Origin of the sequence: Belliella baltica DSM 15883, from assembly GCF_000265405.1 — a bacterium.
Classification (GTDB): domain Bacteria; phylum Bacteroidota; class Bacteroidia; order Cytophagales; family Cyclobacteriaceae; genus Belliella; species Belliella baltica.
The window spans coordinates 2,067,501-2,125,011 of record NC_018010.1 but is presented as its reverse complement, the minus strand read 5'-3'; the positions used below and the strand labels follow the sequence as shown (position 1 = coordinate 2,125,011).

The 57,511-nt window shown below is 39.2% G+C and carries 59 protein-coding genes, 1 tRNA gene, 2 rRNA genes and 1 riboswitch (1 of these 63 running past the window's edge); of the genes, 41 read left to right on the top strand and 21 right to left on the bottom strand.

Annotation, left to right across the window (positions count from 1 at the left end):
• Positions 1 to 136: 136 nt before the first annotated feature.
• Together BELBA_RS09845 and BELBA_RS09840 are read left to right on the top strand one after the other, a co-directional pair.
• Positions 137 to 772, top strand: a complete 636-nt coding sequence (locus tag BELBA_RS09845; RefSeq protein ID WP_041779601.1) for an HPP family protein — start codon at positions 137 to 139, stop codon at positions 770 to 772.
• Positions 773 to 776: 4 nt separating this feature from the next.
• Positions 777 to 1,091, top strand: coding sequence for a hypothetical protein (locus BELBA_RS09840; protein ID WP_041779309.1), 315 nt, complete (start codon positions 777 to 779; stop codon positions 1,089 to 1,091).
• Positions 1,092 to 1,267: 176 nt separating this feature from the next.
• Here the strand turns inward: BELBA_RS09840 and BELBA_RS09835 are convergent, their stop codons facing one another.
• The 3 genes from BELBA_RS09835 to queD all read right to left on the bottom strand — a co-directional run bounded on the left by BELBA_RS09835 (position 1,268) and on the right by queD (position 2,930).
• Positions 1,268 to 1,690, bottom strand: a complete 423-nt coding sequence (locus BELBA_RS09835; RefSeq protein ID WP_169315102.1) for a hypothetical protein — start codon at positions 1,688 to 1,690, stop codon at positions 1,268 to 1,270.
• Positions 1,691 to 1,777: 87 nt separating this feature from the next.
• Positions 1,778 to 2,008, bottom strand: a complete 231-nt coding sequence (locus BELBA_RS19665) for an SH3 domain-containing protein (RefSeq protein ID WP_157466080.1) — start codon at positions 2,006 to 2,008, stop codon at positions 1,778 to 1,780.
• Positions 2,009 to 2,522: 514 nt separating this feature from the next.
• Positions 2,523 to 2,930 (bottom strand): 6-carboxytetrahydropterin synthase QueD, encoded by a 408-nt coding sequence (queD, locus tag BELBA_RS09825; protein WP_014772546.1) that lies wholly within the window; start codon positions 2,928 to 2,930, stop codon positions 2,523 to 2,525.
• Positions 2,931 to 3,072: 142 nt separating this feature from the next.
• Between queD and BELBA_RS09820 the strand changes: the two genes are divergently transcribed.
• The 17 genes from BELBA_RS09820 to BELBA_RS09745 all read left to right on the top strand — a co-directional run bounded on the left by BELBA_RS09820 (position 3,073) and on the right by BELBA_RS09745 (position 18,916).
• On the top strand, positions 3,073 to 4,413 hold the full coding sequence (locus tag BELBA_RS09820; RefSeq protein WP_014772545.1) for an MFS transporter: 1,341 nt from the start codon (positions 3,073 to 3,075) through the stop codon (positions 4,411 to 4,413).
• 172 nt (positions 4,414 to 4,585) lie between these two features.
• Positions 4,586 to 5,641: a hypothetical protein gene (locus BELBA_RS09815; RefSeq protein WP_009034390.1), complete on the top strand. Its 1,056-nt coding sequence runs from the start codon at positions 4,586 to 4,588 to the stop codon at positions 5,639 to 5,641.
• A gap of 24 nt (positions 5,642 to 5,665) precedes the next feature.
• Positions 5,666 to 7,897, top strand: coding sequence for a molybdopterin oxidoreductase family protein (locus tag BELBA_RS09810; RefSeq protein ID WP_014772544.1), 2,232 nt, complete (start codon positions 5,666 to 5,668; stop codon positions 7,895 to 7,897).
• Positions 7,898 to 8,029: 132 nt separating this feature from the next.
• Positions 8,030 to 8,482 (top strand): 4Fe-4S dicluster domain-containing protein, encoded by a 453-nt coding sequence (locus tag BELBA_RS09805; protein ID WP_245531049.1) that lies wholly within the window; start codon positions 8,030 to 8,032, stop codon positions 8,480 to 8,482.
• A gap of 12 nt (positions 8,483 to 8,494) precedes the next feature.
• On the top strand, positions 8,495 to 9,007 hold the full coding sequence (locus BELBA_RS09800) for a QcrA and Rieske domain-containing protein (RefSeq protein ID WP_009034393.1): 513 nt from the start codon (positions 8,495 to 8,497) through the stop codon (positions 9,005 to 9,007).
• 5 nt (positions 9,008 to 9,012) lie between these two features.
• Positions 9,013 to 9,267 carry a DUF6755 family protein gene (locus BELBA_RS09795; RefSeq protein ID WP_009034394.1) on the top strand — a complete coding sequence of 85 codons (255 nt, stop codon included), beginning with the start codon at positions 9,013 to 9,015 and terminating at the stop codon, positions 9,265 to 9,267.
• A 7-nt stretch (positions 9,268 to 9,274) separates the two neighbouring features.
• Positions 9,275 to 10,255, top strand: coding sequence for a GTP 3',8-cyclase MoaA (gene moaA / locus BELBA_RS09790; RefSeq protein WP_014772543.1), 981 nt, complete (start codon positions 9,275 to 9,277; stop codon positions 10,253 to 10,255).
• A 458-nt stretch (positions 10,256 to 10,713) separates the two neighbouring features.
• Positions 10,714 to 11,889 (top strand): molybdopterin molybdotransferase MoeA, encoded by a 1,176-nt coding sequence (locus tag BELBA_RS09785; protein WP_009034396.1) that lies wholly within the window; start codon positions 10,714 to 10,716, stop codon positions 11,887 to 11,889.
• Positions 11,873 to 12,628, top strand: a complete 756-nt coding sequence (locus BELBA_RS09780; protein WP_235062791.1) for a sulfite exporter TauE/SafE family protein — start codon at positions 11,873 to 11,875, stop codon at positions 12,626 to 12,628. The genes BELBA_RS09785 and BELBA_RS09780 overlap by 17 nt, the downstream gene beginning before the upstream one ends.
• Positions 12,625 to 13,212, top strand: coding sequence for a molybdenum cofactor guanylyltransferase (gene mobA / locus BELBA_RS09775; protein WP_009034398.1), 588 nt, complete (start codon positions 12,625 to 12,627; stop codon positions 13,210 to 13,212). The genes BELBA_RS09780 and mobA overlap by 4 nt, the downstream gene beginning before the upstream one ends.
• Before the next feature lie 41 nt (positions 13,213 to 13,253).
• Positions 13,254 to 14,756 carry an MFS transporter gene (locus BELBA_RS09770; RefSeq protein WP_014772542.1) on the top strand — a complete coding sequence of 501 codons (1,503 nt, stop codon included), beginning with the start codon at positions 13,254 to 13,256 and terminating at the stop codon, positions 14,754 to 14,756.
• Between the two features lie 39 nt (positions 14,757 to 14,795).
• Positions 14,796 to 15,023: a MoaD/ThiS family protein gene (locus BELBA_RS09765; protein WP_014772541.1), complete on the top strand. Its 228-nt coding sequence runs from the start codon at positions 14,796 to 14,798 to the stop codon at positions 15,021 to 15,023.
• Positions 15,024 to 15,026: 3 nt separating this feature from the next.
• Positions 15,027 to 16,112, top strand: a complete 1,086-nt coding sequence (locus tag BELBA_RS09760) for a HesA/MoeB/ThiF family protein (protein WP_014772540.1) — start codon at positions 15,027 to 15,029, stop codon at positions 16,110 to 16,112.
• A 98-nt stretch (positions 16,113 to 16,210) separates the two neighbouring features.
• On the top strand, positions 16,211 to 16,372 hold the full coding sequence (locus BELBA_RS19660; protein ID WP_157466079.1) for a hypothetical protein: 162 nt from the start codon (positions 16,211 to 16,213) through the stop codon (positions 16,370 to 16,372).
• Positions 16,373 to 16,539: 167 nt separating this feature from the next.
• Positions 16,540 to 16,986 carry a molybdenum cofactor biosynthesis protein MoaE gene (locus BELBA_RS09755; RefSeq protein WP_014772539.1) on the top strand — a complete coding sequence of 149 codons (447 nt, stop codon included), beginning with the start codon at positions 16,540 to 16,542 and terminating at the stop codon, positions 16,984 to 16,986.
• A 171-nt stretch (positions 16,987 to 17,157) separates the two neighbouring features.
• Positions 17,158 to 18,072, top strand: a complete 915-nt coding sequence (gene moaCB / locus BELBA_RS09750; RefSeq protein WP_014772538.1) for a bifunctional molybdenum cofactor biosynthesis protein MoaC/MoaB — start codon at positions 17,158 to 17,160, stop codon at positions 18,070 to 18,072.
• Positions 18,073 to 18,283: 211 nt separating this feature from the next.
• The gene (locus tag BELBA_RS09745) at positions 18,284 to 18,916 is read left to right on the top strand and encodes an NAD(P)H-dependent oxidoreductase (RefSeq protein ID WP_014772537.1); all 633 of its coding nucleotides are present in this window, start codon (positions 18,284 to 18,286) and stop codon (positions 18,914 to 18,916) included.
• Between the two features lie 45 nt (positions 18,917 to 18,961).
• Here BELBA_RS09745 and BELBA_RS09740 read toward each other — a convergent pair whose 3' ends face one another.
• On the bottom strand, positions 18,962 to 19,423 hold the full coding sequence (locus tag BELBA_RS09740; protein WP_014772536.1) for a DUF1905 domain-containing protein: 462 nt from the start codon (positions 19,421 to 19,423) through the stop codon (positions 18,962 to 18,964).
• A gap of 130 nt (positions 19,424 to 19,553) precedes the next feature.
• Here BELBA_RS09740 and BELBA_RS09735 point away from each other — a divergent pair, with 130 nt between their 5' ends.
• The 10 genes from BELBA_RS09735 to BELBA_RS09690 all read left to right on the top strand — a co-directional run bounded on the left by BELBA_RS09735 (position 19,554) and on the right by BELBA_RS09690 (position 28,981).
• Complete coding sequence (locus BELBA_RS09735) at positions 19,554 to 19,985, top strand: RrF2 family transcriptional regulator (protein ID WP_041779307.1); 432 nt, start codon at positions 19,554 to 19,556, stop codon at positions 19,983 to 19,985.
• Positions 19,986 to 20,038: 53 nt separating this feature from the next.
• Complete coding sequence (gene ric, locus BELBA_RS09730; protein ID WP_014772534.1) at positions 20,039 to 20,761, top strand: iron-sulfur cluster repair di-iron protein; 723 nt, start codon at positions 20,039 to 20,041, stop codon at positions 20,759 to 20,761.
• A 6-nt stretch (positions 20,762 to 20,767) separates the two neighbouring features.
• Positions 20,768 to 22,591 carry a c-type cytochrome gene (locus BELBA_RS09725; protein WP_014772533.1) on the top strand — a complete coding sequence of 608 codons (1,824 nt, stop codon included), beginning with the start codon at positions 20,768 to 20,770 and terminating at the stop codon, positions 22,589 to 22,591.
• Between the two features lie 23 nt (positions 22,592 to 22,614).
• Positions 22,615 to 24,567, top strand: coding sequence for a Sec-dependent nitrous-oxide reductase (nosZ, locus tag BELBA_RS09720; protein WP_014772532.1), 1,953 nt, complete (start codon positions 22,615 to 22,617; stop codon positions 24,565 to 24,567).
• 45 nt (positions 24,568 to 24,612) lie between these two features.
• Positions 24,613 to 25,218, top strand: a complete 606-nt coding sequence (locus tag BELBA_RS09715) for a hypothetical protein (protein WP_041779600.1) — start codon at positions 24,613 to 24,615, stop codon at positions 25,216 to 25,218.
• Between the two features lie 46 nt (positions 25,219 to 25,264).
• Positions 25,265 to 25,699, top strand: coding sequence for a nitrous oxide reductase accessory protein NosL (locus BELBA_RS09710; protein WP_014772530.1), 435 nt, complete (start codon positions 25,265 to 25,267; stop codon positions 25,697 to 25,699).
• Positions 25,700 to 25,787: 88 nt separating this feature from the next.
• Positions 25,788 to 27,011, top strand: a complete 1,224-nt coding sequence (gene nosD, locus BELBA_RS09705) for a nitrous oxide reductase family maturation protein NosD (protein WP_041779306.1) — start codon at positions 25,788 to 25,790, stop codon at positions 27,009 to 27,011.
• The gene (locus tag BELBA_RS09700; RefSeq protein ID WP_014772528.1) at positions 26,998 to 27,741 is read left to right on the top strand and encodes an ABC transporter ATP-binding protein; all 744 of its coding nucleotides are present in this window, start codon (positions 26,998 to 27,000) and stop codon (positions 27,739 to 27,741) included. The genes nosD and BELBA_RS09700 overlap by 14 nt, the downstream gene beginning before the upstream one ends.
• A complete protein-coding gene (locus tag BELBA_RS09695; protein WP_014772527.1) occupies positions 27,734 to 28,501 on the top strand; it encodes an ABC transporter permease subunit in 768 nt (255 codons plus the stop codon). The genes BELBA_RS09700 and BELBA_RS09695 overlap by 8 nt, the downstream gene beginning before the upstream one ends.
• A gap of 153 nt (positions 28,502 to 28,654) precedes the next feature.
• Positions 28,655 to 28,981 (top strand): HesB/IscA family protein, encoded by a 327-nt coding sequence (locus BELBA_RS09690; protein WP_014772526.1) that lies wholly within the window; start codon positions 28,655 to 28,657, stop codon positions 28,979 to 28,981.
• Positions 28,982 to 29,039: 58 nt separating this feature from the next.
• Here the strand turns inward: BELBA_RS09690 and BELBA_RS09685 are convergent, their stop codons facing one another.
• Positions 29,040 to 30,224, bottom strand: a complete 1,185-nt coding sequence (locus tag BELBA_RS09685) for a 6-bladed beta-propeller (protein ID WP_157466078.1) — start codon at positions 30,222 to 30,224, stop codon at positions 29,040 to 29,042.
• 117 nt (positions 30,225 to 30,341) lie between these two features.
• Between BELBA_RS09685 and BELBA_RS09680 the strand changes: the two genes are divergently transcribed.
• The 7 genes from BELBA_RS09680 (at position 30,342) to BELBA_RS09650 (ending at position 38,380) form a co-directional block, all read left to right on the top strand.
• Positions 30,342 to 31,889, top strand: coding sequence for an IS1182 family transposase (locus tag BELBA_RS09680; protein WP_014772524.1), 1,548 nt, complete (start codon positions 30,342 to 30,344; stop codon positions 31,887 to 31,889).
• A gap of 637 nt (positions 31,890 to 32,526) precedes the next feature.
• Positions 32,527 to 33,621 carry a glycine cleavage system aminomethyltransferase GcvT gene (gene gcvT / locus BELBA_RS09675; protein WP_014772522.1) on the top strand — a complete coding sequence of 365 codons (1,095 nt, stop codon included), beginning with the start codon at positions 32,527 to 32,529 and terminating at the stop codon, positions 33,619 to 33,621.
• A gap of 49 nt (positions 33,622 to 33,670) precedes the next feature.
• Complete coding sequence (locus BELBA_RS09670; RefSeq protein WP_014772521.1) at positions 33,671 to 34,399, top strand: 2-phosphosulfolactate phosphatase; 729 nt, start codon at positions 33,671 to 33,673, stop codon at positions 34,397 to 34,399.
• A gap of 103 nt (positions 34,400 to 34,502) precedes the next feature.
• Positions 34,503 to 35,429: a ribose-phosphate pyrophosphokinase gene (locus tag BELBA_RS09665; protein WP_014772520.1), complete on the top strand. Its 927-nt coding sequence runs from the start codon at positions 34,503 to 34,505 to the stop codon at positions 35,427 to 35,429.
• A 43-nt stretch (positions 35,430 to 35,472) separates the two neighbouring features.
• Positions 35,473 to 36,045, top strand: a complete 573-nt coding sequence (locus BELBA_RS09660) for a 50S ribosomal protein L25/general stress protein Ctc (RefSeq protein WP_014772519.1) — start codon at positions 35,473 to 35,475, stop codon at positions 36,043 to 36,045.
• 112 nt (positions 36,046 to 36,157) lie between these two features.
• Entirely contained in the window at positions 36,158 to 36,718 is a 561-nt protein-coding gene (pth, locus tag BELBA_RS09655; RefSeq protein WP_014772518.1) for an aminoacyl-tRNA hydrolase, read from the top strand.
• A gap of 180 nt (positions 36,719 to 36,898) precedes the next feature.
• Positions 36,899 to 37,002, top strand: a riboswitch (SAM riboswitch).
• 208 nt (positions 37,003 to 37,210) lie between these two features.
• The gene (locus BELBA_RS09650; RefSeq protein ID WP_014772517.1) at positions 37,211 to 38,380 is read left to right on the top strand and encodes a trans-sulfuration enzyme family protein; all 1,170 of its coding nucleotides are present in this window, start codon (positions 37,211 to 37,213) and stop codon (positions 38,378 to 38,380) included.
• A gap of 148 nt (positions 38,381 to 38,528) precedes the next feature.
• On the opposite strand, the gene BELBA_RS09645 is transcribed toward BELBA_RS09650, so the two are convergent.
• Positions 38,529 to 39,110, bottom strand: a complete 582-nt coding sequence (locus BELBA_RS09645; RefSeq protein ID WP_014772516.1) for a DUF2911 domain-containing protein — start codon at positions 39,108 to 39,110, stop codon at positions 38,529 to 38,531.
• A 223-nt stretch (positions 39,111 to 39,333) separates the two neighbouring features.
• Between BELBA_RS09645 and BELBA_RS09640 the strand changes: the two genes are divergently transcribed.
• The gene (locus BELBA_RS09640) at positions 39,334 to 40,677 is read left to right on the top strand and encodes a M24 family metallopeptidase (protein WP_014772515.1); all 1,344 of its coding nucleotides are present in this window, start codon (positions 39,334 to 39,336) and stop codon (positions 40,675 to 40,677) included.
• Between the two features lies 1 nt (position 40,678).
• On the opposite strand, the gene BELBA_RS09635 is transcribed toward BELBA_RS09640, so the two are convergent.
• The 3 genes from BELBA_RS09635 to BELBA_RS09625 all read right to left on the bottom strand — a co-directional run bounded on the left by BELBA_RS09635 (position 40,679) and on the right by BELBA_RS09625 (position 43,396).
• Complete coding sequence (locus BELBA_RS09635) at positions 40,679 to 41,443, bottom strand: TIGR02757 family protein (protein WP_014772514.1); 765 nt, start codon at positions 41,441 to 41,443, stop codon at positions 40,679 to 40,681.
• 1 nt (position 41,444) lies between these two features.
• Positions 41,445 to 41,999, bottom strand: a complete 555-nt coding sequence (locus tag BELBA_RS09630) for a hypothetical protein (RefSeq protein ID WP_014772513.1) — start codon at positions 41,997 to 41,999, stop codon at positions 41,445 to 41,447.
• A gap of 218 nt (positions 42,000 to 42,217) precedes the next feature.
• Positions 42,218 to 43,396 (bottom strand): LysM peptidoglycan-binding domain-containing protein, encoded by a 1,179-nt coding sequence (locus BELBA_RS09625; protein ID WP_014772512.1) that lies wholly within the window; start codon positions 43,394 to 43,396, stop codon positions 42,218 to 42,220.
• A gap of 214 nt (positions 43,397 to 43,610) precedes the next feature.
• Here BELBA_RS09625 and BELBA_RS09620 point away from each other — a divergent pair, with 214 nt between their 5' ends.
• Positions 43,611 to 44,972, top strand: coding sequence for an NfeD family protein (locus tag BELBA_RS09620; protein WP_014772511.1), 1,362 nt, complete (start codon positions 43,611 to 43,613; stop codon positions 44,970 to 44,972).
• A 68-nt stretch (positions 44,973 to 45,040) separates the two neighbouring features.
• Positions 45,041 to 45,292, top strand: coding sequence for a hypothetical protein (locus BELBA_RS09615; protein ID WP_014772510.1), 252 nt, complete (start codon positions 45,041 to 45,043; stop codon positions 45,290 to 45,292).
• A 7-nt stretch (positions 45,293 to 45,299) separates the two neighbouring features.
• On the opposite strand, the gene BELBA_RS09610 is transcribed toward BELBA_RS09615, so the two are convergent.
• From BELBA_RS09610 to BELBA_RS09575, 8 genes are all read right to left on the bottom strand, one after another.
• Positions 45,300 to 46,091, bottom strand: a complete 792-nt coding sequence (locus BELBA_RS09610; RefSeq protein WP_014772509.1) for a Fic family protein — start codon at positions 46,089 to 46,091, stop codon at positions 45,300 to 45,302.
• A gap of 112 nt (positions 46,092 to 46,203) precedes the next feature.
• Positions 46,204 to 46,277, bottom strand: a tRNA-Asn gene (locus tag BELBA_RS09605).
• 164 nt (positions 46,278 to 46,441) lie between these two features.
• Positions 46,442 to 47,083 (bottom strand): hypothetical protein, encoded by a 642-nt coding sequence (locus BELBA_RS09600; protein WP_245531158.1) that lies wholly within the window; start codon positions 47,081 to 47,083, stop codon positions 46,442 to 46,444.
• Positions 47,084 to 47,102: 19 nt separating this feature from the next.
• Entirely contained in the window at positions 47,103 to 48,545 is a 1,443-nt protein-coding gene (gene tnpC / locus BELBA_RS09595) for an IS66 family transposase (protein ID WP_245531113.1), read from the bottom strand.
• Between the two features lie 132 nt (positions 48,546 to 48,677).
• On the bottom strand, positions 48,678 to 48,884 hold the full coding sequence (locus BELBA_RS09590; RefSeq protein ID WP_014772508.1) for a hypothetical protein: 207 nt from the start codon (positions 48,882 to 48,884) through the stop codon (positions 48,678 to 48,680).
• Positions 48,885 to 49,048: 164 nt separating this feature from the next.
• Positions 49,049 to 49,690, bottom strand: a complete 642-nt coding sequence (locus tag BELBA_RS09585) for a YiiX/YebB-like N1pC/P60 family cysteine hydrolase (protein WP_014772507.1) — start codon at positions 49,688 to 49,690, stop codon at positions 49,049 to 49,051.
• Positions 49,691 to 49,718: 28 nt separating this feature from the next.
• Positions 49,719 to 50,006 carry a hypothetical protein gene (locus BELBA_RS09580; protein ID WP_014772506.1) on the bottom strand — a complete coding sequence of 96 codons (288 nt, stop codon included), beginning with the start codon at positions 50,004 to 50,006 and terminating at the stop codon, positions 49,719 to 49,721.
• Positions 50,007 to 50,016: 10 nt separating this feature from the next.
• Positions 50,017 to 51,672 (bottom strand): DNA polymerase/3'-5' exonuclease PolX, encoded by a 1,656-nt coding sequence (locus BELBA_RS09575; RefSeq protein WP_014772505.1) that lies wholly within the window; start codon positions 51,670 to 51,672, stop codon positions 50,017 to 50,019.
• Positions 51,673 to 51,901: 229 nt separating this feature from the next.
• On the opposite strand from BELBA_RS09575, the gene BELBA_RS09570 reads away from it, so the two are divergent.
• Positions 51,902 to 53,527 carry a hypothetical protein gene (locus BELBA_RS09570; protein WP_041779598.1) on the top strand — a complete coding sequence of 542 codons (1,626 nt, stop codon included), beginning with the start codon at positions 51,902 to 51,904 and terminating at the stop codon, positions 53,525 to 53,527.
• Between the two features lie 80 nt (positions 53,528 to 53,607).
• Positions 53,608 to 54,807 carry a hypothetical protein gene (locus tag BELBA_RS09565; RefSeq protein WP_014772503.1) on the top strand — a complete coding sequence of 400 codons (1,200 nt, stop codon included), beginning with the start codon at positions 53,608 to 53,610 and terminating at the stop codon, positions 54,805 to 54,807.
• A gap of 137 nt (positions 54,808 to 54,944) precedes the next feature.
• Here BELBA_RS09565 and BELBA_RS09560 read toward each other — a convergent pair whose 3' ends face one another.
• The 4 genes from BELBA_RS09560 to BELBA_RS09545 all read right to left on the bottom strand — a co-directional run.
• Complete coding sequence (locus BELBA_RS09560; RefSeq protein ID WP_014772502.1) at positions 54,945 to 55,868, bottom strand: aspartate carbamoyltransferase catalytic subunit; 924 nt, start codon at positions 55,866 to 55,868, stop codon at positions 54,945 to 54,947.
• An 8-nt stretch (positions 55,869 to 55,876) separates the two neighbouring features.
• On the bottom strand, positions 55,877 to 56,419 hold the full coding sequence (gene pyrR / locus BELBA_RS09555) for a bifunctional pyr operon transcriptional regulator/uracil phosphoribosyltransferase PyrR (protein ID WP_014772501.1): 543 nt from the start codon (positions 56,417 to 56,419) through the stop codon (positions 55,877 to 55,879).
• A gap of 298 nt (positions 56,420 to 56,717) precedes the next feature.
• Positions 56,718 to 56,829: ribosomal RNA gene (rrf, locus tag BELBA_RS09550) — 5S ribosomal RNA — on the bottom strand.
• 190 nt (positions 56,830 to 57,019) lie between these two features.
• Positions 57,020 to 57,511 (bottom strand): 23S ribosomal RNA (locus BELBA_RS09545) (it continues 2,392 nt past the right edge of the window).

Sequence of the window (57,511 nt, the reverse complement as noted above, 5' to 3'; positions counted from 1 at the left end):
GAAAAAGGATTACAAATCCTATTTATCTAGGTTTGGGATTGCAAATCCCGAACAGCTTAGGTTGGTCCTTGGTCATTTTTTGAAATCTAAGATGGTTTAAAACATGACATAAGGCAATTTGCCTATTTTTGCAGCCATGAAAAAGAAAAAGCTGAAAAAGTCCTTCCAAAAAGCCCGATACATTGTCTATAAAGAAACGAGACACAACCCAAGGGATAATGCATGGTCTTTTTTTGGTGGCTTTTTAGGTTTAAGTACTATAGGCATCCTTCAAGGACTCTTCCACACTGATGACAATTCGGATATTTTATTTTTGATTGGAGCATTTGGAGCCACCTCAGTCATATTATTCGGCAATCCTCACGGTCCATTTGCTCAACCCAGAAATTTATTCTTGGGAAGCTTAATCTCGGCAGTTATTGGAGTTACAGTTTATAAGTTTTTTTACATTGAATCAATGATCTGGTTTTCACCTGCATTGTCTGTTTCATTGGCTATTCTGGCCATGCAATACACCAAAACTTTACATCCTCCCGGGGGTGCCATTGCCTTGATTGCCAACATCGGTTCGGATGAAATCAAATCAATGGGATACTTTTATGTCATCAACCCGATCCTGACCGGTATCATCATTCTTTTTGTAATGGCTATTTTATTTAATAATTTATCCAAAAACAGGGTTTATCCATACAGAGATGAAGAAATCCGGCCTTTAAAATATGGAGAGAAAGTCTATTTTTGGAAAAAGGAAACCAAACAGACTGAATTTTAAGCAAATGGCTAATACCTCTGAACTTCAAAATCTACTTCAAAAAATTCAGGCAGGGGAATTTCAGGATATGACCAATTCAATACAAAAAGAATTAAACTTGACATACCTTCCTGACAACAACCCCACAGCCAATCTTTGTCTTAGAGAAGTGGCAGAGATTCGGGATGAATACCGAACCCATTTTTCAAGCCTGGATCTCGCATTTTACCTTGTAGGAATTGATTTTGAAGAGAAAATTAAGAGTGATTTTAATTCAGCTATTCCAAAGTCAACCGAGATGTTTTGGGAAAATATCAGAATTGGTTCCGGGAAAACTTGAACCGTTATCCTTGCTCCTCGAAATTTGCAATTTCGAGGTACAGTTAAAAGGAATTTCTAATTCCATTCTACCCTAAACCGGAAAAAGGATTACAAATCCTATTTATCTAGGTTCGGGATTGCAAATCCCGAACGGCTGGGAACAGCTGGCAGCTGGGCAGCCCTAACAGCCAGTATCTACTTCAAAATATAACGGACTGAAATACTTCCATCTATAAAACTCCCTCCCCAATGGTTGAAATAAAAATAAGGAATAAGGTCTATGCCGAGCGTAAATGGGATATCCTTAAATTTATATTCCAAACCTCCAATCCCCAGTAATCCCACTGCTGTAAACCCACCTGTACGATAGCGGTTATAATAGGGGTAACATCTCGGATTATTCGGATCCTGACAATTTCCCGGACCTCTATAGCCATAATAATAGTAATACCTATCATAATGACCTACCCTTGCACCGAGTCCATATACCCATGAAAGTTCAGGCACTCCCAAGGCTCCAGATTGATGCATCTGATACATCCCCGAAATGGAAACTCCATGCCATCGAGAACCAACAACGAATTCAAGAGCACCTCTCGAACTGATAAAGTGTTTCAAAGAAACTCCAGAGGTAAATCCACCTCTCAAACCAATAGCAGTAGTATATCCGGAAGCACCTCTCGCAACGCTTGATGTTCTTGCACCTCAACTGCCCCTATTCGAATAAGATGAATTATTTTGAGAGGACCTGCCTTGCTTTTCGCTAAGCAGAGAAGAGCTGATATACCCTGTATTCCCATTGTATTCGACTCTTTTCCAGGAACCTTCATTCCCGACTACTTTTACCTGATTGTTGTACCCAACTGTACTGATCACATTGTAATCAGTTCCAGGCCCATTTCTTAAGTTTGCTCCAACAGTGGAGCTGACATACATGGATTGAGCAAAGGAGCTGGAGAAAAAAAAGGAGAATGCAACAAAACTAAATAGAATTTTTTTTTGCCTTGAAAAGGATTTTAAAAATAAGGCACCAATCTTTTTTCGTGATAAGAATTGTGAAATTAAAAGCATAGCTAAGTTGTTGGTTTATCCAATCACATTTTCAATTATTGTGCCAATAGATTTACATTCTTTCAAACTTTTTTACCATTGTACACTAGTTCAATTGAGACAATTCCTATAATATTTTCACAGAGAACCATAGATAATACTTATTTTATCAATCTGGTAATCATCCAATTCTCACCATCAACAAAACCAAAACCACGCCCGCCATAAGCCAGCTGTGGACGGCAGAACTTTATCTTATCCTTGCTCCTCGAAATTTGCAATTTCGAGGTACAGATAACGTGAATTTTAAATTTCATTTTACCCTAAACCGGAAAAGAGGATTTGAAATCCTCTTTATCTAGGTTCGGGATTGCAAATCCCTAACAGCAGAATACGGTCATCAATCTTTCCATCTTGCATAGCAAGTCGCAGTTTCATAGAGGGTCAAACCTTCCAATTTTACATGGGAAGGCAATTGGGGAGCAATCCTATCTTTCATCCAAAGCAATATCCGTTCTGCCGTAGGTTCATAAGGCATCCAAAAAATCTTCTGGCCAATTTTTTCAAAATCAATCAGGTTTTTTTCGGATTCTTTTAAAAGAAGGGCATGATCAAATACTTCAATCACCTCCTCTTGTACTATTTTCTTCAAATCTTTAAAATCCAGCAGCATGTCCTTTTTCAAATCATCTCCTGATACTGTCACATGCAGACTATAGCTATGCCCATGTAGTTGACTGCAGGCTCCATCATGATCTGAAATCCGGTGCGCTGCTTCAAATGTGAAAATTTTTGTAATACTCAACATAATTTAAACCTTTATTTAAAAGACAAATTTATCTTTAAATGCAAAGGTTTTCATTTCATTTGTATCATCATTCTTTATGACTTTTGTCATCTTTTGTTGTGTTTTAGTAAATTACCTTTGCTTCCAATAAAAGCAAAAAACTATGGCTACTTGGCTGAAAGAATGGAATCCTGAAGACAACGATTTTTGGGAATCAACCGGAAAAAAAATTGCTTGGCGTACCCTCACGATCACTACTATCGCATTGACCCTGTCGTTTTGTACCTGGTTTATGATGTCCGCTATCGTCACCCGACTACCGGGTATCGGCTTTTCATTCACAGATAACCAACTGTTTTGGCTTGCTGCTCTCCCCGGACTGGCTGCAGGAACTTTAAGGATTGTCCATACATTCCTGATCCCGATCTATGGCAGCAGACATACCATTACAGTAGCTACAATACTTAAACTTGTCCCGGTGATTGGGATTGGTTTGGCAGTGATGAATCCTGGAACACCTTTCTGGGTATTTGTAGTTCTTGCCCTTACGGCAGGATTTGGAGGAGGAGATTTCTCTTCTTTTATGCCATCGACCAATATGTTTTTCCCAGCCAGGTTAAAGGGAACAGCTTTGGGAATTCAGGCAGGCATCGGTAATTTTGGTGTCAGCATAGCCCAGTTCATGACCCCTGTCATGATCGGAGTAGCCTTATATGGAGCACCTCAGCTTTTCCAAAGTGTAGATAAGGCAACAGGAGAAGTGGTTTCAAAAGAGATTTACCTGCAAAGTGGTGCTTTTTGGTATGCTCCTCTTTTGATCATCATGGGTATCATTAGTTGGAAATACCTAAAAAGTATTCCAATCAAAGCCTCTTTCAAAGAACAGTTGGATATTTTTGGAGACAAACATACCTGGTATTGTACCATCACCTACTTTATGACCTTTGGTACTTTTGCTGGACTTTCAGCTGCCTTCCCCTTGCTGATGAAGGTACTTTATGGCAGCTTTGACCCCAGCTTGGATCCATTGAAATATGCTTTTTACGGGCCCTTAGTGGGCTCTGCATCCAGAATTCTTTTTGGATTTGTGGCAGATAAAACCGGCGGGGCTGTTTTGACTACTATAACAGGTGTAGGACTCTTAGGCGGAGTGATCGTCTTGCTTTCATTTGGATTGGTCAATCCAACGGGAATGGAGCAGTTTCCACTCTTTGTGGGCACCATGATGGCCTTGTTTTTTTTCACAGGAATCGGAAATGCCTCGACTTTTCGACAATTTCCTATTATATTTAAGCATAACCCTAGACAAGCGGCCGGGGTAATTGGTTGGACAGCGGCAATTGCGGCATATGGCCCATTTATATTCTCCTTGGCCCTTGGTGCCTTTATCGGGAGCACTGGCCATGCAGAAGGCTTCTTCTGGATACTTGCTATCTTCCTGGTCCTCGCGACAGTTATCAACTGGTATTTCTACGATAGAAAAGGAGCTGAGAGACCTTCATAATAAATGCTTTAGGTGTAAAGTGAATTCAAGAAGCCAAATGATGTCCAGAATGTTTGAAAGTAATGGATTCTAGCAATTGATTGATATCGGGGCTTTCGAAAAGATTTGTCAAAATATAAATTTCTTTACTAGACTATAATACTCACAAAATCATTATTAATAGAACCACACTATGCTGAAATTATTTCAAACGCTAAACCGGGTAGCCTTTATCAAAGCCACCATTGCCGCTCTGGCAGTGGTGATTTTGGTGTTTATTGGTTCCAGGAATCTGCAAAATTTTGATGCAGCGCTTATCGCCTACCTGTTCGGAACCATCTTTGCCGTTTTTGGAATAGCTTACCGTTATTCTGTGTGGTTACAAAGACCACCCACTCGGCTTTACTGGAGACGTAGTATGCAGTTTTTATTCAGCAAGGATTTTATCACTTATGCCAGCAGATCCGTGTATCTTCTATTTAGAAACATCCTTTTTCAGCGTTTTATAGCCTACAGAAGCAGAACCAGATGGTGGGGACACTTTTTATTGGCCACAGGATGTCTGTTGTCTTTTGCCATAACCGTCCCATTGACTTTTGGATGGATACATTTCACCTTGGAGCCCGGAAGCTATGAAATCTACAATGCCAATTTTTTCGGATTCAAAGTAGGCTCTTTTGAATTGGGAGGACTAATATCAATATTAGCCTTCAAAGCCTTATTCCTGACTTCTTTCCCTGTCATCATCGGAGCAGTGATCATGATGAAAAGAAGAGTGAAAGATGGTGGAGTAATCGCAACCCAGTCATTGGAAGGCGATTGGCTTCCCTTGGTCTTGTTGATCGCTATTTCGGTAACAGGATTGGGTATAGGTTACGATTACACCTTTTTGGATGGAAGGACGCACCAGTTTATGGCCGTAACCCATGCCATCACAGTGATTCTCTTTTTGATTTGGATGCCTTTCGGAAAATTCTTTCACATTTTCCAGAGGCTGGCCCAACTTGGAGCAAACTTGTATAAAATTGAAGGAAAAAAACGAGGCATGGCAGTCTGCCCACATACCAAAGAAGAGTTTGCCACTCAAACACACATCAATGATCTCAAAAGAGTTACCAAAGAAGTTGGCTTTGACTTTACACTTGCTGATGGCAGCAGCCATTTAGACCTCTCTCCCGAAGGAAAAAGGTCTGCCCTGGCAAAAGCACATTTCGAGGCCAGACAAGCTTCTGGAAAATTCTTCGGTTAAACAATAATTCTGAATAATCCCATTATGGCCAAACTACCAGTTTCCGCTGAAAAAATCATAAAACAATACGGTCCCAAAAAGAACTACACCCCATTGGGTGGTTTCGAAGGATCCAATGAACCTGACCGATTGGTCAAAACCCACTGCTGCTTTTGTGGCATGCAGTGCGGTATACAGCTCAAGGTAAAAGACAATCAGATAGCAGGCTTTGAACCCTGGATGGAATTTCCTTTCAACGAAGGAAGGCTCTGTCCCAAAGGTGTACAACGCTACCTGCAAAACAACCATCCGGATAGAATATTAAGCCCTCTTCAACGCGTAGAAGGCAAAGGTTTTGAACCCATTGACTGGGAATCAGCCATGGGCCGTACCGTCAATGAAATCAAAAGAATTCAATCTACCTATGGTAATGATGCCTTTGCCATGCTATCCGGCGTATCTCTGACCAACGAAAAGAGCTACATGGTGGGTAAATTTGCCCGATTGGCACTCAAAACCAAAAACCTTGACTATAATGGCCGGCTTTGTATGGTTTCAGCGGGGGCAGGAAACAAGAAAGCTTTTGGCTTGGATAGAATTTCCAATTCCTGGGCAGATTTGAAGCATGCCAAAGTGATCATCATAGCAGGAACCAATATCAGTGAGTGCTTCCCTACCCTTACCCACTACATATGGGAAGCTAGGGACAATGGAGCTAAATTGATCGTGGTGGATCCAAGAGTTACGCCTATAGCCAGAACTGCTGATCTGCATCTGCCCGTTAAACCTGGCAGAGACTCGGCACTTTTTGGAGCCATTCTCAAGCAATTGGTAGACAATGATTGGCTAGATCACGACTTTATAGATAACCATACAAGTGGTTTTGAAGAAGCTATAGACGCAGTTAAAGAATATGATCTGGACTGGGCAGAAGCGACTACAGGCATAGATAAAGAAAAAATCAGACTGGCCGCCGAATGGTGGGGCAAAGCAGATACTTCCTTTCTGCTACACGCCAGAGGCATTGAGCACCATACCAAAGGGGTGGATAATGTGGTCAGCTGTATCAATATTGTATTGGCTACCGGCCGTATTGGAAAGCCATATTGCGGATATGGAACCATTACAGGTCAAGGGAATGGGCAAGGAGGTCGCGAGCATGGACATAAATGTGATCAATTGCCTGGCAATAGAGACATCACCAATCCCGAGCACAGAAAATACATCGCTGAAGTCTGGGGCGTAGAAGAAAAAGAAATTCCCGGCAAAGGTCTCTCTGCCTACGAAATTATAGAGGCCATTCATAGAGGAGAAATCAAAGGATTGATTTCCATCTGTTTCAACCCCCTCGTTTCTCTTCCTAATAACAATTTTGTGAGAGAAGCACTGGAAAAACTGGAGTATTATATGTGCATAGACTTTTTCCTCAATGAAACTGCCCGGCATGCGGATGTCATCATGGCGGGTTCGTTACACGAAGAAGAAGACGGCACGGTAACCACAGCCGAAGGTAGGGTAGTAAAAATCAACCAAGCCATCACTCCTCCAGGCCAAGCCAGAAAAGATAGTGATATCCTGATAGAACTGGCACAAAGATTAGGTGCAGGTGACAAGTTTAATTACAGCAAAGCTGAAGACATCTTCAACGAGCTCCGGGTAGCTTCCAAAGGAGGCACGGCGGATTATTACGGCATTACCTACAAAAAAATCGAGGAAAACATGGGCATTTTCTGGCCATGTCCATCCGAAGACCATCCAGGAACCCCTAGACTTTGGGAAGATAAAAAATTCAAAACCCCTGATGGAAAAGCTCACTTCAATGCAGTACCCTACAGGGAACCTTCTGAGGTGACCGATAAAGAATTCCCGGTGACCCTCACCACAGGAAGGGTAGTGTCCCAATATCTGTCTGGAACGCAAACCAGAAGAATCGGCAAACTTGTAGACCAATACCCTGAACCGCTTTTGGAGATCCATCCAAGCTTGGCCCAGCAGTTTGGCATCAAGGAGCGGGAATTGGTCAGGGTATCTACCAGAAGAGGAGAAGCCGTTTTCCCTGCCCAAATTGTAGAGACTATCCGGCCCGACACAGTTTTTATTCCCTACCACTGGGGAGGCAGCCAATCTGCCAATCAATTGACCATTGGCACATTGGATCCTGTATCCAAAATTCCGGAATTTAAAGTCTGTGCCTGCAAATTGGAGCCGCTCAAAAAATGGGCTGCCCCAGCCACTGATTCATTGGCATTTCAAAGCCACGAAACCCTAAAACCATAAACCACATCAATTATGCCTAGTAGTACAAAATATGACCAGCAAATGGGATTTTTCATTGACATGCAGCGGTGTATCGGCTGCCATGCCTGCGAAATGGCCTGCGCTGAATGTGAAACCAACGGCCAGGAAAGCATGATCCATATTCACTATGTGGAAAGGGCTGTTTCTACGCAGACTACCGTTCAAGTCTGTATGCATTGCGAAGACCCTGCCTGTGCCAATGTCTGTCCAGCAGATGCCATTTCCAAAGACGAATTTGGTGTAGTTCATACCGCAGAGACATCCCGCTGTATCGGTTGCTCTAACTGCGTGTTGGCCTGTCCTTTTGGAGTTCCGCAAAAACAGGAAAAAGCTGAACTGATGATGAAGTGTAACATGTGTTATGACCGTACCTCAGCAGGTAAAAAACCGATGTGCGCTACAGTTTGCCCTTCACAGGCACTGTTTTATGGAACCAGAGAAGAAATCGAGAAAAAGAGACCTGACAGTGTTCCTGTTGACACCTTTTTCTTCGGGGAGCAGGAAGTAAAGACCAAAGTAAAAATTATGATGCCGAAAGGCAGCAATTACCTCAAAGTGCAATAATCAGCCAGTACTATGAAAGAAGAAAAAGCAGGTGAAACACCACAGTGGAAAAATGATTTCCCTATAGACAAGGAGGAAGCTACCCACGTTTCCAGAAGAGAGTTTGCCAAGTTCCTCACCCTATTCTCCGGCGCACTTGCCCTTGGAAATGGAGCTATTGTGCTCAAAAGCATCGCCTTTCCTGAAAAAGAACTGGAAGGCCAGCATTTCATTTGTGAAGAAGGTCAAGTTCCTATGGGCGAAATGCTCCAATTTGAGATTGAGGGCGATAAGGTCATTCCTTATATTCTGATCCATTTGGAAGATGGAGAATGGAGGGCCTTTGAACAGAAATGTACGCACTTGGCCTGTGCAGTCATTTACCGAAAAGATTTAAATTTGATTGAGTGTCCATGTCACAAGGGCTATTTTGATCCCAAAACTGGTGTTGTGACCCAGGGTCCACCTCCTAGACCTTTGCCTCAATTGGAAGTAGTGATTGAAAATGGGAAAGTGTTTGTCAAAGCTAAAAGCCATAAAGCCTAAACGATATGAGTAATTTCAGATATTCCCAAAAAGAAGCACACCCTAATAAAACCAATACCCTGATGACAGGCATCACGCTATTACTGATTCTGTTGGTCAGTATTCAGATTTGGTTCTTATATTCGGCATTAAACAATGCCCTGACCGATAATTTCAATATCGCATTGGGAACATTTATCGGGTCATCAGTTTTGTTTATAGCAGCAGCTTGGCTTTTACGCTATTTACCTGAGCCAAGAAAACCCAAAATCAAAGAATAAAAGCAACATGCTCCAAGATCGGTTTCAACGTGTACATGATTACCTAAGAATCTCTCTGACAGATAGCTGCAACTTCCGTTGTACTTATTGTATGCCTGAGGAAAATATCCAGTGCATGCCCAATGCACATCTGATGCAGCCGGATGAAATCGAGACCATTGCCAAAATATTCGTTTCACTAGGTGTGAAAAAAATCAGACTGACAGGAGGAGAACCAATGGTTCGCAAGGAGTTTGCCGAAATTGTAGAACGATTGGCAAAACTTCCTGTAGAACTCACCCTTACAACCAATGGGGTCTTGGTTCATCAATATTTAGGTCTTTTCAAAAAAGCCGGTATCCGGTCATTGAATGTAAGCTTGGATTCTCTCAAGCAAGAAACATTCTTCAAGCTAACCAAAAGGGATAAATTCCAACAAGTCTGGGACAACATAGAATTACTTCTAAAACATGATTTTCGTATAAAAATCAATGTAGTTGCACTTAATGGTATTATTGAAAATGAACTTTTGGATTTTGTAAAAATCACCAAAGAACTTCCCCTTCATGTAAGGTTCATAGAGTTTATGCCCTTTGCTGGCAATCTTTGGGATAGTTCGAAGGTGCTGACTGCTCAGAAAATGTTAGATATGGTCAAAGAAGAGTTTGATGTAGTCAAACTCAAGGACGAACCCCATGCCACGGCCAAAAAATACAAAGCAATTGGTCATGAAGGCACTTTTGCTTTTATTACGACTATGAGCGAGCATTTTTGTGGTAGTTGTAATCGTATGCGAATCACTGCTGATGGCAAAATGAAAAACTGCCTTTTCGGAAAAGAAGAAATGGATCTTCTCGGTACCCTGAGAGCGGGTAAGGAAATTGAACCACTGATTCGACTCTCTCTATACAACAAACATGCTGCATTAGGCGGTCAATTTTCCCCTGATTACCAAAAGGCTGAAGCTGACAAAATCGAAAATCGTAGTATGATTAAGATTGGGGGATAAAAAGGATATTAATTGATATTAGTGGATATTGATGGATATTTTGAGGGGAAGTTTGTTTTTGAAATATGGTAGAAATACAATTGAAATATTTAGAAATAGATATTCTTCGAAATAAATGACATTAATGGATATTAAGAGATATTGGATATTGGGATATTGAAATATGCTTAGCGAAATCGGAGTGAAACGGAGATCCCGAGAGCGAAGTGATTCGGGATATGGTAGAAATACAATTGAAATATTTAGAAATAGAAATACTATTGGATATTTTGGGTAAAGTTGGTTTTGGAAAATGATGGATATATGATTGAAAAGATGTAGTTCTAACCTCTAACCCTGCTTTAGCTTATAAACCTGGCAGGTTGATCTAATCTGCTACTTTGACAAAGTAAGACTAATCAGTCAAAGAAGTTCCAAAAAGAAAAAATAGAAGAAGCCCATTTTAGTAAAATACAAATATGATCTCAGTCAATCAGGCTAAATCAATACTTCAAAAGCACACCCCTTCAGCGAAATCTAACATTTTACCGCTCGAAAAAGCCATAGGCTTGATCTGCACCAAAGACATTCATTCCCCGATTGCAGTTCCTTCTTTTGACAATTCAGCGATGGATGGCTACGCTATTAGCTGGGATGATCAGCAAGAGCCATGGCAAGTGGTATCAGAAGTAGCTGCTGGAGATGGTGAATTTCATGTATTGCAAAAAGGCCAAGCCAGTAGAATTTTTACCGGAGCCCCGATACCTAAAGGAGCGGATACTGTAATCCCACAAGAATGGGTTGAAAGAGATGGAAATCAAATTACATTTGACAAAAGCAGCTTCACAAGAGGCAGCAACGTTCGTCTAAAAGGAGCTCAGACGGAAGCTGGAGGTATTATTTTAAAAAAAGGTGCGCTAATCAACCCCGGCGGCATAGGTCTTTTAGCATCTGTGGGGATTGCTGAAATTCCTGTGTACAGCCCTCCAAAAGTTGCGGTAATTATCACTGGAAACGAATTGCAAGAGCTGGGAAAGCCCCTATCTTTTGGCCAAATTTACAATTCAAATGGACCTGTTCTGCAAAGTTACTTAAATACCTTAGGTGTAGAGGAGGTGCAGAGTACGCAAGCCATTGATGAACCACATGAATTGCAAAAAGCCATAGAAAACTCCCTTGCAAACGCTGATATCCTGATTCTTTCTGGCGGTATTTCTGTCGGAGATTATGACTATGTAAAAACAGGATTAACAAAAGCAGGAGTTGAGGAATTATTTTACAAAATAAAACAAAGACCTGGGAAGCCCCTTTACGTTGGGATTTTGGGTGAAAAATTAATCTTCGCCTTACCAGGTAACCCTGCTTCTGTCATTACTTGTTTCAATCAATATGTCAAGCCATCACTTTTACAATACATGGGGCATAAGAATTCCTGGCAACCTACAGCAAAGCTTCCTTTGGCCGAACCTCTAAAAAGAAAAGCGGGACTCACTTTCTTCCTAAAAGCCAAGATTGAAAATAACCAGGTGCACATCTTGACTGGGCAGGAATCATTCAATCTGATCTCCTTTGGAGCAGCTGACTGTTTTGCTGAAGTTGCAGAAGAAACTGAAGAGATGGCGGCAGGCTCTTTGATAAATGTGTATCATTGGTAATAACATGGACGAGGCTTGGATTATGCTATTCGTCTTGATGCCTTTGGCTGCATTCCTCTATGCGGCAGTTGGGCATGGTGGCGCCAGTAGCTACCTGATGTTTTTGGCACTTTTTAATTTTGCTCCAGAGCAGATTCGACCTACAGCTTTGATGCTGAATATGGTGGTATCCCTGCTTGCATTTTTAGCATATCGGAAAACAGTTGCATTTCCTACTAACCTATTCCTTTCTCTAATTATCTTTTCTATCCCTGCTGCATACCTAGGGGGAACGATTTTAGTCGATACTGTTCTATACAAGCAAATATTAGGGATGCTTTTGTTCTTCCCAATCCTACGTTTTTTAAATGTATTCCCAATAGCCAAAGAGCGGGTAATTCAAAGAGTATGGTGGATGGCACCAATATTAGGCATTTCGATAGGTTTCTTTTCTGGCTTGATCGGCATAGGAGGTGGTATCATCCTATCTCCCATCTTGCTAATGCTGGGTTGGACCTCAATGAAAGAAACTGCTGCATTGAGTGCCTTATTCATCTTCTTCAACTCAGTAGCTGGATACATAGGAGCTGATGCAGTAAATATTTCCATCGATGCTAAGCTTTGGTATTTGATGCCCTTGACTGTAGCTGGAGGAGCGATTGGCGCTTATTTGGGAGCAAAGCGCTTCAATGTAAATGTTGTAAAATACATCCTTACAACCGTCCTTTTCTTTGCTGCTATAAAATTAATTTGGGCATGAAAGAATTAGAAATTTACATTTTGGCAGGCGGAAAAAGCAGTAGAATGGGCAGTGACAAAGGTCTGGTCAAAATCACTGGTAAGCCTATGATTCAGTATTTGATCGAATCAATAGGTACTCTTCCCTACCCTCTTCGAATAATCGCACATGACCCTGCATATCGGCAGTTTGACCTGAAAGTTATTGAAGACACTATCCCAGAGAAAGGCCCACTTGGAGGGTTATTAACCGCTTTGACTAATGCTAAGGGAAATAACGTTTGCCTTTTAAGCTGTGATATGCCTTTTTTAAAGACAGAAACTTTGAATGCTTTGATCACTCAATCCAGAGAAAACTACATCACAGTTTCAAGGTTAAAAGACAGAACACTCCCCTTTCCAGGAGTATACCCAGAAAGCTTAATTTCCGCCGTTGAAGAGCATGTGGTCAACGATAAATTAAAACTTCAAAGTTTCATCCAAGAAAAGCCCCATCAATTTTTCGCTTTGGATGAACGCCATAAATTAAGCCCTATAGAATTTATAAATATCAACACGCCAACAGACATAGCCCAAGCTGCAACTTGGCTGAAGAAAAATCATTGATTATCTTAAACGGTAAAGGAAAAAACTAAAACCTCAAAACTATGCAGGAACAAATCAACTCTCTTTCCTACAGAATGCTTTTTTTGAATACCTTGGCATTCACTATCTGCTTTGCTGTTTGGACTTTCAACGGGGTCATGGTGACTTACCTGACCGACAATGGAATTTTTGAATGGGGTCCTGTAGAGATTGGCTGGCTTTTGGGAATCCCGATTTTGACAGGAGCAATTTTCAGACTTCCCTTGGGAATTCTTACGGATAAATATGGAGGGAAATGGATTTTTGCTGCTTTGTTACTATTCTGCGCCATCCCCATGTACCTGATTTCTTTTGCGGACAGCTTCATGTTTTACGCAGTCCTCAGTTTTTTCTTTGGATTTGCCGGTGCTGGATTTGCAGTTGGTATAGGCTATACTTCTGTCTGGTTCCCAAAAAGCTGGCAAGGTCGAGCACTGGGGATTTTCGGTGCAGGGAATGCAGGAGCGGCATTGACCACCCTATTGGCTCCTACCCTTTTGAATAATTTCACAGCTAATGGATTAAATCCTGAAAACTGGAGGCTTTTGCCTCAGTACTATGCCGGGGTTTTGGTTGTGATGGCATTGGTTTTTATGTTCTTTTCAGTCAATAAAAAATCAAACGCCCCTGCACGAACCATGGCAGTGATATTAAAACCGCTTCAAAGCATCCGCGTGTGGCGATTTGGCTTTTATTACTTCTTGGTATTCGGTTGCTTCGTAGCTTTTGCCCAATGGCTCGTACCATACTTTGTCAATGTATATGGAGCAAGCTTGGTTGTAGCCGGACTATTTGCTTCCTTATTCTCCTTTCCTTCCGGAGTGATTCGTGTACTTGGTGGGTGGATGAGTGACAAGTTAGGTGCAAGAAGAGTCATGTTGGGGACTTTTAGATGGTCGATTATCTTAGCGGCTCTTTTGATGGTTCCCAAAATGGACATCATTACACCTGGAAAGGGCATCATGGCTACACAGGCTGGTGAAGTAAGTGGAGTTACAGACCAAGCAATTGAAGTGGGGAATAGAAATTATGCGCTGGCTTCAAAAGATGACGCAATGGAGCGAATGAATGATCCATCCGCTACTGCTTCTTTTTTACCACATAAATATAGCTGGCAAGAACCGGTAGTAAGGCCTGGACAGGAAGTTGGAAAAAAAGAATTGTTAGCAAAAGGGGTTACACAGATTTCTTTTGAAGCAAACATGTGGGTGTATGCCGTATTGGTATTGTTGATTGGGATAGTTTGGGGAATAGGCAAAGCGGGAGTTTACAGGTTTATTCCAGACTATTTCCCCAATGAAGTGGGAACCGTTGGTGGTATGGTTGGGGTAATCGGAGGTTTGGGAGGTTTTGTTTGTCCCATCCTATTTGGCTATTTGTTGGACTGGACAGGCCTTTGGACCAGCAGTTGGATCCTGATGTTTATCCTTTCTGTAGTGTGTTTGTTTTGGATGCTAAGAGTCACAAGAAACATAGTCAAAACTGAATCTCCAGAAATCGCCCATAAAATTGATCGGGTGGAGTGAAAGAATGTTTATCTTTGAAAAAAGCCAAGTAACATTATTATGAAACTATTAGCCTTCGGAAAAATAGCAGAGATCATTGGAAAGCAGGAGATAGAAATTGAAGATTTTCCAAATACGGATATCCTATTGGGCTATTTGCAGCAACAATACCCCGCATTGAAAGACCTTAAATTCAGCATTGCCATAGATAAAAAACAAGTCAACGAAAATATAAGCATAGCCACAGGTGCTGAGGTAGCTTTGCTGCCACCATTCTCCGGAGGATGATCCATGGATAGATTTGAAAGACAATATATACTACCTGGCTTTGGTCCCGCATCACAACAAAAACTCAGAAAAACTTCAGTTCTGATCATAGGTGCCGGCGGTTTGGGTTGCCCGGCCTTGCTTTACCTCAGCGCAGCAGGAATCGGAAAAATCGGCATCATAGATGGAGATTTGGTTTCACTTTCCAACCTTAACAGACAGGTCCTGTTCGGAAAAGAAGATCTCGGAAAAAACAAAGCTGAATCTGCTGCCGAAATCATTCAGAAAAAGTACGATGACATAGAGGTAGAAGCTTTCCCCTATTTCCTGACGAAAGAAAACATTCTGGGCATCATCAAAAACTACGACCTGATCTTAGATGGTTCGGACAATTTCCCCACGCGGTATTTGGTCAATGATGCTTGCCTGATCGCTGGCAAACCTTTGGTTTTCGGAGCCATCTATCAGCACGAGGGACAAGTAGCTATTTTCAATGCCAAAGGACGCCATTCTATTAATTACAGGGATCTCTACCCCACTCCACCATCAGCTCGTGAAGTACCCAACTGCAATGAAACAGGTGTATTGGGTGTGCTACCAGGGATCATCGGAACGTGGATGGCTGCAGAATGTATCAAATACCTGACTGGATATGGGGACTCTCTTGAAGACAAAATGCTCTTCTACGACCTGCAAAACCACAATTCCTATCAGGTTCAACTTGCCAAAAATCCAGGCAGCAATCAAAGCAGGCCAAAAAACCATTCCGAACTCCAAGAAATGGACTATCAGGACTTCTGTGGCTTGAGTGCACAAACGGATTGGGAAGCTGCTTTGAGCTTATTGAAAAACGCCAATCAGTCCGTGTTGGTGGATGTTCGGGAACATGGGGAACAACCGGAACTGGACGATATTGACCACCTCCAGATTCCTTTAGCTGACTTACCCAATTCCAGAAGTCAGCTAGCATCCTTTCAGAACATCCTCCTTTTCTGTCAATCAGGTAGCAGAAGCCTGAAAGCCGTCGACATGGTCAAAAGTCAGTTTCCGGATAAAAATATTCAATCTGTTGAGGGGGGAATTATTAGATATTTTGGGGATTTAAAGTAGATATTAGATATTGAAATATGCTTCGCGAAATACAGTAGAAATATGCCTTCGGCGAAATATTTTCAGCCCAGAGCTCTTGCGCAAACCAGAGGAGATAATTGATTCGGGATATAGAAGAAAGGATATTAGTGGATATTGGATATTGGTGGATATTGAAATATGCCTTCGGCGAAATCGGAGTGAAATGGAGATCCCGAGAGCGAAGTGATTCGGGATATAGTAGAAATAGAATGGAAATATGCTTCGAAAAACCTGAATGAAACACGAAGACAAACCCTATTTCAACAATATTTCTATAATATTTCCACCGTATTTCTATCAAAAAGAAACTCCAAAAAGCCCAAACCAATATTACCTTAGTGCCTTAGTACCTTTGTGGCCAAAACCATTATTAACTTAGTGCCTTTGTGGCCTAAATAAAAAAACCATGGAAAAGAAAAGAACACCAAAAAACATATTTGTAGAAGGAGCAATCTCTCCTGATAAAATCGCGAAATCCATCGCCAATCACAGCACAAAAACAGATATTGGCGGACATAGCATCTTTCTCGGACAGGTTAGAGCTGATAAAAAAGAAGAGGGCTCGGTAGTGGCTATCGAATATACAGCCTATGAAGACATGGCTTTGCAGCAAGCCTTCGAAATCCGTGAAGCCATCTTTGCCAAATATCCATTGACCTGCATGCATATTTACCATAGCTTGGGCGAGGTCAAAACAGGAGAAATCTGCCTCTTTGTCTTTACTTCCTCCAAACATCGCAAAGCTGCTATCGATGCCTGTGAAGAACTCGTCGAGCGCATCAAAAAAGAATTGCCCATCTGGGGAAAGGAAATCCTGGATAATGAAAAATCTGAGTGGAAGGTGAATACTTAAAAAGATATATGCCTTCGGCGAAATATAGTAGAAACATGCCCATTCCTACTAGCAAGCAGGTTCGACGAAATAATTCCACATTATTCCAACCCTATTTCTATTTTATTTCCACCATATTTCCACCTTATTTCAATTTTATCTCAATACAATTCTCTCTAACCTAAAAATACAATGATCAACATCACCCACAAATCCACCACCCTTAGAAAAGCCATAGCGCAGGCCATTGTTAAAGTGAGTTCGGACGAAACCATCGCCGCTGTGGTCAATAAAACAGTGCCCAAGGGAGATGTATTTGAAATGGCCAAGGTGGCGGGACTTTTTGCTGCCAAGCGTACTGCTGACATGATTCCGGATTGCCATCCTCTTCCTGTTGAGTTTACTTCCGTGAATTACGAAATCAAAGGTTTGGAGATTTATGTCTTGGTAGAAATCCACACCATCTACAAAACAGGCGTGGAGGTGGAAGCCATGCATGCTGCATCTGTGGTGGCCCTGACCATGTATGACATGCTCAAACCCATAGACAAAAACATCAGCATAGAGCAGATCAAATTGATCGAGAAAAAAGGGGGAAAAACAGATTATGCCAAAGACAAGGAGCAAAACCTCAAAGCCGCTGTAATTGTCTGTTCGGATAGCATAGCTTCAGGTCAAAAAGAAGACCAGGCAGGTAAAGTCATTATCCAAAAATTAGAAGCTTTAAAAGTCAGCATTGAAGATTATTCCATCATCCCTGACGAAAAAGAAAAGATCCAAAGCAAGCTCAAAGGATTTGTTGATGCAGGTATGGACATGGTCATCTTTACAGGAGGTACAGGACTTTCACCCAAAGATGTAACCCCTGAGGCCATCAGACCGCTGATAGAGCGGGAAGTACCCGGCATTGAAGAGACCATCCGCAGCTTTGGGCAAGCCCGTATGCCCTATTCCATGCTCTCCAGGTCTGTCGCAGGACTCATTGGCAATACGCTCGTACTGGCCCTACCAGGATCTACCAAAGGCGCCGAAGAATCCATGGACGCCATCTTCCCTGCTGTTTTACACATATTCAAAGTATTGGAAGGACCAAAGTATAGACATTGAAAACCCTGCTTCTTACAGTCAATTTGGTTAAGAATGACTTTTTCAAAGTTCAGATTTACCAACGTTTGTTCGCATTTTTAATCCAACTTTGGAATAGTTCTAAATCAATTTATAGTTTCATCTAAACGAAATTGACTCTGCTAATTTTTTACAATTTGTGAACTATTTGACCCTATTAAATGTATATACATCAATTAATAAAGCAAATAAAATGAGTACTACAATAAACAGTTTGAATTGGCGCTATGCAGCCAAAAGAATGAATGGGCAGGAAGTTCCTGCTGAAAAACTAGAAAACATCTTGGAATCTATCAGATTGACCGCTACTTCAAATGGCTTACAACCATTCACGGTATTGGTCCTTGAAGATAAGGAGACCAGAGAAAAACTTTTCAATTCAGCTGTGAAGCAACCGCAAGTCATTGAAGGATCACATCTTCTGGTGTTTGCTGCATGGAAAAGCATCACAGCCGAGCAAATCGATGCATACTTTGATATGGTTTATGAAGAAAGAGGTATGGAAAAAGGAGCTCTAGTTCAGTATGCCAATTTTTTGAAAGACCACTTCACAAACCAATCTGAAACAGAAATTTTCAACTGGACTTCTAAGCAGGCTTATATTGCATTGGGGACAGCTTTGGTGTCTGCTGCAGAGGAAAAAGTCGATAGTACACCAATGGAAGGTTTCAATCCAGCTGAAGTAGACGAGATTTTAGGATTAAAGGAAAAAGGTTTAGGTGCTTCATCATTGTTAGCCTTAGGCTACAGAGATGACAGTGCTGACCACATGGTGATTGCCAAGAAAGTCAGGAGACCAAAAGATAAATTATTTGTCAAAATTTAAATTAAAATCCCGGCAAAAGAAGTCGGGATTTTTTTATGACAATTATTAAGATTTAAACAAAAATTCTATAAGATCCACCATCAATTGCACTTGCTTTTCTTCAGAAGTGGACTTTAAAATTTTCTCAAACATTTCCTGCTGTTTCTCTTTTGAAAGCTTTTCAAATTTCGCCAAGACTCCAGATTCTTTAAAAGTATCTATAATCTCTTTTTGCTTAAGTTGTTGATTTTCTGACTCAAGAAAAAGTGTCACTATCACCTTATCCCCTCCCGATTTTTGGATAGCATGACGGATTGTACCATTGATCGATAAGCGCTTATCCTGATCACCCATTGGAGCCAAATTCATATGATTAATCGGATAGCCATCAATACTTCCTGATACTTTGATATCACCCCATTTCCCTTTAATGTCTTTAGAGTTAGGAATGATGATATGATATGTCCATGCTCCTTTTCCTGGGACATACTTGAGCTCTAATTCTTGTTGATTAACCAAAAAGTCCATTATTGTCAATACTATTTAGCTTTCAAACTTCATATAAATCTGATTAGTTTAAAATATTTCTTAAAAATATTAAAAGATATTTTTGTCTTTATTTAAATAAAGGGTATATTTGTCCTGTATTAAAGAAGAGATGTTTTCCAAAGCCTGCAAATATGCCATCAACGCCATGATATATGTGGCTTCCTTATCTGAGAATGGGCAGCGTGTTGGCTTGAAAGAAATCGCAAAAGCAATCAATTCGCCAGAAGCATTTACTGCTAAAATACTTCAGCAACTCGTCAAAGATAAATTGCTGAACTCAGCAAAAGGCCCACACGGGGGCTTTGAAATTCAAGGGGATCCAAATACCATTACTATTGCACAAATAGTAGGTAGCATAGATGGTGACCTGATCTTTACAGGGTGTGCACTAGGCTTAGAAAAATGCTCAGAAGATCACCCTTGCCCTGTTCACCACAAGTTTAAGGCAGTGCGAGACCATCTGACAGGTATGATGTTGACTACCAATCTAAAAGACATAGCTACACGGGTCAATGATGGTATAAGCTTCCTGAAATATTAAAAAAATTTACACCAATAAAAAATAAAACAGTCTTCCATAAACCACAAAAAGAAATGATAAAGGAACTAGCAAATAGAAAAGTAGGCGGAATCGTCGCAGAAAACTTCAAAACAGCCAAGGTTTTCACACAATACGGAATAGACTTCTGCTGTAAAGGTGGCATCAGTGTGACTGATGCTTGCGAAAAGAATGGTGTAGAACTATCCAGCATTCTTGCAGATTTGGAACAAATAGTCGTCCAACCCGAGGAGGTTCATTACAAGGATTTTGGATTAAGTCAACTGATAGACCATATCGTGACCAAGCATCATAGCTATGTAGAAGAGACTATCCCAGCATTAAAAATCTACCTCCCTAAACTCGCAGCTGTACATGGTGGCCGTCATCCAGAGCTTTTCGCTGTGGCACAGGAGTTTTTGCTAGCAGCTGATGCCTTGACTACTCACATGAAAAAAGAAGAGTTGATCCTTTTCCCTTATATCAAAGCCATGGAAGAAGCCGATAGCAGCGGATTCAGTATATCAGAGGCTCATTTTGGACATATCAATAATCCTATAGCCATGATGGAGCACGAGCATGACACAGAAGGGGAGCGATTCAGAAAGATAGCAGCATTGACAGATGGATATACTTGTCCACCTGATGGCTGTCAGACTTACAAGGTAGCATTTGCCATGCTGAAAGAATTTGAAGAGGACCTCCACACCCACATTCATTTAGAAAATAATATTCTATTCCCTAAAGCAGTGAAATTATATCAAAAACTCAATGCTTAATCAATCATGAATACTGCTCGTAGCCATATGGACAAATTGCAAATGCCTTCCATAGTCTCCAAGTCACTTCCCAAGACTTGGATGACTTGGGCAGTATTCTTTTTCTTTTGCGCTGCTATATTTGGTCTAGCCATGCGCTATTTCTTTATCGGAGAAGTACCATTTTTTGAGTACAAGCACCTCCTCCACGCACATTCTCATGTAGCATTATTAGGTTGGGGATATCTACTGGTAACTGGTTTATTGACTTTCAGCTATGTTAGAAGCCCTCTTAGACTTCAGATCTACAAAAAAATATTAATACTGACCATCATCGCCAATTTAGGAATGATGCTTAGTTTTCCTTTCCAAGGCTACGGAGGATTTAGCATAGCATTTTCTACCATGCACCTTGTGATGAGCTATGTTTTTGCTTATTTCTTCTTTCAGGATTTAAAAAAATCACCTTCTAGTACCGCCAAAAACTTAATCAAACTCAGCATCATCTGGATGATAATTTCAAGCATAGGACTTTGGGCTATTGCACCCATAGGCACTACTCTAGGACGATTGCACCCACTCTACTTTATGTCAGTTCAATGGTTTTTACACTTACAATTAAACGGGTGGTTTGTTTACGCCTTTCTTGGCTTATTATTAGGCTACATGGAGACCAAAGGCAACCTTATAAATATAAACTCAAAAACACTTTTTGCGCTTCATTTATCACTTTTTTTAACCTATGCACTTTCAGTTGCTTGGAGTACGCCCATCACTGGCCTTTTGTACCTGAATGGGCTGGGGGTTATACTTCAAGTGATCGCTTATTTCATCATCTTGAAACCAATAATCAGACACCTGTACAACGTCTACACTTTTCCAAAAAACTGGATCAATTCCCTACTATGGATAGGCATCATTAGCCTTCTAGCCAAAGCCTTGATTCAAGCAACTCTCATACTTCCAGATGTGGCTAATATTGCCTATACGATCAGAAATTATGTGATTGGATTTGTTCATTTGGTCATGCTTGGAGCCATTACTTTTGGCTTGGGAGCTTTGGCTTTGAAAAATAATTGGCTTAGCAATAGCTCATTGAGTAAAACAGCCTGGACATTTCTTTCTTTTGGGTTTATCTCTTCAGAATTACTCCTTCTAGGTCAAGGCACCTTACTCTGGGCAAAGTTGGGATTCATTCCCCATTACCACCTATTGATTTTCATTTCTTCAATCTTTTTCCCTGTTGGACTTAGCCTGTTGCTAATTGCTCAATGGACATCATATCCTCATTTTCTGAAATCCCCAAATTCAATATATAATCAACAAAGTCAACACAAATCTAAAAACACAGAAACTATGAAAAGTACAGTTTTGATGTCCGCAGGAATATTAATAATGCTCCTGATGGCGAGCTGCGGTGGAGGGAGTAGTGAAAATCAAGGTTCATACACTCCTCCAAGCGCTCAAAAGGAAAAAATAGCAGATCCCAAAGGGATAGGAGAAATCAAAGAAGTTAACCTAGGCGAAGATATTGATCAGGCTTTAGCAGAAAAAGGAAAAGCTATCTTAGACATGAAATGTACAGCTTGCCACCAATTTGATGGTAAACGTGTAGTAGGGCCCGGCTTTGAAGGAGTCACCAATAGAAGGAGACCTGAATGGATCATGAATATGATCACCAATGTAGATGTGATGCTTGACGAAGATCCTGTTGCACAAAAATTATTGGAAGAATGCTTAACGAGGATGCCTAATCAAAATATCTCTTTAGATGAATCCAGACAAATCCTCGAATACTTTAGAAAAAACGACAGAGAGAGAACAGGTAGCAGCGATGCAGCCCTTAACTAATAGAAAAATTAAACCCAATGAAAATGAAAACAAAATTATGGTTATTGGCAGGAGCTATGGTGGCCATAGCATTTGCCCCGGGCTGTAAACCAAAAGGTGCTCAATCAGCCCTTTCTGGTGATGCTGCCAGCAAAGTTTATGTAGCTCCAGGAGAGCACGATGAATTCTACAATATCGTCTCCGGAGGTTTCAATGGACAAATGTCCGTCGTAGGTCTTCCTTCAGGAAGAGTTTTTAAAATTTTACCTGTATTCTCTGTTCATCCAGAAAATGGCTATGGCTTCTCAGAAGAATCCAAACCTATGCTAAATACAGCACATGGTTTTGTCCCTTGGGATGACTTGCACCACATTGCCATTTCTACTACCAACGCGGAGCATGATGCAAGATGGGCTTTCGGCAATGCTAATAATACGCCTAGAATAGCGAGGGTAGATTTGACAACATTCAAAACGGTCGAAATTATTGAAATCCCAAACTCTGCCGGAAACCACTCCTCCCCTTTCATTACTGAAAACACAGAATATGTGGTAGCTGGAACCCGATTCTCTGTCCCAACAGGAGACAATAGAGATCTGCCTATAGAAACCTATAAAGAGAACTTCAAAGGTACGATTTCATTTATTTCAGTTGATAAAGAACATGGAAACATGGATTTGGCTTTCCAAATCGAAGCTCCACCTTTCAATTTTGATTTGGCTCGAGCAGGCAAGAAAAAGTCACATGGCTGGTTCTTTTTCTCTACTTACAACACCGAGATGGCTCATACACTTTTGGAAGTAAATGCTTCACAAAAGGACAAGGACTTCATCATGGCTGTAAACTGGAAAAAAGCAGAACAATACATCAAAGAAGGAAAAGGCAAAAAAACCAAGGCCAAGTATGCACACAATGTTTGGGATGAAGATACCCACATGGCTACTTCTACCATCAAGGAAGACATTCTGACTTTGGATCCAAAAGAACTGAAAGATATCATCTACTTTATCCCTTGTCCAAAATCTCCACACGGTACGGATACTGACCCAACTGGAGAGTATATCATTGGTTCAGGAAAATTAGCCGCGATCATTCCTGTCTTCTCTTTCACAAAAATGCTTAATGCTATTGAAAACCAAGACTTCGAGGGTACTATTGATGGCATGCCAGTTTTGAAATATGAATCTGTACTGCATGGGGAAGTAGAAAAACCAGGTCTTGGCCCTCTTCACACGGAATTTGATGGACAAGGAAATGCATACACTTCCATGTTTGTTTCTTCTGAAATCGTAAAATGGAACATCGAAACCCTTCAGGTTTTGGATAGAGTACCCACTTACTATTCAGTGGGTCACTTGATGATTCCTGGTGGACCGACAGGAAAACCACATGGAAAGTATATGGTAGCCTACAACAAAATCACAAAAGATAGATACTTGCCTACAGGTCCTGAATTGGCTCACTCTGCTCAACTATATGACATCTCGGGGGACAAAATGCAGCTGCTGCTTGACTTCCCAACTATCGGTGAACCTCACTATGCTGAAGCTTTCCCAGCCTCTTTGATCAAAGACAAGCAGGTGAAGTTCTATCCTTTAGAAAAAAACAATCACCCAAGAGCACTCAAAGGTATCAATAATGCCCGCGTGGAGCGTGAAGGCAACAAGGTCCATATTTACATGACCACCATCAGATCCAACTTCAGACCAGACAATATCGAAGGCGTCAGAGTTGGAGACGAAGTTTACTTCCACGTGACCAATTTGGAACAAGACTGGGATGTGCCGCATGGTTTTGCAGTGAAAGGTGCTAATACAGCAGAATTACTTGTAATGCCAGGAGAAACAGCAACGCTCAAGTGGATGCCAGATAGAGTTGGAATATTCCCATTCTACTGTACTGACTTCTGCTCTGCCCTGCACCAAGAAATGCAAGGATACCTCCGCGTATCTCCAGCAGGAAGCGATCCCGAAATCAAATTCTCTACAGGCGAATAAACCCAATACCACCGGCAGCAATGCCGGTGGTTTACCTCCATGGTTATGAAAAAAATAGATTCATCTAATCGCGCATTGGTTTTGATCGCTGCATTGCTGATGATCACAGCATACTTCACGCCGCTTTGGCAAATCAGTCTATGGGCTCCCCAATATCCTGAGGGGCTAAATATGAAAATATGGATAGACAGGCTTAGCGGAGATGTAGATATCATCAATGGGGTCAACCATTATATTGGCATGAAGCTTATCGGTGTGGAGATGTTTCCAGAATTTACTTACCTGATTTATGTCTTTGCATTCATTATTGCATTTGGAGTTTTGGCTGCTTTGATTGCTAGAAGATGGGCTGTTTACTCCTTCTTCGCTATGATTTCTCTACTTGGAATTGGCGTATTGGTGGATATGTATCTATGGGGTTATGATTACGGACACAATCTAGACCCAACTGCAGCCATCAAAGTCCCTGGCATGGCTTATCAGCCTCCACTGCTAGGATACAAAGAACTCTTAAACTTCCTCGCTTATTCTGGACCTGACACGGGTGGCTGGATCATTGCCTTCTCTGGAATTTTATTAGTCATCGTTCTCAGTAGATTCTTTTTTGAAGATAAGAAAATCAAACTTCAAAATCCATACAGAAAAGACTAGTCAAAAAACCTAAAAAAGTCTATTCAATCCGCTAAATATGTAATCCATGAAAACGCAAATCTTAACCCTATTCTCAGTCATTTTCCTACTCTCTTGCAGTGCAGACCCCAGAGCTATCAATTATGGAGAGGATGTTTGCCATCACTGCAAAATGAAACTCATGGATCCTCAATACGGTGCAGAAGTGGTGACGCAAAAAGGTAAAATCTTCATTTTCGATGATGTCAATTGCCTGATGACCTTCATGGAATCCGGTGAAGTCGGCTCAACAGTGCTTAAACATATCCTAATCACTGACTATAATCAAGGCGAAACATTGACAGATGCAACTACTGCCTTTTACTTGAAATCTGAAAAATTCAAGACCCCAATGGCAAGCAATATTGTCGCTTTCTCAGACTACGAAACCCTCAAAAAATACAAAAAAGACCATGGTGGAGTCTACATGGCATGGGGTGAACTGCTGACACAATTTAAATGAAAGAAGGATGAAAGATGAATTATGAAGGGAGAAATAAGAAGTATGAATTATGAATCTTTCTCATCACGTATCTCTAAATATCAATATCATGAAAACACTACTCTTATTCTTATTCCTGCTTAGTAGTCCTGTCTTAGCAGGTACTGTGCGGCTAAAGCCTGGAGACTCTATCAAAGAGGCTGTTGCAAAAGCCCAGGAAGGTGACGTGATTATCTTGAGCACTGGAGAATACAGCGAACACGAAATCATCATCCGCAAAGCACTTACCATACAAGGTGAAGGAATGCCTACAATCAATGGAAAAGATCAAGGAGATGTGTTCATTGTTGCGGGAGAAAACATTCATTTTAAAAACTTGAGGATCACCAATACTGGGAAATCAAATATTGATGACTCTGCTGCGATCAAATTCTATGACTCCCAAAACTGTAGCGTTGAAGGCGTAGAACTTGACAATACTTTTTTTGGCTTGCATTTTTCCAATTCATCAAACCTCACCATAAAAAACAATAAGCTCATCTCTAGAGCCGAAAGAGAATATCAGACAGGTAATGGCATCCACCTTTGGAAATGCAAAGACTCCATGATTGAAGGTAACTATGTGGAAGGGCATCGTGATGGCATTTATTTGGAATTTGTCACCAATACCATCAGTCAACACAATACTGTAGATGGAAACAAGCGATACGGCTTGCACTTTATGTTTTCCCATGACAACAGCTACATCAAAAACACCTTCCGTAAAAATGGAGCTGGCGTAGCTGTCATGTACACGCGAAATGTAGTCATGCGAGATAATATATTCGAAGAAAATGAAGGTCCAAGTTCCTACGGCATTCTACTCAAAGACATCACAGATTCTGAAGTAGTAGGTAATATTTTCAGGAAAAATACTATCGGAATCTACATGGAAGGAAGTAGCCGGACCCTATTCAAAAACAACGCATTTACCAGCAATGGCTGGGCGCTTAAATTGATGGCGAGCTGCGACAATAATACTTTTGAAGCAAATAACTTCATTGCAAACACCTTCGACATCAGTACCAATGGAAGCGTTGTTCTCAACACCCTCAAGGAAAACTACTGGGACAAATACGAAGGCTATGACTTAAACAAAGATAAAATCGGAGATGTACCATACAGACCCATCAGCTTGTTTTCAGTCATCGTAGAAAAAATTCCTTCAGCTGTCATTCTCTGGAGAAGTTTTATGGTGATGCTACTCGATAGAATGGAAAAAATAATTCCTGCCATCACACCAGAAAACATGATTGACAACAACCCTAAAATGAAACCTTATGATCTCAGTTAGAAATATATCGAAGAAATTCGGAAAGCTAGAAGTACTCCGTGAATTCAACTTGGAGTTTGAAGCAGGAAAAAGCTATGCATTGATGGGGCCTAATGGATCTGGCAAAACCACCTTGATCAAAATCATCCTCGGTATGGTCATTCCCAACAAAGGAGACATCATCGTACAGGGAGAGTCCATCAAAAATAATTTCAAATATCGATCTAATATTGGTTATATGCCTCAGATCGGCCGCTATCCTGATAATATGAAGATCGGACAACTCTTCAGAATGATGCAAGATATGCGCCCTGAGATCAAGGAATACGACTTGGAATTGATTGGGGCATTTGGATTAGATCAGATGATGGAAAAGCCTATGCATACCCTCAGCGGAGGAACGAGGCAAAAAGTCAGTGCAGCCTTGGCTTTTATGTTCAATGCAGACATCCTAATCCTAGATGAGCCTACGGCAGGACTTGATCCCATGGCTGTAGAAACACTTAAGAATAAAATCAAAAAAGAAAGAGACTTAGGAAAATTGATTCTAATCACTTCACATATATTGAGTGAGTTAGATGAGTTGACAGATCAGGCCATTTATATCTATGAAGGAGATATTTTCTTCAACAACAGTGTGGACGCCCTCAAGGAAACAACTGGAGAAGATCGATTCACCACTGCTATTGCCAGATTGATGGAATGGAGTTTAAAAAAAAAGCAACCTAAAACTGAAATGAGCCATGTTTAAGCTACTCAAATATTCGCTATACGATATTCTCAAAAGTAGATTTGCCATACTCTACACCATCTTCATGGTTTTGGTGGCTGTATCCATCTACCAAGTATCAGAAGACCTGACCAAGGTCTCATTGAGCTTGCTCAATATCATGCTGATGATCGTTCCCTTGATTGCCGCAGTATTTGCAACGACACACTTTTTCAATAACCTAGAGTTTACTGAGCTGATGTTGGCACAGCCTGTGAAAAGAAGAAATGTATTTCTAAGTCAAATCTTGGCTGTCATCATCATGCTAAGTGCTGCGATTCTGATCGGTTTCGGTATCCCGATGCTGATATGGGGAGCCGATGAAAGCATCCTGATTCTACTAACCATTGGAATAGCCCTTTCAATTGTGTTTGCTGGACTAGCTTTCCTAGCTTCTGTCTTGACACGGGACAAGGCCAAGGCAATCGGTATCAGCCTTTCATTTTGGATTTACTTTTCTTTGATTTATGATGGCTTTGTGCTCTATTTGATTTACAGCCTTTCAGATTACCCATTGGAAAAAACGACACTCAGTCTAGTCTTTCTCAATCCAGTAGATCTAGGCAGGATCATCATGCTGATGAAATTAGACATTTCAGCCTTGATGGGCTATACAGGAGCATTTTTTCAAAATTTCTTCGGCAGTGCCAAGGGAATGTTCTTATCGAGTAGCATCATGTTGCTTTGGATTTCATGGCCTATTGCCACAGCCATGCGGATATTCAAAAGAAAAGATTTCTAATCCCAAAATCCATTTCCCTAATCAGCACCATAACATTTCCCTAATCAGCACCATAAAGAGATTTGCTACTTAGTCACTTCAAAAGTATATTTGTAATTGAATCATTTCAAATCCTAGCGTGTTTTGCTTTGAGATAAATGAAAATTATAAGATATGATAGTAGTTTCTGAAAAGGCAAAAGAAAGAATCTTGGAGCTTAGAAAAGAGGAAGGCCGATCTGAAAATGAAAATATTAGAGTTTCTGTCAAAGGTGGAGGTTGCTCTGGACTGATGTATGACTTGGGTTTCGATGCTTCTTTGACCGATACAGATCATGTATTTGAAGACAAGGGTATCAAAATCCTAGTTGATCGCAAGAGCTTGCTATACTTGGCTGGAACCACCTTAGAATTTACAGATGGCTTAAATGGCAAGGGATTCCAGTTCGTGAACCCAAACGCTTCTCGCACCTGTGGATGTGGAGAAAGCTTCTCTGTCTAGGCCAACAGTGGTTTAGTAATCAAAAACGTCTTCTCGCTTTGCGGAAAGACGTTTTTTTTTAGTTTAAATTCTTGAGTTTATATTTGGCTAAAATCCAAGAGTCATCTTCCAATTCATTTTTGTACTTCGAGACAAACTCTTCAAGATTACTCTTTGAATATCCATTTTTTAATTCATTTTTGCTTTTATACTTATCCAGAAACCCGCTCGCATGATCCAAATATACAATAGCATCATCAGTAAATGACCAAGGATTTCTATTCAAATTCACACCATCCAAATCGTTGGATAAATCTTTTTTCTGAAAAATTATATTTTTCTTTTTGTCCATCAAAATCGTATGCCTTGAAGAATTATCTCCCTGAACAACACTCATGTAATTTATTTTCTCAAAAGGAAGAAAAGTAGCCACATAACGGATAAGCTTTTTCTCTGAGACTTCACTATTGAACTTATCTCTTCCTGTTCTCCCTTCTTTGAGCAGCTCATAGTCAGATGTGTTTAAACTATATTTACCAAAATCGAAAATCAATAAGTCCTTCAAATCTCCTGAATCGACATCAAATTCCGCAACTTCATAAGAATAAGGAATATTATAATACACCGAATTATCCCTTAAGGGATTTATAAAACTATACTGGAAACTAAAATTCCCAATAGACTCTTTTTCAATTGGATATGGGACAATACCCGAACTACTTCCATCAATAAGATTATACTTCAAGAAATTGAACCCATCATAATCTGATCTATAGCTTGTAAATTTTAATAAATAGTCATTTTTTTGAAAGAAATGAGTTGACTTATCTCTGAACTTAAATTCTTCAATAAAATTTCCAGCTAAATCAAATTTAAGGACCTTACCAATTGCATTATCAAGGATCAGTATTGAATCATCAAGTAAATTATAGTCAGAAATTTTTAGAAACTCACGAGGTCCTTTTCCGGAAGGAGTTAGAGAGTAATTCAATTCCCCACTTGGGTGAAAAACAAAAAGTGAATAAAGCAAACCATCACTAACATAGATGTTCTGATTTTGATCGAACTTTATCTTTTTGGGTTCAGACAAATAACTTGAACTTTCTGAACCTAAAAGAACATAATCGATTTCAGTTACAATTTCAGAGATGTATCCTAGCTCTGATTTATCAAGGTCAATTGAAATTGAACCCTCATTTATTGAAGGGGTTTTAGGACTACAACTTATAATAAATACTAAGGTAAAAAGGGTAATAAGCTTCATACTGTAAAATTTAAAAAAATGAGGCTGTCTCATAAGTCTCTTTTTAAAAAAATGAAAGGCTACCAAATTTCTCGGGTAGCCTTTTTCTTGTTTAACTCAAAATTGTTATTTTGAGGTGTGCAAAAACAAAACTCAAATATAGTCTTTAAAGACTATGATCACAACCAGTTGATGCTCCTTCCCCACAATTTGGGTGACCTTCTTCCATCAGAGCATCCCGTCCGTGTAGTCAGCACGGTCGTAGACAAGATAAACATCCAGCCGATCTTTTCGCAGTACAGCAATATGGGAGCGAGCAGTTACCATCCCCGTATGCTGTTGAAGGTACTAATATACGGTTATCTGGAAAACTGCTATTCCTCCCGTAAGCTTGAGAAAGCTGTCCGTGAAAATATCGGTTTCATGTGGCTCTCGGGCATGCAGCGACCCGACCATAATACCATCAACCGTTTCCGGGGGGAAAAGCTCCGTGAAGTGATCCGGGAGATTTTTTCGCAGGTAGTGCTCATGCTTTACGACGAAGGGCTTCTGGACATAAAAGACGTTTATACAGACGGGACTAAAATAGAGGCCAACGCCAACAGGTACACCTTTGTCTGGGGAAAGGCTGTCAAGAAGAGCAGGGAGAGGATTGCAAAGCAGCTTCAGGAGCTCTGGGATTACGCTGCCGAAACGGCAAAGGAAGAACTCGGACAGCCCGAAGAGAAGTTTGAGAATCCCAGTCCCCAAAAAGTACTTGAAACCGTTGAGAAGATCAACACGGCACTCCAGAGTAAAGAAGTTGACCCCAAAGTGAGACAGAAGCTCAGGTATGCAGAGAAAAACTGGCCAGGAAAGCTTGCCGAATATGAACAGAAGGAGGAGACCTTACAGGAACGCAACAGCTATTCAAAAACTGATGAAGATGCCACTTTTATGCGGATGAAGGAAGATCACATGAAAAACGGGCAGCTTAAACCCGGCTATAACCTTCAGCTCAGTACCCACGGACACTTTGTGGTCAACTATACCCTGCACCAAAAACCCAACGATACCACCACACTTATCCCACATATGAATGCCTATCGGCAGATGTACGGAGCTTACCCCGAAACACTGACTGCCGATGCGGGGTACGGAAGCGAGGAAAATTATGCCGCCCTCGAGCAGAACGGTACATCAGCTTATGTAAAGTATAATTACTTCCATAAAGAACTCAGAGAAGAAAACAGGAAAAACAGGGAATACAGACTACTTGAAAACCTGTATTACGACAGCCAAAAGGACAGGTATATCTGCCCGATGGGACAGCCAATGGAAAGGAACGGTACCAGAACCAGGACAACAGCGACAGGATACAAACAAGAATACGCAAGATATACGGCATCAAAATGTGTGGGATGTCCTTTGGCTGCTTCCTGCAGGCCGGGAAAGGGAAACAAAACCATTGAAGTCAACAGGGCATTGGAACGGTATAAATCAGAAGCAAAACAAAAGCTGACCTCTCCCGAGGGAATCCAAAAAAGAAAGCAGCGGGCCACAGACGTCGAACCTGTATTCGGACACCTTAAGCAAAACAAGGGGATGAAGAGGTATGTGCTCAGGGGACTGGAAAAGGTGGAAATTGAAACAGGTCTTCATGCAATCGCCCACAACCTTTCCAGAAAGGCAGCAAAAGCAGCATAATTATCATTTTAGGGAAGATTTAAATCAAAAATATAAGAGAAACATCACCAAATCAAATAGAGTAATAAACCATGCTTTTTGACTAGAGTTCAAAAAATAAGAAGCCGATTTGTTGAAAATCGGCCTCTATTGCTAAATTAGGCTGTTTTTAAAATTTAAATTTATTCAAATTTACTTTTGAGACAGCCTCATTTTATTTTTAACATCATTCCTGAGTACTTGGGTCACAATATGAATCATACATCACCCAAATACACCTAACTACTTCTTTTTGGCTACCACCTGGACATATTACCTCCCTAGACTCATACCACCTAATTCTTCCTCTTCTTCTTGTGCATTTACTGCAAATGCAAACGTCATCATTAAACATGCAAAAACTGCATAAATCATCTTTTTCTTAAATAATTTGTTTTTAAAGTTAAACATTCTTTGATCAAAAATTTATTGTACGTACATCGATATATATATATACTATATGGAATTCCAAAAAGTAAAGTCATAAATTTCTCTTCATTTTCATAGATCAAACTGTACCATCTTAAGTTCTTACCAAACTACGAAATTATTTCAAAATCTCCTTCGCATTCTTCTTCGCTATTCTTTACCTTTGCCCCCTTAAGAAATAAACCCGATCATGGAAGATACTATCAAAAAAATCCAACTCAATGACCTCCACGTAGCTTTGGGAGGAAAAATGGTTCCTTTTGCAGGCTACAATATGCCTGTGCGCTACTCTTCTGACATAGAAGAACACAAAACAGTACGTGAAGGAGTGGGTGTTTTTGATGTTTCACACATGGGAGAATTTATGGTCACAGGTCCAAAAGCGTTGGAATTGATCCAAAAAGTAACTTCAAATGATGCTTCCAAACTGATCAATGGACAAGCACAATACGCTTGTTTCCCAAATGACAAAGGTGGTATAGTAGATGACCTGATCGTCTACAAGTTTGAATATGAAAAATACATGCTTGTAGTCAATGCTTCCAACATAGACAAAGATTGGGCATGGATCAATCAGCACAATACTATGGGTGCTGATTTGGAGAATATTTCTGATACACTTTCTCTTTTTGCTGTTCAAGGACCAAAAGCCATCGAAGCCGTTCAATCCCTAACACCAGTGAATCTTTCAGAAGTGAAATTTTATCACTTTACAGTAGGTGAATTTGCAGGTGTACATGATGTGATTATCTCAGGTACGGGGTACACTGGTGCTGGTGGGTTTGAGATTTATGTCAAAAACGAGAATGCTGAACAAGTATGGAATGCTATCTTTGAAGCTGGAAAATCCTATGACATCAAGCCAATAGGTCTAGGCGCTAGAGATACTTTGAGAATGGAAATGGGCTATTGTCTCTACGGCAATGACATCAATGACGAAACATCTCCACTGGAAGCAGGCTTAGGTTGGATTACCAAATTCACCAAAGATTTCATCAACAGTGAAAACCTGAAAAAACAAAAAGAAGCAGGAGTTGACAAAAAACTAGTCGGATTCATCCTCCAAGAAAGAGGAATCCCTAGGGCCCACTACCCTATTGTCAATAAAGCTGGTGAGGTAATCGGTGAAGTGACCTCCGGAACGCAGTCACCATCTATGGGGGTAGGTATAGGCTTAGGCTATGTCAAGTCAGAGTTTGCTGCTCCAGGTACCGAGATTGCGATTCAGATCAGAAACAAGAATATTGCAGCCAAAATAGAAAAGCTGCCTTTATACAAAAAATAATTACAGAAACCCGCAAGACAATATTGCCTTGCGGGTTTTTCTTTTGCCCATGACAAAGAGAAAAATAGAAGTCTGCTTCAGCCCTGAATTGATTCATCTTCATGAATTAGAAAATAAGATTGTGGTCGTAGTGGACATATTCCGCGCTACCTCCACCATGATCACAGCATTGGGGAATGGTGTTGCGAGCATCACTCCTGTTGCCGATTTAGAAACTTGTAGAGCCATGCAGTCCGAGGGTTATGTCATCGCAGGAGAAAGAAATGGCCAAACTGCTGAGGGCTTCACGCTAGGCAATTCCCCCTTAGCTTATCTTGATGGCGCATATGCAAATCAAAAAATAGCCATGACCACGACAAATGGCACTTTGGCTATAGAAAAATCCAAAGCGGGCTCCAAGCAAGTATTGATAGGTGCTTTTGTCAATCTACAAGCCACAGCACATTATTTGACTTCACAAAACCAAAATGTACTCATTCACTGTGCTGGCTGGAAAGGAAAATTCAACCTAGAAGATTCCTTATATGCTGGAGCTTTGGTTAGCTTATTGGAAGAAAATTTCGAATTTGACTGTGATGGAGCTATCGCCATGAAAGGTCTTTACGAATCCAATAAATCCGATTTAGCGGGGTTTCTAGCGCAAGCTTCACACGCTAAAAGACTCCAAAATCATCAGATTGAGGCAGATATAGATTTTTGCCTGAGTTTGAATTTATTCCCAATCATCGGAAGGCTGCAAGGTCAAGAACTTGTCGCACAAATGATTAAAACCAAATAAAATTTCACAAAGCTTTAATAATCTTTCTCAAAGCCTGCAAAAATAGCTACATTTACATGCATCTTAAAACAAATAGATTCACTCCCAAAACCCTTCACAAAAAATGTCAGAGGTAAAACTCTTCTCCGGAACCAACAGCAAATTATTAGCAGAAAAAATTGCAAAGCACTACGGCAAAAAACTTGGTGATTTGACAATGTCAAAATTCAGTGATGGGGAAATGTCGCCCAGCTTCAACGAATCTGTCCGAGGCTGTACCGTTTTTCTAATTCAATCTACAAATCCATCCGCGGATAATTTGCTTGAACTTTGCTTAATGATTGACGCTGCCAAAAGAGCAAGTGCCTACAAAGTCTGTGCTGTCATTCCATATTATGGATATGCACGACAGGATAGAAAAGATCGCCCAAGAGTTTCTATCGCAGCGAAGCTTGTAGCAAATATTTTGACATCTGCGGGAGCAGATAGAATCATGACATGTGACTTACATGCAGGACAAATTCAAGGATTTTTTGATATACCTTTGGATCATTTGAATGGTTCAGCTATCTTTGTGCCCTATTTGGAAAGGCTAGATGCTCAAAACCTAATATTTGCAGCGCCTGATGTAGGAGGAGTAGCACGAGCAAGGTCATATGCGAAGCATTTTGAAGTAGAAATGGTAGTCTGTGATAAGCACAGAAAAAGAGCTAATGAAGTAGCCTCCATGCAGGTAATTGGGGATGTGGAAGGAAAAGATGTGGTTTTGGTAGATGACTTAGTCGATACTGCAGGTACACTTTGCAAAGCTGCTCAGATCATCATGGATAAGGGTGCACTTTCTGTTAGAGCCATTGCTACTCATGGAGTTTTATCTGGAAAAGCGTATGAAAACATAGAAAATTCTGTTTTGAAAGAGCTTGTAATCACTGACACAATTCCTACAAAACAGCCTTCTGAAAAAATTAGAGTGATTTCAGTTTCAGATTTATTTGCGAAAGCTATACATGCAGTAACTGGAAACACCTCTATTTCAGCACTATTTATTTAAGAATTATTACTCAATTATATATAAACAATCAATTTTAAAATTTATGAAATCTTTAGAGATTATAGGGTTTAAAAGAGCAAATCTCGACGGAGCTGCACTGAAAGAAATCAGAGAAGAAGGAAACGTTCCTTGTGTAGTTTACGGTCCAGGCATCAAAGAGCAGATTCATTTCTACTCTCCAGCTATCCTTTTCAGAGACTTGATCTACACTCCTGATGTTCACATGGTAGACTTGAACATCGAAGGTACTAAGGTAAAAGCGATCTTGAGAGAAGCGCAATTCCACCCAGTATCTGAGGTATTGCTTCACGCTGACTTCTTAGCGTATACTGAAAACAAAGAGATCAAAATGGATATCCCTGTTGAAATCATGGGTACTTCTCCAGGTATCATCAAAGGGGGTAAATTAGAAATGAAAGCTAGAACCTTGAAAGTAAAAGGATTGGCTTCAAATCTTCCTGACAGAATCCCTGTTGACATTTCTCATCTTGACTTAGGCAAGTCTGTTAAAGTAAGTGAGCTTTCTGTAGAAGGTTTCGAAATTTTGACAAGCCCTAATGTATCTATCGCTACGATCGGTATTCCAAGAGCACTTAGAGGTAAAAAAGCTGAATAATCACGGCTTTCTTGAATATTGTAAAATCCTGCTTGTTCGCGAGCAGGATTTTTTATTTTTTTACTCACAATTTTGTAGAAATCAGGTATAAAGTAGATTTAGGTACAATAAAATGAAATACTTAATAGTTGGATTGGGAAACATCGGCCCTGAATATGAATTGACGCGACACAATGTAGGTTTCCTAACTTTAGATAGATTAGCAGATAAACAGGGGGTTTCATGGAAAAGTGGGCGTTTGGCATTTACCACTGAGTTCAAATTCAAAGGCAGACAATTTTATCTGATCAAACCAACAACCTACATGAATCTCAGTGGAAAGGCTGTAAACTACTGGATGAAAGAATTAAATATTCCTAAAGAAAATATTTTGGTTATTGTTGATGATGTTGCGCTACCGTTTGGGAAGTTGAGAATGCGAGGCAAAGGATCAGCAGCAGGTCATAATGGACTAAAAAATATTGAAGAATTGACAGGAGGTCAAGATTACCCAAGATTAAAATTTGGAATAGGTGACGATTTTCCAAAAGGACGGCAAGTGGACTATGTCTTGGGACGTTGGACAGCAAAAGAGATTGAGGAACTTCCAATATTTATGGATAAAGCAGTTGAAATGATCATATCTTTTTGCACAATTGGTATCAATATGACCATGATGCAGTTTAATGAATGAAGAGATTTAAGATATTATTTTTCTGATTTTAGATTTAAAAATAATCCATCTGCAAAATCAGGGATAGTTTCATCAAATCTAAAATCTACCTTCTTAAATCTAAAATTAGATAGAAATCTGCGAGGTCAATTTTTTGAATTTTAAGATTTAGGGCTTTACTTTGTAGCAATTCAGTTTACTGATTTATAAAGAAGAGGTGAGAGAACAGGCTCTGTGACCCTCTGGCAACCATCACATCCCAGCTGAAAGGTGCCAAAACCTGCCCAATGTGGGAACTATAAGTTAGATGTTATGCAAATTTACAAATGGTATCCTTATTCTTTTAAATCCATTTACATTCTCAAAAATGTGAATAGAATTACCATATACCACGATATCTTTCCATTATATTCACTTTATTTCAATCGTATCTCTACTACACCATAGCTATTTCATATTCTCAAATTTCTTGTCCCTGTCCCTAATAACTATTCCACAGTTAACCAATACAAAATGTCCCATTTCGAAACTGATGCAATAAGAATTAACGCATCCAAATCAAATCAAAGAGAACATTCTGCACCACTATATTTAACTTCAAGTTTCACTTTCGATTCCGCAGAGGAGGCCAGAGCCATGTTTGCAGAAGAAATTCAAGGGAATATTTATTCTCGATATGCTAACCCAAACTCGTCTGAACTTATTGATAAAGTATGTGCAGCAGAAGGTACTGAGGATGGTATAGCAACTGCCTCAGGAATGGCAGCAATGTTTGGAAGCATGGCGGCACTGTTGCAGCAGGGCGATCATATTTTAGCTTCTCGCTCGCTATTCGGCTCTACACATCAACTTTTGACTAGAGTATTTCCAAAATGGGGGATTAGTTCTACTTATGGAGATATCTCTGACATCTCCAATTGGGAAAAATTAGTACAACCCAATACCAAAATGCTCTTTATCGAAACACCTTCTAACCCAGGCTTGGAGATCATAGATTTGGAATGGGTAGGACAGTTTGCAGCAGCACATAATTTGATCCTTGTAGTGGACAATTGCTTCGCAACGCCATACCTTCAGCAACCAGCCAAATGGGGAGCACATATCGTAACACACTCAGCGACCAAATTCATTGATGGACAAGGAAGGGTTTTGGGTGGTTTGATTCTTGGAAAAAAAGAATTGATCCAAGAGGTACAATTTTTTGCCCGACATACTGGGCCATCTATATCTCCATTCAACGCTTGGATTCTTGCAAAAAGTATGGAAACCTTGGCTGTCAGGATGGATAGACATTGTGAAAACGCCCTTGCTGTAGCTAAGTATTTCCAAGATAGCACTGACTTGGATTTTGTGAAATATCCATTTCTTAAATCTCATCCGCAATATGATTTGGCCAAAAAGCAGATGAAGCATGGAGGAGGAATCATTACACTAACTCTAAAAGGCGGAATCTCAAGAGCTCAAAAATTTATCGATCAATTGCAAATGATTTCTGTAACAGCAAATCTGGGAGACAGTAGAAGTATTATCACGCATCCAGCCTCCACTACCCATAGCAAACTCACTGAAGAGGAGCGTGAAAAAGTAGGGATCAGCGATGGACTGATCAGACTTTCTGTAGGCCTCGAACACCAAGAGGACATCATCAAAGATGTAGAGCGTGCATTGGAAAAGTCGAGATGATCTGTAAGAAGAAAAGACCTAATAGGTTTTGAAAACCTATTAGGTCAACTAAATAAAAGGGAAGAGCATCAGATACTCTTCCCTCCTAACTTATTGATTGAAACTTACTGTTCAACTAATCTCTCAATCAATCAGTAACTACTTTATTTTATCCAATTACGATTGGCAACACTAGTTTTTCCCACTTCACCACAATTCCGGGAGCTTCGACAGAAATAGAAAGTTGCTCTTGGCTTTCTTCTACCCAAGTAGGTGTAGATTCTACTCTAAGCACATCGAATTCTTCTTTGTATTGAAAATGTCCATGTTCTAAATCCCATTCAGAATTGAAAATCACAGTCCATTTACCTGACTCTTTAGGAATAGTAAATAAAGAGTATTTACCAGCTGGAAGCACGGAACCTTCTACTATTATATCTGAGCCAAATTCAACAAAAGTAGCTTCATTTGCCCCTGTTCTCCAAACTTCATTGTAAGGAACCAGATCTCCCCACAAAACTCTGCCTTTTACAGAAGGTGCACCGTACTGAACACTTAAATTCACATTGTCACCTACAGTACCTTCGGTAGTTCTTAATGGACTTGCACGTTCTTCAACAGGTGCAACTTCCTCCATTCCTTCCATTTCTGTGGTTGTTTCCTCCTCTGTTTTGCTCTCTCCACCGCATCCGTAAAAGGTAATTGATCCAGCCAATAGAATGGCAATCATCCAAGCATTTGATTTTTTCATATGGTTTTGATTTTTTTCGAATTCGAATTTAAAGAATTTTTCTTGAAGTCAAGATGAGAAATCTTAAATCAACATATTACTCCCGATTCTTCAGCTATAAAACTCATTTTTTCATTTAAAAAACCAAAGTGAATCAAAAACTTAACTGGAAAAAAGTATTTTACATTTAGTTTTATTCTTCTTAATTTCAAGATTGCTGAACAATTGATCAACTTAAAAATATATGAAGCACTTATTTAATGCATTGAAATCATTCTTGTTTGTATTATTTATTTTATTCTCTTTGAGCTCTTGCCAGGAGAAAATTTCTACAAAATCTAATTTCGAAAATCCATTTGCAGGACCTAGTCCTTGGCCTGAAATCAGAAAAGAAAGGCTACAGAAACTCCTTCCTCAAGCCATGGAAGCTGCTAGTGTAGATGCTTGGGCGATCATTTGTAGAGAGAACAACAATGATCCTATCGCACATCATGTAGGTGGGGAAAATGCTGGAGGAACGGCTGTCTTTCTTTTTCACAAATCTGGAAACGGAATCAAATCCACTGTATTTTCACCCGTAGGCGAAGCTACAGCTTTGGCAGATCTCAAAATTCATGATGAAGTGATTCCAGTAGAAAGAGGCGCTTCAGCCATTTATCAAGCTGCAGCATTTATCAAAACTCAAAATTTCAGCACCATTGCAGTCAATAGTTCTGCTGAAAATGAACTTGCAGATGGACTGAGTTATACACAAAGAAAAGCTTTAGAAGAAGCACTTGGAGAGCAAGCAGGCAAGCTTATTTCCTCCGATGAACTAGTTTATGAATTTTTGGCAATCAAATTACCCGCAGAGGTAGAAATCATGACTCAGGCCGCTCAATTCACTTCTGATTGGCAATATGAGGCATATGCAGAAATTATCCCTGGAAAAAGTACTGATGCAGATATTGCAAAATTTCTCAAAAAGAAAATGGAACAATATGATGTAACCGATGCATGGTCACCAGATCAAAATCCAAATGTAAATTCAGGTCCAGACCGTGGTCATTCGCATGCCACAGATAAGGTCATAATACCTGGAGATGTCATCCAGATTGACTTTGGTATTCGGGTCTTTGATATGTGGGTTTCTGATATTCAAAGGTTCGCTTATGTATTGAGAGATGGAGAAACCCAGGCTCCTGACTCAGTACAATTCTATTTTGACTCTTCAATAGGAGGAAATCGAATTGCACTGGACGCCATGAAACCCGGTGTACTTGGCTACCAAGTGGATAAAGCACAGCGTGACTGGATGGCAGAGCGTGGCTCTGAGTATGTCATGTGGAGTACAGGTCACCCTGTGGGATATGTAGCCCATGACATCGGCCCAAATCTAGGGGGTGGCATGCTCGAAAATCCTGCAAGCAGGCCTGCTGCTGTCAAACCACTCAAAGTAGGTATGCTCTTCGCTTTTGATGGGTTTCATGCTTGGAATTTACCTAATGGCGGTACCAAGACCATGTCTGTTGAAGAAACTGCTGTGGTCACATCCGATGGTGCTAGGTATTTGATCGAGCCGCAGAAAGAGCTGATCTTGATAAAGTAATTTAAAATTTCTCCTCTACACCCAAGCCAAAAAGAGCAAAATCATATTTGACAGGATCGACTGGATCAAATTCTCGGAGCTTTTGCGTAAGCTCTGTAGCTGTGATCCAGTCGGTTTGTTTTCTATTAATCAGTCCAAGCTTCCTTCCCACCCTGTCCACATGCAAATCACATGGACAGATCAACTGACTCGGCTGAATGGTCTTCCAAATGCCAAAATCGACACCTTTGTCATCCTGCCTGACCATCCATCTGAGAAACATATTGATTCGCTTACATGCAGCCTTCCTTTTAGGAGTTGCAATATGTTTTCTAGTCCGAAGAGGAGCATCTGGCAGTTGAAAGAAAAAGTCATGAAAATTGGAGAGTAATTTTTCCATGACATCTACTTCATTTGAGAAGCCTTGTAAAAAGGCAAATTCTAAACTTTCGTATTTTTTGTAATACCAAGAAAAAAATTCAATAAAATATAAAGTATCTATATCATTAAAAGTCCTATGCTTGAATTTAAGAAATGGCCTTAGATCATTTTCTGTATGGTTTAGCATAAATTCATGAGGCACATTGTCCATCATTTCAAACAGCTCAATACTTTTTTTGATGATGGTCTTACGCTGTCCCCAAGCCAAAATTGACGCAATAAAACCCGAAATTTCTATGTCTTGCTTTTTTGAAAATCTATGTGGAATAGAAATAGGATCTAAATCAATAAATCCTGGCTGATTATATTCTGCTACTTTTGAATCTAAAAACTCTTTTAAATCCATTTTAAAGCGCCACTTTTACTTCGCCACCTTGAATTCCATCAAACCATTTGAAAGAAAGGCTTTGCTCCTCTATCTCTGATAGATGCCAATCAAAACATTTAATATTGGTGAGTGATTTCAATCTATCTTCATCTGGAAAATACAAACAAATATCAAAATCTGGAAGCTGTTTAGAATCGGTAGCATTCCATTTTTCTAAAAGAATACCTTCTTCCATAATTCTCACTTTCCCTCCGAAGTAAAAGTCCTGCAAAACTGAAGGCACACCATCTTTTCTTCTCAATTGAAAGCAAGTGGGGCCAAACATGATTTGTTTATGGATTTTTGCTTCTAACAAATTATTTGTATTCGATAGAACTTCCCAATCTGATTTCTGAGGGATTCCAGGTGTTTGTTCTGACCGTAATTTTGTAAGCAACTTCGATAAACCTGAAAAAGTATATGTGACTCCAATAAAAAGTAGCCCAAAAGTAGCCAATACAGGGTAACTGAGGATAAAAAGTGCATTCCAGACATACCTGAAAGCGTGATGTAATATGAGTTGAAGTTTGTTCATGAATTTTTCTCTTACAAAAGTACAAGCTTAATTATGAATACCAAAGTTGATCTTTCAGGAAGAGAAATACATGACAAACATAAATGAAAAAACCGATCAAGAATCGAACCTCAATCGGTATATGTGCTTTGAGAAGAAACGGATTTCTTTCTATTTGGATTTCAAAATTTCGTAGAAATAATATTTCAAACCACTTTCAAAATATCGTTTATAAAGCATTAGTAAGAAACTTCAACTGGGAACCTCGAGTTAACAGCTCTCAATTGATCAAAAGCAGCTTTAGAGAGTTTGACTACAAGTCTGCTATTGTCTCCAGTATTTGGCAATTTCCCGACAACACGTGCAAAAATAGTAATATCATTTTCTTCATTCCTTACACGCATAATTGTCCCAACAGGAGCCTCCTTATGTAAAACAAGATATTTTTTATGATTTCCTGTCCCATCTATCACCTCAGCCAAACCTGTTTCTTTGATATTTCTATAAGGAGCATCATCAGTTTTTGGAGTAGTCAAAGTAGCATCTGTTTTTTCATTATTGACAATAACTGGAACAGTTGAGCTTACCACAGGGACTGTCGATGGTCCTGCCGCTCCTCTACCTACTTTCAATTTCTGACCTACTGAAAGGTTATTTGATGACAACCCATTCCAAGTAATCAAATCCTCAACTTTCGAATCGTATCTTTTCGCTACCGCAAATAAAGTTTCCCCTTGTTCTACTGTATGCGTAATCCACTCTCCAGGATAAATATTTGTAACATTTTCTACAGACCTCACTTCCTCTTTTGCTTTCGCAGCTGCCTCATTTGGTCGAGACACTTCTTTTTTAACTTCTTCAGCTTTGTTGCGCGCTTCTTCTTTCTTATCAGCAGCTCTTTCTTTGTTTTCCGCTGCTTTCGCTTTTCCAGCTGTTGCTACTGCAGGAACAGTTGCTTTTGCTTCAGCCACTACTTTTGGAGCCTCTGGCTTTGCAACTCCTTGTATAATTAAACCTTGACCTAGACTAAGGTCATTACCTTTCAGATTATTCCAAGCCATAATATCACTTACAGTTACTCCATAAGTTTTAGCTATAGAGAATAAAGTTTCTCCCTGAGCGACATTATGTAGTTTAGAACCTGCAGGCAAAGCTGCTGGAGCAATGTATGGTATCCGAATTCTTTGCCCCATTTTCAACCCTGCTTTCAACTCGTCATTATTTGTAATGATTTCGTTGACAGATGTTGAATATCTTTTCGATATTCCAAACATGGTTTCTTTTTCCTCGACTTGATGTATAATAAAAGTCTTGTCGCCTACCTTTTCAATTCCAATGGAATCCAATTTTATTAAATTAGACGCGTTCACATGAAAGCTCAAAGCAATTAAAACCGCAACTAGGATATTTTTTTTCATAATTTATCGGGGTAGATACTGTGGTACAAATTTGTGATTAATTTTATCAAATCCAAGTATAGAAACGGAGGCTTCCATAAATCGTTCCATACTCTTTTTTTAAACGTCATAGGCACCTCATAATTTATTTTAAAAAGTTTTTTCTTATCAAAAAGGTGAACTGAATGCTTATCTCTTAAATATTGGTATATTCAAAAATCAAATCAATTAGTTTATGAAAAATATATTGACGCTAACATTCCTTCTTTTTTTCTTAGTCCTAAACTCTGCTTATTCAAAACAAGATAGTCTTCAAAATGTCAAAAAGAAAGTTTACACATTTGAAATCAAAAGTGACATTGACCCTAGGATGAACCGAAAAGTAAAACTAGCCCTTGAAGAAGCTGAATCCAAAGAGGCAGATTTGATCATTATAGAAATGGACACTTATGGAGGCGCTGTCAATGATGCTGATGATATCCGAACTATGGTACTAGAAACACAAGTTCCAATTCATGTGTGGATCAACAAAGATGCTGCATCTGCTGGAGCATTAATTTCTATTGCTTGTGATAGTATATATATGGCACCTGGCTCAAGTATTGGAGCTGCTACAGTGGTAATGGGAGGAGGTGGAGAAGCTGCTCCTGACAAATACCAGTCATATATGCGCTCGATGATGCGAAGCACCGCAGAAGCAAAAGGAAGAGATCCAAAAATCGCAGAAGCTATGGTTGATCAAAACTTAGAAGTGGAAGGCATAAGCGAAAAAGGATCTGTAATTACTTTTTCAGTGTCAGAAGCTATTGCTAATGGATTTAGCGAGGGTGAAGTTATTAGCCTTACAGAGGTCATAGAAAAACAAGGCATTGAGTCTTTTGAAATCATAAAATACACTGAGTCAAATGTGGAGAAAGTAATTTCTATCTTCCTCAACCCTGCTGTAAGTGGTTTTTTAATTTTAATTATTTTTGCAGGGATCTATTTTGAAATCCAAACTCCTGGAGTGGGCTTTCCTATAGCAGCCTCGGTGATTGCGATAATACTCTATTTCATCCCATACTACCTGACCGGCCTTGCTCAAAATTGGGAAATCGCAGTTTTCGTAGTTGGCGTGATTTTACTTCTGATCGAGCTTTTCGTGATTCCTGGTTTTGGTATTTTTGGAATTCTAGGGATTATTGGGATTTTAACAGGACTGACTCTTGGGATGATTCCAAATGATGCATTTGATTTTACTTTTGTTCCATCAGGTGATTTATTTGTTGCGCTTCTTACTGTAATTTTGGCTGCAATTGTCGCCATGGCTTTGATCTTTTTCTTTGCCCCAAAAATCAATCAATGGAAAGCATTTAGTACAATCGCATTAGCGACTACACAGCAGCGTTCTGAGGGCTACACCTCCACTTCGTATCAAAATGATTTATTAGGCAAAGGAGGAATTGCTCATACTCGACTGATGCCAAGTGGTAAAATTCTCCTGGAAGATGAAGTTTATGATGCATATTCAAGGGGCGAGTTTATTGACAAAGGTGAGAAAGTCATAGTCATCAGTACAGAAGGCACTTCTTTGAAAGTGAAAAAAGTTAGCAGTTAGGAAGTAAACTTATATTTTCTTCTACAAGAGATATTTAAATTTGATTTTAAGAAATAAATACAATAAATATGTTTGACGGACCAGACTATCCCAAATCACTTGATGAGTCGGTTTTTGAGGAATGGCTCGAACTAGGTCGCAATAGTAAAATTCCTTATGCTTATTTGATGATTATATGGGATGAACTTTATGCTGCTTACTCACCAGAATATGTCGAGGATAGAAAAGATTTACAACAATACACTCGCTACGGACAAGGCCCCGATCATCATCTCCTTGTCGCTGCTTATGATTTATATTCGGAGACAAGGGTGATTTGAGAATATCTTAATTTCTTCCGATTTGTATAGAAGATGGAAGCATCAATAAAAAAGCAAGCGCATTTTTATAATCCAACATAGAGTATTCTAAGCCTAAAAGTCTGATGTTTGAGTAGTAGGTTCGATGATGGTCGTAATACATTTTTTCACTTTGTATAAACCAGGCCTTATCGCCTAATTTTTCTGCTAAAAACCATTTTTCTATTAATCTGGCACTTCTGCCGTTTCCATCATTCCAAGGATGTATTTTGACAAAAACCAAATGAATCATTGAGGCATAAAAAAAAGCTTCTTCGATAGACATTTCTGTTTTGAGTAGTAGCGTCAAATCGGTATAAAACTTTTCCATTTCTGCCTCTAATTCAAAAGGTGAGGCCGCTACATATTCAATACGGCCATCAGGAGTGGAGACATACATGTTTTGTGTGCGGTACGTTCCCTGCCTGTTTTTAGTAAGGATATTTTTGCTGAGCAATGAATGGGCTTGGGCAATGGTTTCCTTATTGAGCTCATTGACCTTTGCAAAGGTGTAGGCGTCGTACAGGTCATCTATTTTTCTAGTGAAATCTGGTGAAAACTCAATGCCGAATTTCTTGTGTTTAACGTAACTATCTAATTCCATAGCCTCTCCTTCTATTTTGCTACTGTATACGGAGGATACAGAGGTGTAAAAACTAAAGCTATCTGTTGAGATTTCGGCGTCTTTCAATGCTTCAAAAGCATGATTTAAACCTTTCGGCGCTTTTTCCAAGTACTCTGAAAGTAAATCATTGCTTAGAATTAGTAGTTGTTTGTTCATCTCTATTACAGCTCAATAAAAAACTAAGTTACTCAACTATTGTATTGAAAAAAATAAATGGTTTCTAGAGTTGTCTAAAACAAAAAAACCTTGCATTTCTGCAAGGCTTTTGCTCCCCCTCTAGGGCTTGAACCTAGGACCCCATGATTAACAGTCATGTGCTCTAACCAACTGAGCTAAGGAGGAATTTTATTGAAAACAACAACGCTTTCCGTTATTGTGATGCAAACATAGCAGGATGTTTGTTTTTTTCCAAACTCTCCTATAAAAAAAATCCCATTTACAAGCCTTAAACTTATTTTATGCTCTATATCAAGGACTTATTTTTTCGATATTTGAAGCACTACTTTTCAATCTTCTATAACTTGTTTTGATAAGAGGCGATTATAAATATAACTCACTCCCAAAACCATCAATCCAGCTATTATAGCCAAGATTACATTGTAATAAGCAGGAGCTGATAATGTCAATCTTAAAAAGATCGTTGCCAAAGCAAAAGATGAATACCTAAATAAGTTGAAGTATTTTGTTGTATATCTCAAAGAAAAAAGAAGTATAAATACATCTGTAAAAATTAACAATGTGTAAAACAACTCAATGCTATAAACAATCTCGTGTACTTGATAAGCTAAAATCACATCATAGACGCCAAGAAATAAAAAAGAAAGTCCCAGATACAAGGAAAGTATTTTTTTAATAGCTGTAAATCTTTTTTGTTCCTCTTGACTTTGGGTTATTCGAGCATGCTTTTGAACCCTATAAAATACACCTGTGATGAAGAAAATCAAAATCGCACCAAATGCATCAGATACAATTGGAAGCAACTCCATTACAAACTCCAATTCCCAATTGACTTCCTCCAAATAATGTCCAAATTCTTTAAACGCATCACGCAAAAGCACTAAAGATATAATCTCAAATTGCTTTCCAACAGAATCGGCTACAGACTTTGGAATCAAGAAAATCAATCCTAATACCTCAAAAATCAACAAAACATTAAATGCCAGGTAACTACTCAGGTTGTAAATTAGCTATATGATTTAGATTTTCTAAGATATTTCCCGAACGTTTGATCAGGGTATCCACGACGGATCTTATAACACTGAAGTTTTCAGCTCCATTGTTGGATTTGAACTGTCCTGATATTTTTTGTTTCACCTTGATGTTGCGTATGGCTCTTTCAGAGGCATTGTTATCCGGTGGTACTTTTTGGTGATAGAGAAAAGTAAAAAGTGACTTTCTGTATTTCAGGAGTCTTTTTTGTAGGGATACTGCTTCTTTATGTTTTGACTCTACAGGTTGGGCGAGTAGGTTATCCATCTTCTCTTCAATGGAAGCAATACTCCTGCTATTCTCTGGATCTGATAGTTTTTTGAGTTTTCTCTTCAGTGAGATAGCTTCCCTGAACAGGGCCCTAAGGCTGTCAGCCCATTTAGATTTATAGCGTTCAACAATGTAGTTGAGCTCCCTAAGCAGATGTGCACAACAGAGCTGGTGCAGGTTTTCCGAATAGTTGAAGTATGCCCTCCATGCATCGTGGCACAATACTGCCTTTCCGAACCCATCGGGAAAATGTGTATTCATCGCCTTAAGTCCACGTGATTCAGATATAGCTAACAGGGTGAGTTCCTCGGTCTGATAAGTCCAGACCCACTGTTTGTTTCCATCCACTTTAGCCCCAGTCTCGTCAGCTCCTATCACAGGACTTTTAGAGACTGCCGTCTTTATCTTTGCATATATTGGTGCAGACTTGCGGGCAAACCTACCGATAATGTTATCGATACTCCCCTCGCTGAGATTAATACCGAAGCAGTCCCTGAGAAGTTCTTTCATCCTTCTATAGGGAACATACTGTCTGGCATGCAGATAACCGACAATGGTTTCAACACCGCTCCCGTACTGTATGGGGGCATTGATATTGTCAGGGAATGACCCACTGATCTTTTCTCCACAGGAACAGTTTTTGGAAAAGATTCTATGCTCGGTACATACCACTTTAATCACAGGAAGATCCAGGACCTGTCTTTTGGAGGACAGTTCTGCTGGAACCGCCGACAGATCACCACCACAGCAGGTACAGAATAAAGGGATGTGGTTTTCTATTATGTCCGGGGAGGATGTCATTTCAAGGGTATGGCCTTTGTGTCCAGGCTGACCGCCGGTTTTGCGCCCTGTATCCTGACGGAGACTCTGATTTTTTTTGGGGCGGTTCTCGTCTTTTGAAGGGGGAACCGAGCTGTTGCGGCTGTTTTTGGGATTACGGTAACGGGCAAGCTCATTTTCCAAATCGGATACCCTAGATTTTAAAGACTTGACCTGCTCCATAAGCTGGAGGTTCATCTTGATCAGTTCCTGAATAAGCGTATCCCTGTGGTCCAATATACTATAGAAATGTTTCCTGAATATCAGCACATAATCCCATGAATACCAATAATCCACGCTGTTTTTCCCCACAAAAAAATGTGGATAAACCAACTTTAAAGCTGATTTTCGTACATTCACATACAAATACGCATCAATACACCACAGAGGGCAACAAGACTCCAAATACTTGAATATTGGTCAGTAAATAATGTACCTGAGTAGTTACAATGCCAGTTCTATGGCAAAAAATGGACTGATAACATCACTGTAAAAAATAACACCCAGATAATTCAATAAGCCGACTACCAAGCCAAATATGAAAAATGATAAGACTATATTCGAAATCAGTTTAGACACGACAGCACCTTCCCAATGCTCGTCAAGGAAATCAAAAACGCCAACCTGATACTTAAAGATATTTTTTAACATCGAATCATTTAGAAAACGCTAATGTATAGCTCTTGAAGAACTATCCACAGCGACAAAAGTTACAATTAAGAAAAAAATTGATATGGAATTATAAGGGTTTGAGTTTTATTAATTTTCTCTTGAAAAATCTTCAAGACTAAAAATACCACAACAACTTTAATACATTATCTAATCTCTTGCATCACCAAAACTGGTTCCAAAGACATTCCACCTGGATTGAGTCCGGGTTTTCCTTCAGGGACTTCATGGCCAAGCTCTGAAAAATATTTATCCCAAATCGGAAAAAGCTCCCCAGTGTCTGGATCATTGTAGGTCATTGGTTGTGGTGAAAATAAATCTTTCCCATTATTCGCATCTTTGAATGCAAAGTGAATCAGTTCAGAACAATAAAACGCATCATTTTCAAAATCAAAAACCCAGTCATAGGGTTTTCCAAGATGTTTCTGTGCTTCTTCAATGGCCTCAGGAATCAAATTTCTATATTCCGGCTTGAGTCTTCCAATCATAATCTTTGGATTACCCTCATTATCTACATGCCGATTCAAAAAATCTTGAAGTGGAGTTTTGCTTACTCCTTTCCCGATTGCTTCCAATACAAACCAATCGTCTGCTTCTTTCATAAGCAATCCATTATGGGAAAACTCCTTTCCCTGATAGCCGTGAGTCACCTTTCTGATAGCATCACAAAAATCTCCACAATCACCATTTTGGAATAAAATATCTCCCTCTTGAAATTGCTCTTTTGTGATACAAGAAATAGAAACAAAGAAGAGAAGAATCAAAAATGTATTTGAAAGTCGGGTCATGTTCAAATGTTGATTTTAGTATTTAAGGTCAAATGACCAAGAAAAAAAAGAATAATGCTACACCCAAAACCAAAACCATTTTCTTTGATTTATCTTTTGTAGCCTCGGTGATTTTTGTTTTCCTAAGTACCAGTACAGCGATACTCAATCCTACAAACTGTAGTGCAATCCCAACTCCATTCAGCGGGCCCATTGGCGCTTCTAAAAGCTTAAAGTAAGAATTCGCTAATGCTAATAGACACAAAACTATACCCGTCACGCCGAAGAGGAATGATCTTTCTAAAAGCAAGTTTTCGTCTTTATTCATCCAATTCATAGGTGATTATTTATTTGATTTTGTTTTTCCTCTCTTCAAAATATTTACTGATTTCCTCCCTACCCAAGGTATTAAAAGTCATATCAGCAGTCAAACCTCCTTTCCTCCCAACCAAAACACCATAACGCATATCCGAATAGCCTTCCATAGCATGTGCATCGGGATTGATAGCAAGCTTCACACCCTTTTCTATTGCATAATGAACCCACCTCCAATCCAAATCTAATCTCCATGGATTGGCATTGATTTCTATGATGACACCATTGTCAGCACAAGCATCTATGATCATTTTGTGGTCTAAAGGATATCCTTCCCTTCTCAACAAAAGTCTACCGGTTGGGTGTCCCAAAATGGTAGTATATGGATTTTCTATTGCCTTTAGAATTCTTGCTGTAGCTTTCTTTCTGTCCATACTCAATCCTGAGTGTATGGAAGAAACAATAAAGTCAAAACTAGCCAAAATATCATTAGGGTAATCCAAACTTCCATCGATCAAAATATCACTTTCTATTCCTTTGAAAATTTTGAACGGGGCTAATTCCTTATTCAATTGATCAATTTCAGCTTGTTGCTTTTGGACTTTTTCTATAACTAATCCACCAGCATAGGATGCAGTTCGGCTATGATCTGACATTCCCAAATATTCATAACCTAGCGCTTTACAGTGCTCAGCCATTTGACGCAGGGTATGTTTTCCATCACTATAGGTTGAGTGATTGTGCAAAATCCCTTTCAAGTCTTTTTCTTCAAGTAGTGGTTTTGCGCCATCTTTTGCCCAGTCAAACTCAAAAAAACCTTCTCTCAACTCTTCAGGAATCCAAACGAAGCCAGCTTTTTCATAAACTTCTTCTTCTGAAGTGAATTCAGCAGTTTGTAAAACATCTACAAATGGAAGATTACCTTCCATTGGATACAGTAAATGTGCTTTGCTTCCTATTCTGAGGATTTTCTCTTTGATGAAATTAGTAGAATCTGTAAAATGAATCATGACAGTCACTTCAGGATCTATGATCTTTCCCCTCCACTTAAATGGACTGCTACGTTTCAAGTCTTGTTCTAAAATTGATATTGATTCTAAGTGTTTTAAGACTTTCGGTTTATCATTTACATCAAAAAGCCATTCTACATTATTGATGATTTCTAATTTCCGGGCAAATTCACCCACAATGGCTTTGGATGAAATACCTTCAATATTTCCAAATTCTTCGTCTATTGCTAATACTGCCTTTTCAATATCAGCGAAAAGCCATTTTCCTTCATTTGATGCTTTAAATTCCAAAGCTTGAATGATACTTTCTTGTGTTTTTTCTCCAAAACCCTTGATTTTGGCTACTTGTCCTGCCTGGCAAGCTTCTAAAAGCTCGTGGATGGAAGTAATATTCATTTCTTCCCACAGGACTTTTACTTTTTTTGGACCAAGTCCTTTGACTTCCAACACTTCTAAAATCCCTTTTGGTGTCTTTTCTAACAAAGTCTCCAAATAGGCATGCGATTCTGTTGTACCCAGAGAAAAAATAACTTCAGCGATACTTTTTCCAATACCACCGATTTCCTGAAGTTCATCTATATTTTTCCCTTCAACAGAAATATCCTCACCTCTTTCGAGGGTATTGACTGCAGATTGGTAGCTTCTGATTTTAAAGGGATTTTCATCATGAAGCTCCATCAATTTAATAATAAGCTTCAGCTTTTTTGTAATATTCTTCTGATCCAATTTTTTTGAGGGCTTGATTCAAGATTAGGACAAATGTCACGATTAATTGTTTTAAAATAAAATCTTATAGCTTATCTTAAAGAATTGAACAAAATACAACCATAAACCTTTATTTAAGTTATTGACGTTAAAAAAACACAAAGATCTTTAAATCAATATTTTCTAAAATCCAAAAATGATCATGAGATATGTAATTTCAATTTTTGTTTTATCTTTTTTTAGCTTGACAAGTCTAGCTCAAGTTGACTTTGCTGCAAGATTAGAATTTGAGGCTAAGTTTGGTGAAAGTAATTACATGACAATATTCAATGATGAAGGAGTTATTGGTTTTAGGACTGTAAAGGAGTCAGGCTTCAAATCTCAGAAACATTTGGAGGTTTTTCAGGCTGACTATAACCTCAATGCCACTTCAATAAAAAAACTTCCTATTAGAGAAAATCATGACCTCGTTGGATATGATGTAGATGAAGATAAATTTTACCTTCTTTTCCAAAAAGGGGGCTCTATTTCTGCAGAAGATCGCTACATCATAGAAATGACCTTAAGAACCGATAAAGCTACAGAATTTGACGTTTCCAATGTTTTAGAAATGGAGTTAAAAGAGTTCTACGTCATGAATGGAAAAACGATTTTTATGGGAGTTTCTGAATCACTTCCGGTAGTGCAGATTTTTGACATGGAAACTACAAATGTTTTCACGGCTCAAGGAATTTATTCCAAAGATTCTGAAATCTTACAATTAAGAAAAGATAAGCAATTAGGCGTGTTAGATGTATTGATTAGTAAAAGAGATCAATACAAGGTGAAGCAAGTATCAATTTTAACCTTTGATATGGAAGGGAGCAAACTAAGGGAAGTTGATTTGGGTAATTTAGATGATCCAAAGTTAGAGATAATAGAAGGTATTCTTACCCCATTTGAAGATTATCAACAAGCTTTGATTGGGACTTTTGGAAAGCAAAGACAAGAGGCTTATCAGGGCATTTACTTTGCGGAAATTAATGAATTTGGAGAGACAGTCAAAAAATATTATACACTGGAGAATTTTGAAAATTTTTATAATTATTTACCTGAAAAAATACGCGCCAGAAGAATACGATCTTTAGAAAAATCTTTAAAAAAAGGCAAAACCCCTGACATCAAACCCGTTCTTTCTACACGTGAGGTCATTACTATGGATGATGGATATTTGGTTTATAGTGATTTGTTCATGGCAAACAACCCTAGATATTTTCCAAGGGATGGAATGTATGCGAATAGTATGTATCGAATCAACCCCTTTAATCCGATATATAATAACATGATGTTTCGAGACCCATATTTGGGTTATAGAGGCATGCCTTACAACCCAAATTTCAATACTTTTAGAGAAGGAGAATATAAGTTTTATGCAGCCCAAATATTAAAGCTCGATAAAGATGGTCGCATATTATGGGATAATTCGGTCAGTCTACCAAATAACGTGACAAATAACCCAAGTAAGTTTGGAGAAATCAGCTTGACAGGGAATAAACTTCACTACATGTATTTGGAAGATGAAAAATTAGCTTTAAGTTATCTCTACGATGGGGAAGTTATTTTCGAAAATGAAAAGTTTGAAATTGAATTACTTGAAGAAACTGAAAGAATCCGGGAAACTGATGAATACAGCCTTATACTTTATTGGTGGTATGAGAATAATTATCTCTTGACGGGCAAGCAAACAATCAGATTTCAGGATGAAGATGGGAGGCAAAAAACTAAAGACGTTTTTTTTCTTACGAAGATACAAGTCAATGGGGCTTTATTTGATCCAGAGGAAAAGTAAAAAAACTTGAACTAAATAATTACGTATAAAAAGTTTAAACTTTATCCCATTTTTAAAATACTAAAAACCAAATTTCTTATATGATCTCTAAATCAACTGGTTTATTAATTATCTTTTTATTTTTAAGCACTACCTTATTAGCTCAAATTGAAAATAGACTTGAATTTGATGTCAAATTCGCTGAAGCAGAATACACTACTATCAATACAGATGAAGGAATTATAGGTTTTCGATCATTATTAAAACAATCATCTGGCCCCACACTTGAAATATTTGTTGCAGATAAAGATTTGGAGTTTGAAAGGGCATATGAAGTTCCTTTACAGCTTTATTATAGTATGGTCGGATATTATTTATTCGATTCAAAACTATATCTTCTTTTCGAGAAAAAAGACCTCAGTGAAACTAGTAGATTTTTAATAGAAGCGGATCTTAAAGAACAAAGAATAAGACAATATCCGATCGATAAATTAACGGAAATGAGTCTGAAGAATTTTCTAGTAGTAGGTAGGAAAGTAGTTTTACAAGGAACACTTGACCAAAGTCCCATTTTACAATTATTTGACTTACAAAATGGCGAAACCATAACCCTGCCCGGAATATTTTTTTATAATGCTAAAGTATTGAAACTTCATCACGATCGGGAATTAGATTATTTTAATGTTTTGATAAGAAAAGAAGTAATCAATAAAGTTTATGAGGTTTCTCTAATTTCCTTTGACACGGATGGTAATCTTATTAGAGATGTTACCATGGATAATTTAGAAGAAAAAAACATGGAATATATGGAATCCATGCTTTCTTCAGACGATGACTTCCAAGAAGTCTTGGTAGGAACTTATGGCCAGAGAAAGAGGTCTGCTTTTTACGGATATTATCAGAATACTATTGAAGATTTTGGAGGACAATCGTTGAAATTTTTTAACCTTCATGATTTTCCAAATTTTTATAATTATCTACCTGAAAGAAAGGCTGCAAAATTAAAGAAAAGATTAGATCGGAAAAAAAATAATGGTAAAATGCTTAAAAACGGAATTTTGACACTTAATAGCATTAAAAATGGGCAAACAGAGATTGATAATCAAAGACTTTCAATTCTTCCAAGCAATGGCATTGATGAAGTTGTAAAAGTAAAGCATGGAAGTGAAAAATTGATGCATTGGTATGATAATTACTATTTAGTCACTTCCAAAGAGATCATCAGATCAACTAGTCAAAATGGTACTGACGATTATAGAGAAGTGTTCAGCATTTCAAAAATTGAATTGAAAACGCATTAAGAATCCTTCTACAAGGAAAAGAATAAAGAAAATTCTTTTGAGTGGGAATCAGGAAAATTTTAGAGGTTTTTCTTTCTTGATCTTGAATACCTAAATACCGAAGTTAGTCAAGTTTCTAGAATCATATTCCCAAACAATTACTTCGCCCCAGCAAGCAAATACAAAACAGCCATTCTAATCGCAACACCATTTTCCACTTGATTAAGAATAATTGAATGTTCACTATCTGCCACGTCTGAGTTTAGCTCCACACCTCGATTGATTGGGCCTGGATGCATAATTACAATTTCCTTGTCCAATCTATCAAGCATTTTTTTATTGACTCCGTAATAAAGCGAATATTCTCTTAAGGATGGAAAATATTTGATTTGTTGCCTTTCTAATTGTATACGCAATACATTAGCCACATCACACCAAGCTAAAGCTTTTTGCACATCATATTCGACTTTTACGCCTAAACTCGTGATATGTTTTGGGATCAATGTAATTGGGCCACAAACCATCACTTCAGCACCTAATTTTTGCAAACAAAAAATATTAGAAAGTGCTACTCTTGAATGTAAAATATCTCCAATAATAGCAACCTTTTTTCCTGCAACATCTCCTAGTTTTTCTCTTATAGAAAACGCATCAAGAAGAGCTTGCGTCGGATGTTCATGTGTTCCATCACCGGCGTTGACGATATTTGCTTTGATGTTTCTCGATAAAAAATGGGGTGCGCCAGGACTACTATGTCGCATCACCACCATATCCACTTTCATTGATAGGATATTATTAACCGTATCGATTAGTGTTTCTCCCTTTTTAACAGAGCTGTTACTTGAAGAAAAATTCACTACATCCGCTGATAATCTTTTTTCCGCTAATTCAAAAGATAATTTGGTTCGTGTAGAGTTTTCAAAAAATATATTGGCAATCGTGATATCACGAAGGGATGGCACCTTCTTTATTGGACGATTAAGGACTTCCTTAAAATTATCTGCTGTTTCAAAGATCAATTGAATATCTTCTGAACTGATATCCTTAATTCCTAAAAGATGCTTCGTACTCAGTTGTGACATATCTTATTTCAAGCTTTTTCAGTTATCCAAATCGCATCATTTTCAAAACCATTATCAGCCCATTCTACCATTACATATTGGCTTTCGAGCGTATTTACTTTCAAGCCACAATAGTCAGGCATAATCGGATAATCTCTGGTAAATTTTCTATCTACTAGAACCATCAGTTCCACTTTAGCTGGTCTTCCAAATGCGATCATAGCATCCATAGCAGCTCTTACAGACCTGCCTTTATATAGCACATCGTCTACAAGAATTACATTTTTACCTTCAATTAAAAATTTGATTTTTGTTTCATTTGCTTTTAAGGGCAAATCACGTCTTCTAAAGTCATCTCTATGGAAGGTAGCATCTAAGTAACCATAAGGAACTTTTACACCTGATATTTCTTCTAAAAGTAAAGCTAATTTATCTAAAACAAGAGGGCCTCTTGGTTGTAGTCCTAACAAAACTGTATTTTCAAAAACATCATGGTTTTCGATCAATTGATGACAAAATCTTTTAAGAATGATTTCGATCTGTTTTTGATCAAGTATTAGTTTTTTATGCATAGTCTAACTTTGGTTGCAAATATAAAAAGAATTGAATTGGAATAAAGGAAAAGGTTTTAAAGTTGGTTTGAAAAGAGTCTAGCCGATGGAAAGTTGGAAGCTTGTAATACTAAAAGGTTAAGTGTTAATTGAGTGATTGGGTGATTCAGTTAAAAAGTCTAATTCTTTTAAAAAGATAAACCAAGCTTTTTATAGATTGACTTGAGTCTTGTGTCTTGTGTCTTGCTTCTATTGTCATTTATTACAAAAGGTATTAAACGCAAAAAGACCCTTTGGACTTAACCAAAGGGTCTGAATAATGTGGCGGCGACCTACTCTCCCGGGTGTAACCCCAGTACCATCGGCGCTGCAGGGCTTAACTTCTCTGTTCGGGATGGGAAGAGGTGGGACCCCTGCGCTAGGCCGCCTAAATCTTACTGTTTCCTTTACATGGATATACCATTAAATTCAACAGGCTCTCTCTCGAGATCAATATTTTTAAGTTCTTATACAAGTATCAAGTGTCCAACATCAAGTCTTTAATCTTGTGTCTTGTATCTTATATCTTGCGTCTTGAATCTTAATTCATAACAAGTGTGCAGAAAATTGAGTGCTTAGACCAATGGTAAGTTTTCGGGCAATTAGTACAGCTCAGCTATGTCATCTCTGACTTTACACCTGCTGCCTATCAACGTCATCGTCTCTGACGGCCCTGTTTGGAAGTCTCATCTTGGAGGGAGTTTCGCACTTAGATGCTTTCAGCGCTTATCTCTTCCCGACGTAGCTACCCGGCAATGCAATTGGCATCACAACCGGTACACCAGCGGTCAGTCCAACCCGGTCCTCTCGTACTAAGGTCAGGTCTCCTCAAACTTCCCACGCCCGCAACAGATAGGGACCGAACTGTCTCACGACGTTCTGAACCCAGCTCGCGTGCCACTTTAATGGGCGAACAGCCCAACCCTTGGGACCTTCTCCAGCCCCAGGATGTGACGAGCCGACATCGAGGTGCCAAACCTCCCCGTCGATATGAGCTCTTGGGGGAGATCAGCCTGTTATCCCCAGAGTACCTTTTATCCTTTGAGCGACGGCCCTTCCATACGGTACCGCCGG

Bases quoted from the DNA above. Each gene is read 5' to 3' on its own strand.
- BELBA_RS09845 (WP_041779601.1), top strand. From the start codon at position 137: ATGAAAAAGAAAAAGCTGAAAAAGTCCTTCCAAAAAGCCCGATACATT.
- BELBA_RS09840 (WP_041779309.1), top strand. From the start codon at position 777: ATGGCTAATACCTCTGAACTTCAAAATCTACTTCAAAAAATTCAGGCA.
- BELBA_RS19665 (WP_157466080.1), bottom strand. From the start codon at position 2,008: ATGTATGTCAGCTCCACTGTTGGAGCAAACTTAAGAAATGGGCCTGGA.
- queD (WP_014772546.1), bottom strand. From the start codon at position 2,930: ATGTTGAGTATTACAAAAATTTTCACATTTGAAGCAGCGCACCGGATT.
- BELBA_RS09820 (WP_014772545.1), top strand. From the start codon at position 3,073: ATGGCTACTTGGCTGAAAGAATGGAATCCTGAAGACAACGATTTTTGG.
- BELBA_RS09815 (WP_009034390.1), top strand. From the start codon at position 4,586: ATGCTGAAATTATTTCAAACGCTAAACCGGGTAGCCTTTATCAAAGCC.
- BELBA_RS09810 (WP_014772544.1), top strand. From the start codon at position 5,666: ATGGCCAAACTACCAGTTTCCGCTGAAAAAATCATAAAACAATACGGT.
- BELBA_RS09805 (WP_245531049.1), top strand. From the start codon at position 8,030: ATGATCCATATTCACTATGTGGAAAGGGCTGTTTCTACGCAGACTACC.
- BELBA_RS09800 (WP_009034393.1), top strand. From the start codon at position 8,495: ATGAAAGAAGAAAAAGCAGGTGAAACACCACAGTGGAAAAATGATTTC.
- BELBA_RS09795 (WP_009034394.1), top strand. From the start codon at position 9,013: ATGAGTAATTTCAGATATTCCCAAAAAGAAGCACACCCTAATAAAACC.
- moaA (WP_014772543.1), top strand. From the start codon at position 9,275: ATGCTCCAAGATCGGTTTCAACGTGTACATGATTACCTAAGAATCTCT.
- BELBA_RS09785 (WP_009034396.1), top strand. From the start codon at position 10,714: ATGATCTCAGTCAATCAGGCTAAATCAATACTTCAAAAGCACACCCCT.
- BELBA_RS09780 (WP_235062791.1), top strand. From the start codon at position 11,873: ATGTGTATCATTGGTAATAACATGGACGAGGCTTGGATTATGCTATTC.
- mobA (WP_009034398.1), top strand. From the start codon at position 12,625: ATGAAAGAATTAGAAATTTACATTTTGGCAGGCGGAAAAAGCAGTAGA.
- BELBA_RS09770 (WP_014772542.1), top strand. From the start codon at position 13,254: ATGCAGGAACAAATCAACTCTCTTTCCTACAGAATGCTTTTTTTGAAT.
- BELBA_RS09765 (WP_014772541.1), top strand. From the start codon at position 14,796: ATGAAACTATTAGCCTTCGGAAAAATAGCAGAGATCATTGGAAAGCAG.
- BELBA_RS09760 (WP_014772540.1), top strand. From the start codon at position 15,027: ATGGATAGATTTGAAAGACAATATATACTACCTGGCTTTGGTCCCGCA.
- BELBA_RS09755 (WP_014772539.1), top strand. From the start codon at position 16,540: ATGGAAAAGAAAAGAACACCAAAAAACATATTTGTAGAAGGAGCAATC.
- moaCB (WP_014772538.1), top strand. From the start codon at position 17,158: ATGATCAACATCACCCACAAATCCACCACCCTTAGAAAAGCCATAGCG.
- BELBA_RS09745 (WP_014772537.1), top strand. From the start codon at position 18,284: ATGAGTACTACAATAAACAGTTTGAATTGGCGCTATGCAGCCAAAAGA.
- BELBA_RS09740 (WP_014772536.1), bottom strand. From the start codon at position 19,423: ATGGACTTTTTGGTTAATCAACAAGAATTAGAGCTCAAGTATGTCCCA.
- BELBA_RS09735 (WP_041779307.1), top strand. From the start codon at position 19,554: ATGTTTTCCAAAGCCTGCAAATATGCCATCAACGCCATGATATATGTG.
- ric (WP_014772534.1), top strand. From the start codon at position 20,039: ATGATAAAGGAACTAGCAAATAGAAAAGTAGGCGGAATCGTCGCAGAA.
- BELBA_RS09725 (WP_014772533.1), top strand. From the start codon at position 20,768: ATGAATACTGCTCGTAGCCATATGGACAAATTGCAAATGCCTTCCATA.
- nosZ (WP_014772532.1), top strand. From the start codon at position 22,615: ATGAAAACAAAATTATGGTTATTGGCAGGAGCTATGGTGGCCATAGCA.
- BELBA_RS09715 (WP_041779600.1), top strand. From the start codon at position 24,613: ATGAAAAAAATAGATTCATCTAATCGCGCATTGGTTTTGATCGCTGCA.
- BELBA_RS09710 (WP_014772530.1), top strand. From the start codon at position 25,265: ATGAAAACGCAAATCTTAACCCTATTCTCAGTCATTTTCCTACTCTCT.
- nosD (WP_041779306.1), top strand. From the start codon at position 25,788: ATGAAAACACTACTCTTATTCTTATTCCTGCTTAGTAGTCCTGTCTTA.
- BELBA_RS09700 (WP_014772528.1), top strand. From the start codon at position 26,998: ATGATCTCAGTTAGAAATATATCGAAGAAATTCGGAAAGCTAGAAGTA.
- BELBA_RS09695 (WP_014772527.1), top strand. From the start codon at position 27,734: ATGTTTAAGCTACTCAAATATTCGCTATACGATATTCTCAAAAGTAGA.
- BELBA_RS09690 (WP_014772526.1), top strand. From the start codon at position 28,655: ATGATAGTAGTTTCTGAAAAGGCAAAAGAAAGAATCTTGGAGCTTAGA.
- BELBA_RS09685 (WP_157466078.1), bottom strand. From the start codon at position 30,224: ATGAAGCTTATTACCCTTTTTACCTTAGTATTTATTATAAGTTGTAGT.
- gcvT (WP_014772522.1), top strand. From the start codon at position 32,527: ATGGAAGATACTATCAAAAAAATCCAACTCAATGACCTCCACGTAGCT.
- BELBA_RS09670 (WP_014772521.1), top strand. From the start codon at position 33,671: ATGACAAAGAGAAAAATAGAAGTCTGCTTCAGCCCTGAATTGATTCAT.
- BELBA_RS09665 (WP_014772520.1), top strand. From the start codon at position 34,503: ATGTCAGAGGTAAAACTCTTCTCCGGAACCAACAGCAAATTATTAGCA.
- BELBA_RS09660 (WP_014772519.1), top strand. From the start codon at position 35,473: ATGAAATCTTTAGAGATTATAGGGTTTAAAAGAGCAAATCTCGACGGA.
- pth (WP_014772518.1), top strand. From the start codon at position 36,158: ATGAAATACTTAATAGTTGGATTGGGAAACATCGGCCCTGAATATGAA.
- BELBA_RS09650 (WP_014772517.1), top strand. From the start codon at position 37,211: ATGTCCCATTTCGAAACTGATGCAATAAGAATTAACGCATCCAAATCA.
- BELBA_RS09645 (WP_014772516.1), bottom strand. From the start codon at position 39,110: ATGAAAAAATCAAATGCTTGGATGATTGCCATTCTATTGGCTGGATCA.
- BELBA_RS09640 (WP_014772515.1), top strand. From the start codon at position 39,334: ATGAAGCACTTATTTAATGCATTGAAATCATTCTTGTTTGTATTATTT.
- BELBA_RS09635 (WP_014772514.1), bottom strand. From the start codon at position 41,443: ATGGATTTAAAAGAGTTTTTAGATTCAAAAGTAGCAGAATATAATCAG.
- BELBA_RS09630 (WP_014772513.1), bottom strand. From the start codon at position 41,999: ATGAACAAACTTCAACTCATATTACATCACGCTTTCAGGTATGTCTGG.
- BELBA_RS09625 (WP_014772512.1), bottom strand. From the start codon at position 43,396: ATGAAAAAAAATATCCTAGTTGCGGTTTTAATTGCTTTGAGCTTTCAT.
- BELBA_RS09620 (WP_014772511.1), top strand. From the start codon at position 43,611: ATGAAAAATATATTGACGCTAACATTCCTTCTTTTTTTCTTAGTCCTA.
- BELBA_RS09615 (WP_014772510.1), top strand. From the start codon at position 45,041: ATGTTTGACGGACCAGACTATCCCAAATCACTTGATGAGTCGGTTTTT.
- BELBA_RS09610 (WP_014772509.1), bottom strand. From the start codon at position 46,091: ATGAACAAACAACTACTAATTCTAAGCAATGATTTACTTTCAGAGTAC.
- BELBA_RS09590 (WP_014772508.1), bottom strand. From the start codon at position 48,884: ATGTTAAAAAATATCTTTAAGTATCAGGTTGGCGTTTTTGATTTCCTT.
- BELBA_RS09585 (WP_014772507.1), bottom strand. From the start codon at position 49,690: ATGACCCGACTTTCAAATACATTTTTGATTCTTCTCTTCTTTGTTTCT.
- BELBA_RS09580 (WP_014772506.1), bottom strand. From the start codon at position 50,006: ATGAATTGGATGAATAAAGACGAAAACTTGCTTTTAGAAAGATCATTC.
- BELBA_RS09575 (WP_014772505.1), bottom strand. From the start codon at position 51,672: ATGGAGCTTCATGATGAAAATCCCTTTAAAATCAGAAGCTACCAATCT.
- BELBA_RS09570 (WP_041779598.1), top strand. From the start codon at position 51,902: ATGAGATATGTAATTTCAATTTTTGTTTTATCTTTTTTTAGCTTGACA.
- BELBA_RS09565 (WP_014772503.1), top strand. From the start codon at position 53,608: ATGATCTCTAAATCAACTGGTTTATTAATTATCTTTTTATTTTTAAGC.
- BELBA_RS09560 (WP_014772502.1), bottom strand. From the start codon at position 55,868: ATGTCACAACTGAGTACGAAGCATCTTTTAGGAATTAAGGATATCAGT.
- pyrR (WP_014772501.1), bottom strand. From the start codon at position 56,419: ATGCATAAAAAACTAATACTTGATCAAAAACAGATCGAAATCATTCTT.